Below are 54,398 nucleotides of genomic sequence, written 5' to 3' on the forward strand. Positions count from 1 at the left end.
CGTGGCCATTACGGTCAAGTTGATTGCGCCGATCGCGATGGAAGAGGGCCTGCGCTTCGCCATCCGTGAGGGTGGCCGCACCGTCGGCGCCGGCGTCGTCGCTAAAGTGATCGAGTAAAAGAGGAATGCGAGCCGGGCGCGACGGTCGCGCCCGGTCAGTCTGCCGTTCTTTGTTAAAACCCGGCGAACCCTCCATTCACCATGGGTCGCCTCGCTCTTTAGAGGAAAATCATGCAGAACCAAAAAATTCGCATTCGCCTGAAAGCGTTCGACTATCGCCTTATCGACCAATCCGCGGCGGAAATCGTCGATACCGCAAAGCGGACTGGCGCCATTGTGCGTGGTCCCGTGCCGCTGCCGACTCGCATTCAGCGTTTCGACATTCTGCGTTCTCCGCACGTCAACAAAACGTCCCGCGACCAGCTGGAAATTCGTACTCACCAGCGTCTGATGGACATCGTTGACCCGACCGACAAGACGGTCGACGCGTTGATGAAACTCGATTTGCCTGCCGGCGTTGATGTCGAAATCAAGCTGCAATAAACGAAATCGTGCGGCTTGTCAAATGCTGAGAATGCTTTTATAATACTCAGCTTTTCGTGTGTATCAAAGAGTTGGGGCGCGTCTGCGGCCCGATCTTTTGTCATTTAGCCCCGGCCAATCGCAGTCGGGAATGGAGAAAATCATGAGCCTTGGACTTGTCGGTCGCAAGGTTGGTATGACCCGTATTTTTACGGATGACGGCGATTCGATTCCCGTCACCGTTTTGGACGTGTCGGACAACCGCGTAACGCAAATCAAGACAAACGAAACGGATGGCTACAGCGCCGTCCAGGTGGCTTTCGGCAAGCGCCGTGCTTCGCGCGTTGCCAAGTCGATCGCCGGGCATCTGGCGAAAGCCGGTGTCGAAGCCGGCGAGATCCTCAAGGAATTTCGCCTCGATGCCGCCAAGGCCGCTGAGCTGCAGCCGGGCTCGATCGTCGGCGTCGAGTTGTTCGAAGTCGGGCAAAAAGTAGACGTGCAGGGCGTGACGATCGGTAAGGGGTATGCCGGTACCATCAAGCGCTACAACTTTGCTTCGGGGCGCGCCAGTCACGGTAACTCCCGTTCGCACAACGTGCCGGGTTCCATTGGTATGGCGCAGGATCCGGGCCGTGTTTTTCCCGGCAAGCGTATGACCGGCCATCTCGGTGACGTGACCCGCACCGCGCAAAATCTCGAAATCGCACGCATCGATGCCGATCGCAAGCTGTTGCTCGTCAAGGGTGCCGTTCCCGGCGCCAAGGATGGCAAGGTGTTTGTGACCCCGGCAGTGAAGGCGCGCGCCAAGACTGAGAAGGGAGCATAACGATGGAACTGAAGCTCCTCAATGAGCAGGGCAAAGAAGGCGCGGGTTTTGCTGCGTCGGACGTCGTTTTCGGGCGTGACTACAATGAAGCGCTGATCCATCAGGTCGTTATCGCCTATCAGGCCAACGCCCGCAGCGGAAACCGCGCCCAGAAGGATCGCGAACAAGTCAAGCACACAACCCATAAGCCGTGGCGTCAAAAAGGAACGGGCCGTGCCCGTGCCGGTATGACTTCCAGCCCGCTGTGGCGCGGGGGTGGTCGAATTTTCCCAAATTCGCCCGAAGAGAATTTCAGCCACAAGGTCAACAAGAAGATGTATCGCGCAGGCGTCTGCTCGATTCTGTCGCAGTTGGCGCGCGAAGGCCGTCTGAGTGTCGTGGACGACCTCAAGATCGAGGCGCCGAAAACTAAGTTGCTGGCGCAGAAATTCAAGACCATGGGGTTGGATTCGGTGTTGTTGATCACCGATAGCGTCGATGAGAATTTGTATCTCGCCTCGCGCAATCTCCCCAACGTCGCGGTTCTGGAACCGCGTCATGCCGATCCACTATCTCTGATTCACTACAAGAAAGTGTTGGTGACCAAGGGTGCGATCGCCAAAATCGAGGAGATGCTGTCATGACCGACGTTCGCAAAAACGATCATCGTTTGATGCAGGTCCTGCTCGCGCCGGTAATCTCCGAAAAGGCGACCCTGGTGGCGGACAAGAACGAGCAAGTGGTTTTTCAGGTTGCGCGCGACGCCAACAAACAGGAAGTCAAGGCTGCAGTTGAGTTGCTGTTCAAGGTTGAAGTCGAATCCGTGCAGATTCTGAACCGCAAGGGCAAACAGAAGCGCTTTGGCCGTTTCATGGGGCGTCGCGACAATGCAAAGAAAGCATATGTCAGCCTGAAGCCGGGGCAGGAAATCAATTTTGAAGCGGAGGCCAAGTAATATGGCACTCGTCAAAACCAAACCCACCTCACCGGGCCGTCGTGCGCTGGTCAAGGTGGTCAATAAAGATCTCCACAAGGGTAAGCCCTTTGCGGGTTTGCTCGACAAAAAGAGCAAAACTGCTGGCCGCAATAACAATGGTCACATCACCACGCGCCATATGGGCGGCGGTCATAAGCAGCATTATCGCGTGATCGATTTCCGTCGCAACAAGGACGGAGTGCCGGCAAAGGTGGAGCGCGTCGAATACGATCCCAATCGTAGCGCCAATATTGCTCTGCTTTGCTATGCCGACGGCGAACGTCGCTACATCATTGCGCCACGTGGATTGGCTGTCGGCCAGCAACTGATGAGCGGCTCGCAGGCGCCCATTAAAGCGGGCAATACGCTGCCGATCCGGAATATTCCGGTGGGTACCACGATCCACTGCATCGAGATGCTGCCTGGCAAGGGCGCGCAAATTGCGCGCGCTGCAGGTGTTTCCGCGATGCTTCTGGCGCGTGAGGGAACCTACGCTCAAGTTCGGCTTCGTTCTGGCGAAATTCGCCGTGTTCATATTGAGTGCCGTGCCACCATCGGTGAAGTGGGCAACGAGGAACACAGTCTGCGTCAGATCGGCAAGGCGGGCGCCAATCGTTGGCGCGGCATCCGCCCGACAGTCCGTGGTGTTGCCATGAACCCGATCGATCACCCGCACGGTGGTGGTGAGGGTCGCACGGCGGCGGGTCGCCATCCAGTGAGCCCGTGGGGTACGCAGACCAAGGGTTATCGTACTCGCAGCAACAAGCGCACCACGACGATGATCGTGCAGCGCCGTAACAAGCGTTAAGGGGTAAGCTATGGCACGTTCAATTAAGAAGGGCCCGTTCTGCGACGCGCATTTGCTGAAAAAAGTCGAAGCGGCGCAAGCGACGCGCGACAAGAAGCCGATCAAGACGTGGTCGCGTCGTTCCACCGTTCTGCCTGAATTCATCGGGCATACCATTGCCGTTCACAACGGCCGCCAGCACGTTCCGGTTTACATCTCGGAAAATATGGTTGGTCACAAGCTGGGTGAGTTTGCGCTCACCCGTACCTTCAAAGGCCATGCGGCCGATAAGAAGGCGAAGAAATAAGGGGCGATCATGGAAGTGAAAGCAATACATCGTGGCGCTCGTATTTCGGCGCAAAAGACGCGTCTGGTTGCAGATCAGATCCGTGGTCTGCCCCTGGAGCGCGCGTTGAATATCCTGTCGTTTTCGCCGAAGAAGGCTGCAGGCATTGTTAAGAAGGTGGTTGAGTCGGCCATCGCGAATGCCGAGCATAACGAAGGTGCCGACATTGACGAGTTGCGCGTCAAGGGCATTCACGTCGACAAAGCGACTTCACTCAAGCGATTCACTGCGCGCGCCAAAGGCCGCGGAAATCGCATCGAGAAACAAACCTGTCACATTACTGTGACGCTGGGCAATTAAGGGGTCACGATGGGACAGAAAATTCATCCGACTGGCTTCCGTCTGGCAGTCAGCCGTAATTGGGCCTCTCGGTGGTACGCGAACAATACGCAATTCGCGAAAATGCTGAAAGAGGATATTGGCGTTCGCGAGTTTCTGAAGAAGAAGCTGAAAAACGCGTCTGTCGGGAGAGTGCTCATCGAGCGCCCTGCCCGTAACGCGCGTATCACGATTTTCAGTTCGCGTCCTGGCGTGGTCATCGGCAAGAAGGGCGAGGATATCGAAATCCTCAAAACCGAATTGCAGAAGCGCATGGGCGTGCCGGTGCACGTCAACATCGAGGAAATTCGTAAGCCCGAAATCGATGCCCAGTTGATCGCGGATTCGATCGCGCAGCGGCTGGAGCGACGCATCATGTTCCGCCGTGCGATGAAGCGAGCCATGCAAAACGCTATGCGGCTTGGGGCGCAAGGCATCAAGATCATGAGTTCCGGTCGTTTGAACGGCATTGAAATCGCGCGAACCGAATGGTATCGCGAGGGGCGAGTACCGCTCCACACGTTGCGGGCTGACATCGATTACGCGACATCGGAGGCGCAAACCACCTACGGCGCTATCGGGATCAAGGTTTGGGTTTACAAGGGCGATACTCTCGGCCGCAATGATGCGCCGGTGGTGGAAGAACCCGCGGAAGACAAACGCCCTCGTCGTAATGCGCGTCCTGGGGATCGTCGAGGCCGTGGTGCCCCTGATGATCGTGCGGGCGTCAAGCGCGTACGCAAGGCAGGCGGCAAGCCGGCCGACAGCGACGCCAAGGCTGGAGAATAAAGATGCTGCAACCGAAACGCAGAAAATATCGTAAAGAACAGAAAGGCCGTAACACTGGTGTGGCCACGCGTGGCAATGCCGTGTCGTTTGGTGAATATGGCTTGAAGGCGGTAGGGCGCGGGCGATTGACTGCGCGCCAAATCGAGTCTGCTCGTCGTGCCATGACTCGTCACATCAAGCGCGGTGGTCGTATCTGGATCAGGATTTTCCCGGACAAGCCGATTTCCCAAAAACCCGCCGAAGTTCGTATGGGTAACGGTAAGGGCAATCCGGAATACTATGTGGCTGAAATTCAGCCGGGTAAAATGCTGTACGAAATGGATGGTGTCAATGAAGAGTTGGCGCGCGAGGCTTTTCGCCTTGCGGCAGCTAAACTGCCTATCGCCACCGTTTTCGTCGCTCGCCAGATCGGCGCCTGAGTGAGGGATTTGAAATGAAAGCATCCGAACTACGTGATAAGGATTCCGCAGCTCTGAACAAGGAGCTGTCGGATCTGCTGAAAGCGCAATTCGGTCTGCGCATGCAACTGGCCACGCAACAGTTGAGCAACACCAGCCAATTGCAAAATGTGCGTCGGGATATCGCGCGTGTGCGTACCGTGTTGAATGAGAAGGCGAGCCAAAAATGAACGATACCGCAAAGACCGCGCTGAAGCGCACCTTGGTTGGCAAGGTGGTGAGCAGCAAAATGGACAAGACGGTGACCGTGTTGGTGGAGCGCCAGGTGAAGCATCCCTTGTACGGGAAGTACGTCGTGCGCTCGAAGAAGTATCACGCCCACGACGAGACAAATCAGTACAAGGAAGGCGACACGGTGGAAATCGAGGAAACTCGCCCTATTTCCAGGACGAAAGCGTGGACTGTTTCGCGCCTGCTTGAAAGTGCCCGTATCATTTAATGCGCCCTTTTAACGCTTGCAAGTCCGCGATCTTCGATGTATAATCACGGACTTTCCACTTTCTGAGTAAATTCTCTTTTGCTCATTCTGTGGGGGTTGCTTGGTTTTTCGGCCCGGCAGCCCAGTGAAAGTGGTTCCTCTTGATCGATTCAACCCAAGCGACGCTGAGTAAGCGTTGACGGGGCCAAGACTGACCGGTGCGATGCACTGGATTAAGTTGGGAAGATAACACCATGATTCAGACTGAAACCCGGCTCGATGTAGCCGACAATACCGGTGCTCGTGAAGTGATGTGTATCAAGGTATTGGGCGGCTCGAAGCGTCGCTACGCTGGTATTGGCGATGTCATTAAGGTCACCGTCAAGGATGCGGCCCCGCGTGGTCGCGTCAAAAAGGGCGAAATTTATAACGCGGTCGTTGTGCGCACCGCGAAAGGCGTTCGTCGCCAGGACGGCTCGCTCGTCAAATTCGATGGCAACGCCGCCGTTTTGTTGAACAACAAGCTTGAGCCGATTGGCACTCGCATCTTCGGGCCGGTGACGCGTGAGTTGCGTACCGAGCGCTTTATGAAGATCGTGTCGTTGGCGCCTGAGGTTCTGTAAGGGGTCGCCATGAATAAGATTCGTAAAGGTGACGTGGTCATCGTTTTGACCGGCAAAGACAAGAGCAAGCGCGGCACCGTTCTGAGTGTTGACGGCGACCGCCTGGTCGTTGAAGGCATCAATCTGGTCAAAAAGCACGTCAAACCGAACCCGATGAAGGGTACAACGGGTGGCGTTGTGGACAAGGCGATGCCGCTCCATATTTCGAATGTTGCGTTGGTGGATGCTAACGGCAAGCCTTCGCGCGTTGGGATCAAGGTCGAGGGTGGCGAGAAGGTGCGCTTCCTCAAGACGACCGGCGCGGTCGTCGGTGCCTAGGCGCAAGGAGTATAACGAATGACTCGTTTGCAAGAGATCTACAAAGACAAGATCGTCGCTGAACTGGTGAAGCAGTTTGGCTACAAGTCGATCATGGAAGTGCCGCGCATCACCAAGATCACCCTCAACATGGGCTTGGGCGAGGCGGTCGCCGACAAGAAGGTCATCGAGAACGCCACCGGTGACCTGACCAAAATCGCTGGTCAGAAACCAGTTGTGACGAAGGCTCGCAAGGCAATTGCAGGGTTCAAGATTCGTCAGGGCTATCCGATCGGCTGCATGGTGACTTTGCGCGGTCAGCGCATGTATGAGTTCCTGGATCGTTTCATCACGGTCTCGCTGCCGCGGGTGCGAGATTTCCGGGGTATCTCGGGTCGTGCGTTTGACGGTCGCGGCAACTACAACATCGGGGTAAAAGAACAGATTATTTTCCCCGAGATCGAGTACGACAAAATTGATGCTCTGCGTGGTCTGAATATCAGCATTACCACGACAGCAAAAACCGACGAAGAGGCCAAGGCGCTTCTGTCGGCATTTAAATTTCCGTTCAGAAACTGAGGTTATCGTGGCTAAACTGGCACTGATCGAACGCGAGAAGAAGCGCGCCCGTTTGGCGCAGAAATATTCTGCCAAGCGCGCCGCCCTCAAGGCAATCATCGAAGATACCAGCAAGTCGGAAGAAGAGCGTTACGCAGCGCGTCTGGAAATCCAGCAGTTGCCGCGCAACGCCAATCCTACTCGGCAACGCAATCGTTGCGATTTGACTGGCCGTCCGCGCGGAACTTTCCGTAAGTTCGGTCTGGCGCGTAACAAGATCCGTGAAATTGCCTTCAGAGGCGAAATTCCGGGTGTCACCAAAGCAAGCTGGTAATAGGAGAAGCAATATGAGTATGAGTGATCCTATCGCCGACATGCTGACCCGCATTCGCAATGCCCAAGCGGTTGAAAAAGTGTCGGTGGCTATGCCTTCCTCGAAATTGAAGGTGTCGATCGCAAAGGTGTTGAAGGACGAAGGCTATATCGACGACTACGCGGTCAAGGAAGACGGCGCGAAATTGGAGCTTAACATTTCGCTCAAGTATTACGCCGGCCGTCCCGTTATCGAACGTCTGGAAAGAGTTTCCCGGCCCGGGTTGCGCGTATATAAGAATCGCAATGACATTCCCCAGGTCATGAATGGACTGGGTGTTGCAATTGTGTCGACCCCGAAAGGTGTGATGACCGATCGCAAAGCGCGCGCCACTGGCGTGGGCGGCGAAGTCATCTGCTACGTCGCGTAATTGCCCGTTAGGAGAGTGAAGCATGTCTCGTGTAGGTAAAAGTCCTATCGTTCTCCCAAAGGGCGCGGAAGTCACCCTCGGAGAGGGCGAGTTGACGGTCAAGGGCCCGTTGGGCACGTTGGTCCAGGCCATTCACGGCTTGGTCCGCGTCAAGAACGAAAACGGTTCGCTGATGTTCGAGCCCGCAGACGATGGTCGCGAAGCCAACGCCCTTTCTGGGACCATGCGTGCGCTGGTCGCCAATATGGTGAAGGGCGTGACGCAAGGTTTCGAGAAGAAGCTTAACCTGGTTGGCGTGGGTTATCGCGCTCAGGCTCAGGGCAATGCGCTGAAATTGCAACTGGGGTTTTCTCACGACGTGATCCATGCGATGCCCGAAGGCATCAAGGCTGAGACACCGTCACAAACCGAGATCATCATCAAAGGCGTTGATAAGCAGCGCGTTGGTCAGGTTGCTGCGGAAGTGCGCGGCTACCGGCCTCCCGAACCCTATAAGGGCAAGGGTGTGCGCTACGCCGATGAGGTGGTGATCCTCAAGGAAACCAAGAAGAAGTGAAGGGTGCAACCATGGACAAGAAACAAGCTCGTTCGCGCCGTGCTCGCCAGACTCGTATCAAGTTGGCAGAGCTCAAGGTGCATCGTCTCTCAGTGCATCGCACCAACCTGCACATTTACGCACAGGTGTTTTCGCCTTGCGGCACGAAAGTGCTGGCGAGCGCCTCGACTGTCGAGTTGGATGTACGCAAAGAGCTGGCAGGGAAAGAGGGCAAGGGTGGCAACGTCGCCGCAGCCGAACTGATCGGACGCCGTATCGCCGAAAAGGCGAAGGCCGCTGGCGTGGAAAGCGTTGCTTTCGATCGCGCCGGTTTTCGCTATCACGGCCGTGTGAAGGCGCTTGCTGATGCCGCGCGCGATGCCGGCCTCAAGTTTTAAGTAAGGATTCGTCATGGCAAAGATGCAAGCGAAAGTTCAGGCTGACGAACGTGATGACGGCCTTCGCGAGAAAATGATCTCGGTCAATCGCGTGACCAAGGTGGTGAAAGGTGGCCGGATTCTCGGGTTCGCCGCGCTGACCGTGGTTGGCGATGGCGACGGACGTATCGGCATGGGCAAGGGTAAGGCGAAGGAAGTCCCCGTTGCCGTGCAAAAAGCGATGGAACAGGCTCGCCGTAACATGTTCAAAGTGCCCCTGAAGAACGGTACTCTGCAGCATGAAATCAGCGGTCGTCACGGTGCGTCGAAGGTATTGTTGGCACCGGCCAAGGATGGTACCGGCGTCATCGCCGGTGGTCCGATGCGGGCTGTTTTCGACGTCATGGGCGTGACGAACGTGGTGGCCAAGAGCTTCGGCTCGACCAACCCCTACAACTTGGTTCGAGCGACGCTTGATGGTTTGAGCAAGCAGTCAACGCCATCTGACATTGCCGCCAAGCGCGGTAAGTCGGTTGAAGAGATTTTGGGCTAAACCGGGTGGGCACCATGTCGCAAAATACCATCAAAGTACAATTGATCCGGAGCCTTATCGGTACTCGCGAGTCGCATCGCGCTACGGTTCGTGGCCTGGGTCTGCGCCGCCTCAATTCAGTCAGTGAGTTGCAAGATACACCTGCTGTGCGAGGCATGATCAACAAGGTGTCGTACCTGGTGAAGGTCGTTGGCTGACTCACGAGGGAGCGAGGGTAATATGGAATTGAATTCGTTGAAGCCTGCTGCAGGTGCCAAACACGCGAAACGGCGAGTTGGCCGTGGCATTGGGTCTGGTCTGGGCAAAACCGCAGGCCGTGGGCACAAAGGCCAGAAATCGCGCGCAGGCGGCTTCCATAAGGTTGGATTCGAGGGGGGGCAAATGCCTCTGCAACGGCGTTTGCCCAAGCGCGGGTTCACGTCGTTGACGCGCGCGTTTGTCGGTGAGGTGCGCCTTTCCGACATCGAGAAGTTGCCGGTCGACGAGATCGATTTGTTGGTCCTCAAGCAGGCGGGAGTTGTCGGCGAGCTCTGTCAAAGCGCGAAGGTGGTTGCCTCTGGCGAATTGACGCGCAAAATCTCGCTCAAGGGTTTGGGGGCGACGAAAGGTGCGCGAGCAGCGATTGAAGCGGCTGGCGGATCGATTGCGGCTTAACTGTATAGGTTTATACGGAGCCATCCTTGGCCAAGACTTCTAACCAAGCGAAAGGTAGCACTCAAGGTCCGAAATATACCGATTTGCGTCGGCGGCTGGTTTTCCTGCTGCTGGCGCTGACGGTCTATCGTATTGGGGCGCACATTCCTGTGCCCGGTATCGACCCGGACCAACTGGCGCAGCTTTTTCAGCGGCAGCAGGGCGGCATCCTGGGCATGTTCAACATGTTCTCGGGCGGGGCCTTGTCCCGTTTCACGATTTTCGCGTTGGGGATCATGCCGTATATTTCGGCGTCGATCATCATGCAGTTGTTGGCGATGGTGTCTCCGCAGCTAGAAGCGCTGCGTAAGGAAGGACAGGCAGGGCAGCGCAAGATCACGCAGTACACCCGTTACTTCACGGTAGGCCTCGCCCTGTTCCAGGCGCTTGCGATAGCCGTCACGCTCGAGAGCCAGCCCGGGTTGGTAGTGGATCCCGGCTTGATGTTCCGGCTGACGACGGTCATTACCCTGGTTACCGGGACGATGTTTCTGATGTGGTTGGGTGAACAGATTACCGAGCGTGGCTTGGGCAACGGCATATCGTTGATTATTTTCGCCGGTATCGCCGCAGGACTACCGAATGCCATTGGCGGTTTGTTCGAGCTGGTTCGTACCGGCTCCATCGGCATCTTTTCGGCCATCGTCATCTGCGTGCTTGTGGTTGCCGTAACGTACTTCGTTGTATTTGTCGAAAGAGGCCAGCGCAAAATTCTGGTCAACTATGCCAAGCGGCAAGTCGGAAACAAGTTGTACGGCGGTCAGGCATCGCATTTGCCGCTTAAGTTGAACATGGCTGGGGTGATTCCGCCCATCTTCGCGTCGTCGATCATCTTGTTCCCGGCGACGATTGCCAACTGGTTTAGCGCAAGCGGTAGCATGCGTTGGTTGAAAGATGTCGCCAGCAAATTGTCGCCCGGGCAGCCGATTTACGTGATGCTCTATGCCTTGGCCATTGTGTTTTTCTGCTTTTTCTACACTGCGCTGGTCTTTAACAGCAAGGAAACGGCAGATAACCTGAAGAAGAGCGGCGCATTTGTTCCCGGCATACGTCCCGGCGATCAAACGGCAAGATACATCGATAAGATTTTGACCCGTCTTACGCTCGCTGGTGCTTTATACGTTGTCCTGGTTTGTTTGCTGCCCGAATTTCTCGTGCTGCGCTGGAACGTGCCGTTTTATTTTGGTGGTACTTCGTTGTTGATTATCGTTGTCGTGACAATGGATTTCATGGCACAAGTGCAGTCTTACGTGATGTCGCAACAATATGAATCTCTGCTCCGGAAGGCGAACTTCAAGGGCGGTGGCAATATGACGCTCCGGTAAGCATAAGCATGGCGAAAGACGACGTAATACAGATGCAGGGCGAGGTTGTGGAGAACCTGCCCAACGCCACGTTCCGGGTCAAACTGGAAAATGGCCACGTGGTACTCGGGCATATTTCCGGCAAGATGCGCATGCACTACATTCGCATTTTACCGGGTGATAAAGTCACGGTGGAATTGACGCCCTACGATCTTTCGCGGGCGCGGATCGTGTTTAGGGCGCGGTGATTAAAAGAGGGAATTGTCATGAAAGTGTTGGCATCAGTTAAGCGCATTTGCCGCAACTGCAAAATCGTCAAGCGCAATGGTGTGGTGCGAGTGATCTGCAGCTCGGACCCGCGCCATAAACAGCGTCAGGGTTGACCGCATTTAACGCTATATAGTTGGGGAATTACGAATGGCTCGTATCGCAGGGGTGAACATCCCAAACCACCAGCATACCGAAATCGGTCTGACCGCTATTTACGGTGTTGGTCGTACGCGTGCTCGTCAGATTTGTGACGCAGCAGGCGTGGCGTATTCAAAGAAGGTCAAAGACCTGGATGACGCTGATCTCGAGAAGCTGCGTGAGCAAGTGGGGCTGCTCACCGTGGAAGGTGATCTTCGTCGTGAGGTAACGATGAGCATCAAGCGCCTGATGGATCTGGGGTGCTACCGAGGTGTGCGTCATCGCAAGGGCTTACCCGTCCGCGGACAGCGTACGCGCACCAATGCGCGCACGCGGAAGGGTCCGCGTAAGGCCGGCGTTTCGTTGAAGAAGTAACGTTGAAGAGACACAGGAACAGGAATGGCTAAAGCACCTAACAATGCTGCATCGCAGCGCGTGCGCAAGAAAGTCAAAAAGAACGTGGCTGAGGGCGTGGTCCACGTGCACGCGTCGTTTAATAACACGATCATTACCATTACTGACCGTCAAGGTAATGCATTGGCATGGGCGACGTCTGGTGGCCAAGGCTTTAAAGGATCGCGGAAGTCCACCCCGTTTGCAGCACAGGTTGCCGCTGAATCAGCTGGCCGGGTGGCGCTCGAGTATGGCGTCAAGAACCTCGAAGTGCGTATCAAGGGCCCGGGCCCGGGACGCGAGTCCGCTGTGCGCGCGCTGAATGCCCTCGGCATCAAGATCACGGCGATCTCGGATGTGACCCCGGTCCCGCACAATGGCTGCCGTCCGCCTAAGCGCCGCCGGATCTGAGTTCTGCTAGAATACTTGGCTGCGTTTAATTTTTATCGTTTTCACCCATAAGCCCACCGTCTGACGCCTTGGCGAGCAGACTAGCGCAGCGGATTTCTCCGCTGCGTGAGTTTTTTTAAGGAACTACCGTGGCACGTTACACAGGCCCCAAGGCCAAACTCTCGCGTCGCGAGGGAACCGACCTCTTTTTGAAGAGCGCCCGTCGCTCGCTGTCCGACAAATGCAAGCTCGACAGCAAACCCGGCCAACACGGCCGTACGTCTGGCGCCCGTACGTCGGATTACGGGAACCAGTTGCGCGAAAAGCAGAAGGTCAAGCGCATTTACGGTGTGTTGGAGCGCCAGTTCCGCCGTTATTTTGCGGCTGCTGAACGCCGCCGCGGAAACACTGGTGAGAATTTGCTGCAATTGCTGGAGTCGCGTCTCGACACCGTTGTATATCGGATGGGGTTTGGTTCCACCCGTGCCGAGGCACGCCAATTGGTTGGACACAAAGCCATTACCATCAACGGTGAGGTCGCCAACATTCCGTCGATGCAGGTCAAGGCTGGTGATGTTGTGGCGGTGCGTGAGAAAGCGCGCAAGCAAACGCGTATTCAGGAAGCTCTGTCGCTTGCCGAGCAGATCGGGTTTCCGATTTGGGTGGCGGTAGACGCGAAGAAGATGGAAGGTACCTTTAAGCAATTGCCGGAACGCAGCGATATCGCAGGCGATATCAATGAAAGCCTGATTGTCGAGTTGTACTCGCGTTAATCGAGCACAGGCGCGCCGGTTTGGCGTGCCTGGCGCTTCGTGCAGGTTGTCAGCCGTCAGCCTTATCGGTGTAACGAGCCGAGGGTATTGAAAAGGAAACCTATGCAAACCAGTTTGTTGAAACCCAAGATCATTGCGGTTGAGCCGATCGGTGAACATCACGCCAAAGTCGTGATGGAGCCCTTCGAACGCGGTTACGGCCACACCTTGGGGAACGCGTTGCGCCGCGTGCTTTTGTCTTCGATGGTCGGTTATGCGCCTACCGAGGTCACGATTGCCGGTGTGGTGCACGAATATTCCACTATCGACGGCGTGCAAGAGGACGTAGTCAATTTCCTGTTGAACCTGAAGGGTGCGGTATTCAAGCTGCACAATCGCGACGAAGTGACCGTCGCATTGCGCAAGGAAGGTGAAGGCGTAGTGCGCGCCGGCGATATCGAAGTGCCCCATGATGTCGAGATCATCAACCCTGATCATGTGATCGCTCACCTGGCAAAGGGTGGCAAGCTCGACGTTCAGATCAAGGTGGAACGCGGTCGTGGCTATGTGCCGGGGAATGTGCGCCGCTACGGTGACGACAGTGCCAAGATCATCGGGCGTATCGTGCTGGACGCTTCGTTCTCACCCGTGCAGCGTGTTAGCTACGCAGTCGAAAGCGCGCGCGTCGAACAGCGCACCGACCTGGACAAGTTGGTCATGAATATTGAAACCAACGGCGTTGTTTCGCCGGAGGAAGCGATTCGCCAATCTGCCCGGATCCTGGTCGATCAGTTGTCGGTATTCGCTGCACTGGAAGGTACCGAGGCCGCCAGCGAAGCGCCGTCGCGTGCGCCGCAAATCGATCCGATTCTGTTGCGTCCGGTCGATGCTCTCGAGTTGACCGTCCGCTCGGCCAATTGCCTGAAGGCGGAAAACATTTACTACATTGGCGATCTGATCCAACGCACCGAGAACGAGTTGCTTAAAACGCCGAATCTCGGTCGGAAGTCGCTCAATGAAATCAAGGAAGTGCTCGCCTCGCGTGGCCTGACCTTGGGGATGAAGCTTGAAAATTGGCCGCCTGCAGGATTGGAAAAATAGTCCTGCCGGCATCTGGCCGGGATATAGCGATATACCCGGCCAATTGATTGAAGCACTTGTACTACCGGCCCGCGCACGACACGATTTGCTGTCGAAGCGATAGAAGAGCTGGCGAAAAACTGCTGTTATACAAAGGAATCGAAAAATGCGTCACCGTCATGGTTTGCGTAAGCTCAACCGTACCAGCAGCCACCGTCTGGCAATGCTGCGTAACATGTCTAATTCTTTGATCGCCCATGAAGCGATCAAGACGACCCTGCCGAAAGCCAAAGAACTGCGCAAAGTCGTCGAGCCGCTGATCACGCTCGGCAAGAAGCCGTCGCTGGCCAATCGCCGGCTGGCGTTCAACCGTTTGCGTGACCGCGATTCGGTTGCGAAGCTGTTCGATGAACTGGGCCCGCGTTATGCGAATCGTCCAGGCGGCTACCTGCGCATCCTGAAGTTCGGGTTCCGTGTCGGCGACAATGCACCGATGGCATTGGTCGAACTGGTTGATCGCCCGGAAGTTCAGGAAGAAGCTGCCGCCGAAGAATAAGCGGACGACTCCGAGCAGTTGCAACAAGGTCATCAAAGAGCCAGGCGAAAGCCTGGCTTTTTGCATTGAATGTCGCAAAAATCATCGACGCCCACCGTCGCGTCTCGGGCTGGTATAAAGTGAACATTCGACCGGTGCAAAGGGTCAATTGCAAACGATGGACAAGTTACTGATGGTCATGACCACCTTTCCCGACGTGGCGACGGCGCAAGCCGCCGCCGAAGGCATCATTGCGCAGCGCCTGGGCGCATGCGTCAAGCAGCTCGCGCCGTGCACGTCCACCTATCGCTGGCAGAGCAGCATCGAGTCCGAGCAGGAGGTCCCTTTGCTCATCGCCACCTGCGCACTCCGCTATCCAGCGCTCGAACAATATATCCAGACCCGGCATCCGTATCAGGTGCCTGAAATAGTGGCCTGGCCCCTTGAGCAGGCTTTGCCCGCCTACGCTGACTGGGTCGCACAGGAAACCGGAGAGACTCCCAATGTTTAGGCCGGTACGGATGCTGCCGGGCATCGCGGTGATCCTCGTCATACTGGGATGGGTGACGACGTTATCGCTTTTTTTCTCTGTTTCAGCACGTGCGGACACGGATTTTCTCCCGCCGGACGCTGCCTTTCATGCTCAACTGAGCGAAGCGGGCCCCGGCGCATTGCAGATACAGTTCACCGTTGCCCCGGGGTACTACCTCTATCGTGAGCGCTTTGCCTTTGCCACGACCACGCCAGGCGTCGTACTGGGTGCTCCAGAATATCCCAAGGGCGAGCTCAAGTACGATCCAACCTTTCAGAAAGAGCTCGAGGTCTATCATCGCTCAATGGCCGTACGCATACCCATCGAGCATGCCGCAGGACCGTTCGACCTTCAGGTCACGATGCAGGGTTGCGCCGACAAGGGGTTGTGCTACCCGCCAATGCACAAGACCTTCCATTTTGCCGGCGCGGCGCTGCAGGCCCTCGGCGCCGGCGACGCGGCTGGCGTGACAGTGGCCTCGCCGTCCCCCCCGATCGCCGGCTCCGGGTGGGCGCAGGTGCTGGCCGGCCGCGACGACTTTGGTCAAATCGAGCGATGGCTGTCCGGTGGCAGCCTATGGCTTACCTTGGCGATCTTCCTGGGCCTCGGTTTGCTGCTGACGTTTACGCCGTGTGTATTGCCCATGGTGCCGATCCTGTCGTCAATCGTTGTGGGTCAGGGGGCTCGGCGAGGAAGAGCCTTGGGCTTGTCGACCGCCTATGTTCTGGGCATGGCGTCGGTCAACACGGCAATTGGCGTGGCAGCCGGGCTGCTGGGACAAGGCCTGACCGCGGTGCTGCAAAACCCCTGGGTGCTGAGCGCGTTCGCGCTGTTGATCGCCGTGCTTGCGGGATCGATGTTTGGTTTTTATGAGCTTCAGTTGCCTGCGGCTCTGCGTAGTCGCATCGACGACATCTCGCGACGTCAGCGTGGCGGGCAGTGGGGGGGCGCTCTTATCATGGGGGTGCTGTCGGCGCTGATCGTGAGTCCGTGCGTGACCGCGCCTCTGGCGGCCGTGCTGGCATTCATTGCGAAGACGGGAGATGCGATTTTCGGCGGCGCGGCGCTGTTCGCCATGTCACTCGGCATGGGCATCCCGCTGCTGCTCGTCGGCCTTGGGGCGGGCGCCGTCCTCCCATCCAGCGGACCCTGGATGGAGAGCGTCAAACGTTTTTTTGGCGTTGTGCTGCTTGGGGTGGCGCTCTGGATTCTGCGCACTGTGCTGCCAACATGGTTGTCCATGCTGGCGTGGGCCGCATTGCTGCTGGTCAGCGCTTCCTATTTGCGCGTGTTCGATCCCTTGCCGGACGGTGCATCCGGCTGGCATCGCTTATGGAAAGGTTTTGGCGTTGGCCTTGCGGTGACGGCCGTGATATTGCTGATTGGCCTCGCTCGCGGTGCGCGTGACCCGCTGCAGCCGCTGGCGCCGGTCGCTGCCGTCGGGCTTGCCGGGGTTGCGAGCGAAAATCCGACCAGTTCCTTGCACTTTGAGCGCGTCAAAACAGTCGCCGATCTGCAGCATGCGGTCGCTTCGGCAAAGCGGCCGGTCATGTTGGATTTCTACGCCAATTGGTGTGTAAGCTGCAAAGAAATGGAGAAATTCACTTTCAGCGACCCCCGCATCCAACATCGCCTTAATCACGTTTTGCTGCTCCAGGCGGACGTTACCGCCAACGATCCAGCCGATCAGGCGTTGCTCAAGCAGTTCGGATTGTTTGGGCCGCCGGGCATTCTTTTCTTCGATGCGAGTGGACATCAAATCGCCGGTGCTCGAGTCATCGGTTACCAGGATTCAGCCAGATTTCTGCGCAGTCTCGATCAGGCATTCGGCCCGGGCAGCACAGCCTCGTCAAACCACACATAATTCGATGTGGCGTTCGATGCCCATGCGCGATCGCGGGCGCGTCATGCGATTCTCGGCCGATGGCCGAGCGAGGCTTCGGCTGGCGTGCAACGCCCGTTAGGCGCCCTGTGCCTTAAGCAGGTGTGCTGCGTCGAGGGCGAAATAGGTCAGAATCCCGTCGGCGCCCGCTCGCTTGAACGCAAGCAATGACTCCATCATGACTTTGTCATGATCCAGCCAGCCGTTCTGCGCCGCAGCCTTGAGCATTGCATACTCGCCGCTGACCTGATAGGCATAGGTTGGATAGCGGAACTCGTCCTTGACGCGGCGCACAATATCCAGATAAGGCATGCCTGGCTTCACCATCACCATATCCGCGCCTTCCTCGATGTCGAGCGCGACCTCTCGCAAAGCCTCATCGCTGTTAGCCGGATCCATCTGGTAGGTCATTTTGTTGCCTTTGCCCAGATTGGCCGCCGATCCAACGGCATCGCGAAACGGGCCGTAGAACGCCGACGCATATTTGGCGGCATAAGCCATGATGCGGGTGTGGATGTGGCCATTGTCTTCCAGCGCGACTCGAACGGCACCGATGCGGCCATCCATCATATCGGACGGCGCGACGATATCGACGCCCGCTTCGGCCTGCATCAGGGCTTGCGCCACCAGGATTTCCTTGGTTTCCTCGTTCAACACGTACCCAGCTTCATCGAGGACGCCATCCTGGCCGTGAGTGGTGTACGGGTCGAGTGCGACATCGGTGAGCACGCCCAATTCGGGGAAGTGCTGCTTCAGTGCCCGGACCGCGCGCGGAACCAGGCCATCGGGGTCTGCAGCAATACGGCCGTCCGGCGTTTTGAGAGCCGCCTCGATATTGGGGAACAGCGCCAATACCGGCACACCCAGCGTCACGCAGCGCTCCGCGGTGATCAGTAATTGATCGATCGAGAGTCGTTCCACACCGGGCATCGATCCGACCTGCTCGCGGCGGTGCTGGCCCTCCACAATAAAGACCGGATAGATCAGGTCATCCGTCGACAGGCGGCTCTCGCGCATCAACCGGCGGGAAAAATCGTCGCGGCGCATGCGACGAGGACGCAAAAGCGGATAGGAACTCATTCAGACACGCCTATGGAAAGCATGAAAAAAGGTCTCGGATTATGAGAATCCGCGACTGCAAAGATCCGACGTTCCAAGAAACTTTCGGATGCATGGTATATCATATCAAGCGGATGCTGCACGTGTGCTGCGTCCCCCGCTTCTCCTCCCTGAGCGGGTGCCTGTCGTGACTACGATAAGGCTTGTTTAATGCCGCCGTGGTAAGACACGGCGGTTTTTTTATGTGGGCAGACGCCGTGATTCGCGTCACACTATTGAGCATCGTTCGGCGCGCCCTCGGTGCTGGCGTCGACCGCACCCGCGGCCGCCCCCGACGCCACCGGCGGGTCGACTGACTGATCGCGCGAGGGAATATCGAGCCAATGCTCGAGCATTCGTTGGGCTTCCGCGATGCCGGTTCGTTTGAGCGACGAAAAGAGTTGCACCGTGAATTGGGGCGGCGCATCAGGATGATCGTCGGGCAAGCCGTCCGAGCGGCCGTACTGGCCAAACGTCTCGCGGGCCTTGCGCAAAACCAGCGCACCTTCCTGTCGCGTCAACTTGTCCGCCTTGGTCAAAATCGCGTGAATTGGCCGCCCCGTCGGCAGGAACCATTCGATCAACTGCTCATCGAGCTCGGTAAAAGGGCGGCGCGCGTCCATCACCAGCACGAGGCCGCGCAGTTGCGGCCGCTGGCGCAGGTAATCTCCGAGCAGTGCCTGCCAGTGAGCCTTGGCCGCACCAGGCACTTGCGCGTAGCCGTAGCCGGGCAGATCGACCAAATAGCCGAAGATGTGCTCCGCTTTGGCGATCTCGAAGTAATTGATGTGTTGCGTGCGCCCCGGCGTCTTGCTTGAGAACGCCAGACGCTTCTGGTTGCACAAAGTATTGAGTGCGCTCGACTTGCCGGCGTTGGAGCGCCCGGCGAAGGCCACCTCGGGTACCGAGGTCGGCGGTAGATCGCGCAAATGATTGACGGTCGTAAAAAAACGCGCCTGATGCAATAGGGACATGATTGGGGCGAGAGAGAGAACAGCCGCCCTGGGAGAACGCGGTCTGTGGCGTAGAATGCCGTTAAAATCGGCCAATAAGTTATTGTACAATATGAAAGTTAACCTTAGCCTACCCAGACGACCGGCGGGACAGGGTATGGCGAGTGCTGCGGGGCGCGGAGACATGTTCCCGGGCGGTAATTTTCCAACGACCGATTCCTCGACAAAACAAAACAAGGTGTGCGAATGAACCGAGTGTGGAAGTTTCTGGCGATAGCACCGTTGGCACTGACACTGGCCGCCTTGGCCGGTAGCGCGTGGGGCGCAGACGCTCAGCCGCCAGCCAAACCCGATCTCAACCGAGGGCAGGCAATTGCCACTCAAGTTTGCGCGGCCTGCCACGGGGCTGACGGCAATAGCGCCGTGGGAACCTATCCCAAACTCGCAGGACAGCACGCGGCGTACCTCTACAAACAGCTCAAGGAATTCAAATCCCACGCTCGCAATAACGCGATCATGATGGGAATGGCCTCCGCGCTGTCCGACCAGGACATGCAAAATGTCGCCGCTTACTTCGCCTCGCAAAAGGAAAAGCCGGGGTTTGCGACGGACAAGAGCACCGTGCCGCTGGGCCAGAAGATTTTCCGTGGCGGCATTGCGGAGAAAGGGGTTCCCGCTTGCGCGGCCTGTCACGGACCCACGGGAGCCGGCATTCCGACCCAGTATCCTCGCTTGGGCGGCCAATGGGCCGAATACACGCAAACGCAGTTGGTGGCCTTTCGCGAAGGTACTCGCATGAACAGCGTGCCGATGCACGATATAGCCTCGCGTTTGACGACCAAGGAAATCCAGGCTGTAGCCGACTACATAGCTGGACTCCGATAATAAAAATAGTTGTGGGCCGGTCCGCCGGCCGCACTACAATTGTCTGAGCTAGGGTGGCGTGCGCGGCCAGCGCCGCCGCCTTTTTCGTTTGTGGAATCCGCATGAGCCTGAGTACCGCCGGTATCGAAGTCAAATCCTCCCATCGCGTAGTGCGCGATGGCGTCGAACTGGTCAGTTCGATGCGGTTTGCCATCAGCCTGCTCTCGATCCTGGCTGTGGCCAGCATAATCGGCACCGTGCTCAAACAGAGCGATCCGTATCCCAATTACGTCAATCAGTTCGGCCCGTTCTGGGCGGCCATTTTCCGCACGCTCGACTTCTACACGGTCTACAGCGCCTGGTGGTTCCTGCTGATCCTGGCCTTTCTGTTGATTTCGACCACGCTGTGTCTGGTGCGCAACACGCCGAAAATGCTCAGCGACATCCGAAGCTGGAAAGACCAGGTGCGCGAAGGCAGTCTCAGAGCGTTCGGCAACAAGGGCGAATTCGGCAGCACACTGCCACGCCACGAGGCAGTGGCGCGGCTCACCGAATTGGTGGGCCGTTCCCGCTATCGTTGGGTTGCCCGCGACAAAGAGGGCGCCACGCTGATTGCCGCCAAAGCGGGCGCCATCAACAAGATCGGTTACATCTTCGCGCATAGCGCCATTGTGATTATTTGCCTCGGGGGGCTGCTCGACAGCAACCTGCTGATTCGCGCGCAAATGTGGGCGCAAGGCAAATCGCTGCTCCAGGGTAACGCTGTCATCTCGCAGATCTCGGCCCAGCATCGCCTGGGCGCCGGTAACCCGGCATTCCGTGGTTATGCGTTTGTGCCGGAGGGCAGCGATACTTCGACTGCGATCCTGAATTTCCAGAATGGCTCCCTGGTCCAGGACTTGCCCTTCACGATTCATCTCAAGAAGTTCCACGTCGCTTATTACTCGACGGGCATGCCCAAGCTGTTCGCCAGCGATATCGTGGTCATCGATCCGAAAACGGGTAAGCGCATCGACGCGACGGTCGAAGTGAATCATCCGTTCAGCTACAAAGGGGTCGAGATCTATCAATCCAGCTTCCAGGATGGCGGCAGCAAGCTCCAACTGACCGGATACCCGATGGCTGGCCAGAGCGCGACGCCGTTTTCGCTGGCCGGCGAGGTGGGTGGCCAGGCGTCGTTGTCGCCCGCCGAAGCCGCCAAGACGGCCGGCGATGATGTGGAATTTACCGATTTTCGTGCCATCAACGTCGAAGACATGAGCGATGCCGGCGGCCAGCAGGACACGCGCGGTGTCGCGCGCAGCAATCTGCGCCGGGATCTCGAGCGGCAGTTGGGTGCGGGCGTCAAATTGGGTCTCAATAAAGACCTTCGCAATGTCGGCCCATCGGTCCAATACAAGATTCGTGATCGGGACGGACAGGCACGCGAATACAACAACTACATGCTGCCGGTGGCGCTCGAAGGTGGTGAGCGCGTGTTTCTCTCCGGCATGCGCGATACGCCGGACGGGCCGTTCCGGTACTTGCGCATTCCTGCCGACGACGACGGTACCGTCAAGCAATGGATGCTCCTGCGCGCCGCGCTGGCCGACCCGGCGGCGCGCGCAGCTGCCGCACGCCAATTCGCCGCAAGCGCGTTGCAGCAAAACGACTCGCCACAGTTGCAAGACCAGCTCGAACTCAGCGCCAAGCGTGCACTGGATCTGTTCGCCGGGGCAGAACCGGCCGGCAACGGCAAACCGCCGATCGGCGGTTTTCAGGCCATCGCCGATTTCGTGAGTGCCTCGGTGCCGGCCGATCAGCAGAAAAAGGCGGCCAATCTGCTGCTGCGCATGCTCGACGGCGCCATCTGGCAACTTTGGCAAGTGGCGCGCCAGCAGACTGGCCAGCCGCCCGCGACCGCCACGCCGGACCATGCACGTTTCATCCGCACGGCAATCAACGCGCTGTCCGATAACTTCTACTATGGCGCGCCCGTCTACTTGCAGCTCGACTCGTTCCAGCAGGTTCAGGCCAGCGTCTTCCAACTGACGCGCTCGCCGGGCAAGACGGTCGTATTTACCGGTAGCTTGCTGCTGGTTCTTGGGATTTTCTCGATGTTCTACATCAGGGAACGCCGCTTATGGATCTGGGTCAAGGATATGCCGGATGGCGGTAGTAATATTCTTTTTGCGGCCTCGACCACCCGCAAGACGCTGGATTTCGAAAAAGAATTTGCCCAGTTGCGAGACAGGATTCACAAAATAGTCTCGCCCCCCCCGAGGTGACAAACATGGAACTGATACACGTCTACCCTGATGGCCCATGGCTCAAGCGCCGCTCATGGGTGGATTGGATGTTCGCCGTGGCTTTGGCCGCCGGAGCCGGTTTTGCTCTCGACCGTTACGGTGCGTACATGGGCGGCTACGAAAAAGGCATTCTGATCGCTGCGGTGCCGGTCTTTGCGGGTCTTGGATGGCACTGGCGGGCGGTACGAGCCCTGATGCTGGGCATTGCCGTGCTGGCGCTCACCGCCATCAATCTGTATCACGGGCAATTGGCCCGAGCCGAGGAAGTATTTTTGCTGAAATACTTCCTCTCCAGCCAGTCGGCGATTCTCTGGATGAGCGTGCTGTTCCTGCTGTCCACGCTGTTTTACTGGGGGGGCTTGCTGGCCCGTTCGCCGTTTGGCGCCAGCGTCGGCTCGAAGCTGTGCTGGTCCGCCGTGCTGCTCGGCTTTACAGGCATGATGGTACGGTGGTACGAGTCCTATTTGCTGGGCACCGACGTCGGCCACATCCCGATTTCCAATCTCTATGAAGTGTTCGTGCTGTTTTGCATGATCACTGCCCTGTTCTATCTTTATTACGAGCAGCGCTATGCCACGCGAGCCCTGGGGGCCTTCGTACTGCTGGTGATCAGTGCCGCAGTGGGTTTCCTGTTGTGGTACAGCATCGCGCGCGACGCCTACGCGATATTGCCGCTCGTACCGGCGTTGCAGAGCTGGTGGATGAAAATTCACGTGCCGGCCAACTTCATCGGCTATGGCACCTTCTCGCTGGCGGCGATGGTGGGGAGCGCCTATTTGCTCGTCGATCGCGAGGAAAGGCAGATCAAACTTGCCGGCGGCAAAGCCGGGAGCGGGTTCTTCGGCTCGCGCCTGCCGTCGCTGGAGTTGCTCGACGACGTGATGTACAAGTCGATCGCGGTCGGCTTTGCCTTTTTTACCATTGCGACCATCCTTGGATCGCTGTGGGCGGCGCAAGCCTGGGGCGGATACTGGAGTTGGGATCCAAAGGAGACCTGGGCGCTGATCGTCTGGCTCAATTACGCTGCGTGGCTGCACATGCGCCTGATGAAAGGCTTGCGCGGCGCCGTGGCGGCCTGGTGGGCCCTGATCGGGCTGGTTATCACGACGTTCGCCTTCCTCGGCGTCAATATGTTCCTGTCGGGGCTTCACAGCTACGGCCACCTATAAGCTCCGCAGCGCTCCGGGGCAAAAGCCGCTCGCCACCTGGCAGCGGCTTTTTTGTTATCTTATGAGCGAGATATTGCAAGGAGCGACGGATGCGGATCGACTGTCGCACAAACGGAGATATTCGCCATGAAACCCGACGCATCGACGAGAGCCGCCTTGTATGGCAACGATATTCCAGCGAGCGAGATTACGCCGCGCGAGGTCTTCGAGGCTCGCCGGAATTTCCTGCGATTATCGATGCTGAGCGCGACCGGTGCCGCCCTGGCAGCCGGGCACGCACGACTTGCCGGCGCATCGACCAATGGCGCCGGCGGGCCGTCGTTGCATGCGGCGCCCAACCGCGCCTACGTCGTGCCCGACAAGCTGACGCCACTCAAGGATGTCACTGGCTACAATAACTTTTATGAGTTCGGCACGAGCAAGAGCGATCCGGCCGAGTACGCGGGATCGCTGAAAACCCGGCCGTGGCAGATCATCGTCGACGGAGAGATCAAGCGTCCCAAGACATTTGACATCGACACCCTGATGAAACTGATGCCGCTCGAAGAGCGGGTGTATCGGCACCGTTGCGTCGAGGCCTGGTCGATGGTGATCCCCTGGATCGGCTACTCGCTGGCCGGTTTGATCAGGCAGGTCGAGCCGACCGGAAACGCCAAATTCGTGCAGTTCACGACCTTGGCCGATCCCAAAGAGATGCGCGGATTGTCCTACCCTGTGTTGGCTTGGCCGTACGTCGAGGGCTTGCGCATGGACGAGGCCATGCATCCGCTCACATTGCTGACTTTCGGCTTGTACGGCGAGGTGCTGCCCAATCAGAACGGTGCGCCGGTGCGCGTCGTGGTGCCATGGAAATATGGCTTCAAGAGTGCCAAGTCGTTGGTCAAGATCAGCTTTGTCGAAAAAATGCCGCTGACGAGCTGGAACCGCGCGGCGCCTGACGAATACGGGTTCTACGCCAACGTCAACCCGCACGTCGACCACCCCCGCTGGAGCCAGGCCACCGAGCGACGGATCGGCGATGGTTTCTTTGCGCCCAAGCGCAAGACGCTCATGTTCAACGGGTACGAACAAGTCGCATCGTTGTACGCGGGTATGGACTTGCGCACCTATTTTTAGGTGGGGAATGATGCCAACAGTCTGCGTGCGGCGCCGTAACTCCGTGGCGCGTCCTGCCGGCACGGGGCGTTTGCGCGGTAGCGCAGCTGCGCTACCGCGCTACCTCAAATGGCTCAAAGCGCTGGTCTTTTTGACGGCGCTCATACCGCTGGGACGCCTGGCCGTGCTGGGCATGCTCGACCGGCTCAGCGCCAATCCGATCGAGTTCATCACGCGCTCCACAGGATTATGGACGCTGGTATTCCTCTGCATCACTTTGGCGGTAACGCCCGTGCGGCGTCTGAGTGGCTGGAGCGATGTGGCCAGAATGCGGCGCATGCTGGGCCTATTCGCTTTCTTTTACGGCACGCTGCACTTTCTCACCTACGTGTGGTTCGATCAGTGGTTCGACGTGGGGGCAATGGTGCATGACATCATCAGGCGACCCTTCATTACGGTTGGCTTTGCTGCCTTCGTTTTGATGATCCCGCTCGCGGCGACCTCCCCCCTTGCGATGATGCGGCGGTTGGGGCGGCGCTGGCAAACGCTGCATCGGATGATCTATCCGATCGCCGTGCTGGCGGTGCTGCACTTCTGGTGGATGCGGGCTGGCAAACACAATTTCGAGGCGCCGGCAATTTACGGCGGCATCATTGTCATGTTGCTCAGCCTGCGTTTGTGGTGGCGTCTGATGCGTGCCCGGCAAGCCGTCAACCGGCGAGAAGATGGTTTCTGACGGTTTGGCGGCGGCGAGTCAAGCGTCCTTGGGCAGCACGCTCTCGCCAGCAAACAGCGATTCGATCGTTTCGCGAGCCCGCACCAGATACGCATTGGCGCCGTCCACCATCACTTCGGCCGCGCGCGGGCGGGTATTGTAGTTCGAGCTCATTGCGAAGCCATAAGCGCCCGCCGAGCGGATCGCGAGCAGATCACCCTGGGCTACGCGCAGAACACGGTCGCGCCCAAGCCAATCGCCGCTTTCACACACCGGACCGACGATGTCGCAGTTGAGCGCCGGCGCGCTGCTGTCCTGCTTGACCGGCACGATATCGTGGTAAGCCTCATACATGGCCGGCCGCGCCAAGTCATTCATCGCCGCGTCCACGATGGCAAAGTTCTTCGCTTCGCCCGGCTTGACGTATTCGACCCGCGTTACAAGCACGCCGGCATTACCGACCAGCGAGCGACCCGGTTCGAACAGGACCGTGCGGTGCGCGTGACCGCGCTTCGCCACATGGTCGAGCAGCGCAGTCGCAAAGGTGCCGATCGCGGGCGGCGCCTCGTCCGCATAGCGGATTCCCAAGCCGCCACCGACGTCGAGGTGGTGGATGGAAATACCTTCGCGCTCGAGCTGCTCGACCAGTTCCAGCACCTTGTCCAGTGCGTCCAGATAGGGAGCGATCTCGGTAATCTGCGAGCCGATATGGCAGTCGATGCCGACGACCTCCAGATGCGGCAAGGCCGCGGCGTCGCGATAGGTGCTCAGCGCCTCATCGAACGCCACACCGAATTTGTTGCTGCGCAGCCCCGTTGAAATATACGGGTGGGTCTTGGCATCCACGTCAGGGTTCACGCGAATCGACACGCGCGCCCGTTGGCCGACTTGCCCGGCTACCTCGTTGAGCCGAATGAGCTCGGGCCGCGACTCGACATTGAAGCACATCACGTCCTGGGCCAGCGCAAAGCGCATTTCGTCCTCGCTCTTGCCCACGCCCGAGAAAACCACGCGGCGCGGGTCGCCGCCCGCAGCGATGACGCGTTGCAGCTCGCCGGCCGAGACGATGTCGAAACCGGCTCCAAGCTTGGCGAACACGTTGAGCACCGCAAGATTTGAATTGGCCTTGGCGGCATAATGCACGGCAGCATTGCGGCCGACGCAGGCGCGCGCATAGGCCTCGAACGCTGCTTGCAGGGCGGCGCGGGAATAGACATAAAGCGGTGTGCCGAAACGCTCGGCCAGCTCCGACAGCGAAACGTCCTCCGCGAAAAGCGTTTGGTCGCGGTAAGCGAAAAAGGAAGCGGTCATGATGTTTTACTTGGATTGCGCCGAACTCGCCGGCACGGGTGGAATCATCGATGGCGGCGCGCTGGCCGGCGGCATCGTGTCGGGCTGGATTGGGGTGGCTGGCGGCACGGGTACCGGCGGCACGCTGGGCAAGTAAAGCGGCCCCGTTTGGCCGCAACCGGCAAGGCCGCCAACGAGGACGATCGGCGCTACAATCGCGCAGATTCGGGTAAGCGCTGTCATGGTGTGGAACCGCGCCAGGCGGTATCAATGAGGGATGTCGATGTCAACCTTGGAGTTTAGCATGACGGAAAGTGAATTCCTGGCCGTGGCCGAACGCGTGCTGGACCAGCTCGAAGCGGCTGCGGAGCGGTCCGACGCCGATATCGAATGCGAACGCAGCGGCAATGTGCTTGCGCTCGAATTCGAGGATCGCAGCAAAATCATTGTGAATCTGCAAACACCGATGCAGGAGATCTGGGTCGCTGCGCGCTCCGGCGGGTACCACTTCAGGCTCGTTGGCCAGGCGTGGCGTGACACCCGCGACGACACCGAGCTGTTTGCCGCGCTATCGCGTTATGCGACGCAACAGGCTGGCGAGGCCGTGAGCTTTTCTCCGTCGGCGTGAATCGGCATGGCGCCATGCTGCGCGCTCTGGCGCGCAAACGCCCCGACTCACGGATTTTTGAATAGGTCGATGATGCGCTGGCGCTCCTGTGTTTCCGATGGCGCCGTGGCTGGCTCGTCGCGGCCATCCCCGTTATTCATTCCTACCGCGGTAACGGTTTTTCCCGGTGGATATTCATCCAGGTAGTAATCGCCGTTGGCCATGATGACGTCAGCCGGCATGGGCTGTGTCTGCTCCGGTATGCCCCGCAAGGCCTTCGCCATATAATCGACCCAGATCGGTAACGCCAACCCGCCACCCGTTTCACGGTCGCCGAGATTGCGCGGCTGATCAAAGCCGATCCACGCAATACCGACCAGATGCGCCTGATAGCCGGCAAACCATGCGTCGTGCGAGTCGTTCGTGGTGCCGGTCTTCCCGGCCAGGTCGTCGCGCTTGAGGACATTGGTCTTTGCCGCGGTGCCGCGCGTCGCTACGTCATGCAGCATGCTGTTCATGATGAAAGCGTTGCCGGCCGAGATCACGCGATGTGACTGTTCGCCAGCCTGCACCGGCTGTTCCGCCATCAGCAGGTGCCCACGCGAATCGGTGATGCGGGCCACGATAAATGGATTGATTCGAAAACCGCCATTCGCGAATACCGCGTAAGCCGTGGCCATTTGCAGTGGCGTGACGGCACCCGCGCCCAGTGCCATGGGGAGATAGGCAGGGTGTTTGTCGGCGTCGAAGCCGAAGCGCGTGATGAACTGTTGCGCATAGGTCGGCGTAATGCTCTGCAAAATCCGGATCGATACCAGATTGCGCGATTTCATGAGCGCGGTTCGCATCGTCATCGGACCATGGAAACCTCCGCCATAATTCCTGGGCTCCCATGGCTGGCCGCCCGTTTGTGCCGCGCTGAAATAAAGCGGCGCATCATTGATGATGGTGGTCGGCGCAAAGCCTTTTTCCAGCGCTGCCGAATAGATGAAGGGCTTGAAGCTGGAGCCGGGCTGTCGCCAGGCTTGCGTGACGTGGTTGAATTTATTGCGATTGAAATCGAAACCGCCGACCAGCGAGCGGATGGCGCCGTTGCGCGGATCAAGCGAGACAAATGCGGCCTCGATTTCGGGCATTTGCGTGATCCGCCAATCTTGCCTGGCGTCTTGCATCACACGAATCACCGAGCCCGGGCGAATGCGTTGCTTGGGCTGCGCGCTCGGACTCAGACCCGGCGCGGCAAAGCGCAGGCCGGCTCCGGTGATCGTGATGTCGTCGCCGCTGAGCAATGCGGCCGTCACTTTTTGCGGTGTGGCGGACAGAACCACGGCAGCGATGAGCCTACCACTGTCAGGGTGCTCCGCCAGCGTATCGTCGATCAATTGCTGCCGTGCGTCGGCGTCGCCCGGCAGATCGATATTCGCCTCCGGCCCACGATACCCATGGCGGCGCTCGTAATCCATTACCCCCGCGCGCACCGCGTTGTAAGCCGCTTCTTGATCGGCCGAGGTAATCGTCGTGTAGACGTTGAAACCGCGTGTATAAATCTCGTCTTTATACTGCGCATACAACAACCGGCGTACCATCTCGGCGACATACCCGGCGTGCACGCTGAACTCGTTGCCAATGCCGCGCACCTTGATCGGCTCGGCGATCGCGTCGTCATACTGCGCCTGCGTAATGTAGTGCAGGTTGAGCATGCGCTTGAGGATGTATTCCTGGCGTATCTTGGCGCGCTTGAAATTGACGATCGGATTGTACGCCGAGGGCGCTTTGGGCAGGCCCGCGAGCATTGCGGCTTCGGCAAGCGTGATGTCCTTGAGATCCTTGCCAAAATACACACGAGCCGCGCTCGCGAAGCCGTAGGCGCGCTCGCCAAGATAAATCTGATTCATGTACAACTCGAGAATCTGATCCTTGGTCAAGCGAGATTCGATTTTGTAGGCGAGCAGCGCCTCGTAAATTTTTCGCGTGTAGGTTTTTTGACTCGATAGGAAAAAATTCCGCGCCACCTGCATCGTGATCGTGCTTGCGCCCTGGGAGGAGCCGCCTCTGATCAGATTGGCGACGCCGGCGCGCAAAATCCCAATGTAATCGACACCTCCATGCTGGTAAAAGCGATCGTCCTCGATCGCCAGCACGGCTTGCTTCATCACGGCAGGAATGTCTTGCAGATGGACCAGATTGCGGCGCTCCTCGCCGAACTCGCCGATCAACACATCGTCGGCGGTGTAGATGCGCAGCGGGATCTTGGGACGGTAGTCGACGACGCTGTCGAGCGACGGCAGATGCGGCGTCATGACTACCAGCGCATAGGCCGCCAGCAGCGCCCCGACCAGCGCCAGGGCGACGATCAGACCGCCAAACCAGAGCGCGATGGAAACCGGCAGCGAGCGTGTTTTGCGGGAGAGGCGATTGGCGTGTCGCTTGCCTGGAGGGGTGTGGTTGACCATATGAAAAGCGAACTAAGCAGTGCTGAGATTATAGCCCCCATCATCTGCGCTCTTGTCCGATGGGCGGGGGTTTCAGAGTGGGACTATTCTCCTGCATATGTCATTTGCTTAGGATTCACCGAATCATCGACAAGCTTTTCGATGGCGACTCACGCTGCCCGGAGTTAACTGCCTTGTCATTCGCTTCGCTTTTCATTCCCGCGATTCACCGCTCGGCGCAGCCTCGCGAGCTGCTCGGGATCGACATCGGCGACGTCATGGTGCGACTGGTGGCGCTTGCGCGCAATGGTGGCGAATTCTCGTTGCAGCACATCGGTGAGATCACATTACCCGCGGGCGCGATGGCAGGCGGGCGGGCCGTTCAATTCGATGCGGTCGTCGCGGCATTGCAGCAATGGGCGGGGCCGCGGACGTGGCCGCCCGTGGTGTTGGCAATGCCGGAACATCAATTGGTGCGGCAGCGGATGTCGTCGATCTGGCACCTGGCCGAGCCCGCGATCGAGGCCAGCGCGGCCCGTCTGCTCGGCGGCGACGCGATGTCCGTGCGGTATGACGTGGTGAGCTCCAGTGTACGCCCGCATGGCAAGCGTGATCGGCGGCTGCTGATCGCCGCGCTCGACGATTGTGTCGATGAACGTGCGGCCGTCGCGGAGGCTGCATGCCTGAAACCGCACGCGATCGACGCCGAGCGTCTGGCGGTTCAGCGTGCCTTCGGCCATGCGCAGTCCGCCACAGGCGAGCCTGCCGGCACCTCTGGCGGCCTGTTGGTCGTGGATGGCAGCGGCGCCTATCTCTCGGTGTTTAGCGGACCGCAGTTGGTTGCGGAGCGGATTTTGCCGTATGAAGACGTCGTTGCGAATTCCGTTGATGGCGACGACACGACACGTTGGCTTGCGGCAGGCGAGAGTGTGACTCAGGTCTTGACACGGTTGCCGGCGACCGTCAGCACGCTTTGGCTGGCTGGCGAAGGCTCGGGGCAAGTCGGCCTGGATCAGGCGATTGAGCAAGTCACACGGTTGCCAACCAAGAGCTTCGATCCATTTGCGATGTTGCCGCGGGCGGGAGGCGTCGCCTTGCCCCCGGTGACGCAACGCTCCGCTTACGCCGTGGCCTGCGGCTTGGCGATGCACGACATTGTTTCATGACGTCGGCCAATCTGCTGCCGTCGCGGGCGCAACGACGATCGATGCGCCGCACCCGCCTGAAGCGTGTCTTGCTGATTTCCGCAGTGAGCGGTCTGGCCATCTCGGCGGTCGCCTGGGCAGCGCTCGAGCGGCGCATTGTTCGGCAGGATCTGCGTAACGATTTCGTCAGAGAAGCCTTGGCCGAGCTGCAACCGCCATTGCGGGAGCGTCTTCGAATGGAGAAAGCCATCGAGCAATATGAACAGCGGGTAAACCGGTTACAGCGCTTGACTGCGCTGCGGCCGCCTTGGGGGAGCATCTTTGCCGATTTGGCGAAATCCACGCCGCCGACCATGCATCTTCAGACAATACGCTATCAAGCCGGGCAACTGAGCTTGTCCGGACGCGCCGACACGCAGGCCGCAATTTTGCAATACCAGCGACGACTTGGCGACCTGCTCTGGGGAGCCGATACGTCGCTCGTCGAAACCAAGGCCGTGGTCGATGCGACTGGCGCGTCCGGCTTCGCATTTGAAATTCATATTCTCATGAGGCCGCCCGCCCCAGATCGGACGGGTGCCGAAACGAGCCTCGCGTTGTCTCGCGATGTCTTGCCGCCGAGCGGCAACAGTACGAATCGATTGCCTTGGTCATGAGAGTACAGTTTTTGCTTGCCGCGCGCCGCATGCGGTCTATGACGAACCTTGCGCGCACCGCACCAAGCGACTGGCCGGCGTTCGCGCAGTACGGGCTTGGACTTGTCGTTTGCTTCATGACAGGTATGCTGGCGTGGTCGGTGGTAGCGGAGTCGCGGCGCAAGTCGCTCACCGCGTACGAACAGCAGGAGATGGCGCTCAAAGCGACATATCGCCAACAGGCCATGCAGGTGGCGGGGCTGGGATCATGGCGTGACCAGCATGCTGCGATGACCGCCAGGGCGAGCGCATTGCGCGATCGCTTGCCTGGCGACGCCGACAGTGAGCGATTACTCGAGACGCTGCATCGACTCGGTCAGGCGCACCGAGTGCAGCTTGAGTCGATTCGACCGGGCAAGCCTGAAACGAAAAATCACCTGATCGTTGTGCCGTTCGAGATTCACGCCGCCGGCCGATATCATGGCATCGCGGGTTTTCTCTCCGAGCTGGCTGGCTTGCCGCGCGTTGTCGCTTTCAGCGCATTGCATATCTCCGCGTTGCCCCAGCATGAGGCCGTCAATCATCTGCCGCCCGAGCTTCGCCTTACTCTCACGGCGCACGCCTATGGGGATCCCTCATCGTTGCCGACCGCGGTTGCCGAGGTGCCGAGATGATTCCGCAATACTGGGCAAGGGATCGATTGTCACGATTTGTCGCGTTGCTTGGCGTCGCGTTGTGCGGGTGTCGCGCTGAACCCTTGGCTGGCTTGCGGGAGTGGCACGCAGATGCCATTCAGGCGGCAGCGCAAAGTCCGCAACCCGCGCTGCCGGCGCTGGCTGAATTGCCGGCGACTGCGGCGCGGATGCAGCTCGCCGGTGAGCTACCGGATCCATTTTTCGTAGGGCGGGGAACGCCGCCTCGGGCCGCGCCGGCACCGGGCGCTCGCCGGACGGCGCCGCCGCGTGGGGCGTTGACCGCGACGTCGCCCGATGAAATCCAGTTGATCGGGACGCTGCGCCGAGGTGCTCGCAGTGTCGCTCTGCTGCTCGTGGGCAACGTCGTGCATCATGTGGCACCAGGACATTCGGTGGGTGGTGATCAGTGGCTCGTCTCGGCGATCCATGACGATGTTGTCGAATTGCGGCAAGTCGCCGGGGAGCAGGAGAGCCGACCGCTCGCGACATACCGCCTGACCATGGTCGACGGCGTACCATGATCACAACAGCGCCGACCGGAAAGCGCCGGAGGGCGATTGGCCGGTGGCTTTGCATCGCGCTGGCCTGGCCTGCCATGGCCTTCGCCGGCACGGAGACGCAAGCCCGCGATCAAGCACCGCCTGCGCTGAACGACGGGCGCCTGACGCTGAATTTACGCGGTGCGCCAGTCGCGGCCGTATTGCGCGCGTATGCCGATCTGGTTGGCGCCAATGTAGCGATCGGCGAGGGCGTGAATGGACGTGTGACGCTGCGCGCCAGGCAGATGTCCGCCGATCAGGTGCTGGATTTCATGTTGGATACCCAGCACCTGGCGATGCGGACCTTTGGCAACGTGATGTGGATCGTTCCTCGCGACGAATTGGCTGCGCGCGACAAGCAAAAGGTCGAGGCGGCCCTGCAGGCTGGTGATCTAGTGCCGCTTGCCAGCCAAGGCTTTCAACTGAATTATCAAAAAGCGGCGGAGTTGCGCAAAATCCTTGTCGGGGAGGCAGGACACCGAATGCTGTCTAAGCGCGGCACGGTCGCTGCCGACACGCGCACCAACCAATTGTTCGTTACCGACGTGCCCGCCAAGCTGACGGAAGTTGCTGATCTGATCGAGCGGGTCGACGTGCCCGTACGGCAAGTGCTGATCGAGGCGCGCATCGTCGAAGCCGACGACCGGTTCAGCCGCAACCTGGGCGTCAAATTGGGATTTGCCCGCGCATCTGTGCCCGGAGAGACGCCGCCGGCAGGCAATAGTGCCTTCAAGGCTGGCCCCGATGGCCCTGTCCCCAACCATCATTTTCTTGATCTGCCCGCTACGGGCATCAACGGCTTTGTCGCGCCGTCGTTGGCGATCACCTTATTCGGGCGTGCCGCGCATCGTTTGCTTCAGCTCGAACTGTCGGCGCTGGAGGCCGACGGAGACGGCAAAATCATTTCCAGTCCACGCGTCGTTACCGCAGACAAAGTGCAAGCCGTGATAGAGCAGGGTACCGAACTGCCATATCAGGTTTCGGCTGGCAACGGGATTACCACGATTCAATTCCGTCAGGCCAAACTTCGCCTCGAAGTGACACCGCAGATTACTCCCGAGGGACAGGTCGTGATGAACGTCGACGTCAACAAGGATAGCGTGGGCCAGCAAACGGCGAACGGTTACGCCATTGACACCAAGCACGTGCGCACGCAAGTTCTGGTCGAAAACGGGGGAACTGTTGCCATTGGCGGCATTTATCAGGAGGAAGAGCGGAAAACGATCACGCAGGTCCCTGTGCTGGGTAATTTACCGGTGCTCGGGGCGCTGTTTCGAAATCAGGCCGACGTTCGCAATCGGCGCGAATTGCTGGTGTTCATCACACCGAGCATCGTGGAGCAGGCGCCCGCCTCCGGAGCGCGGGATGCGGGATCGCCTGGGGGCTCACAGGGTGTACAGAACCCGGTATGATGCCGGAAATGGAATCTTTGTCGCACGAATCGATGCAAGGGAATGTTTTTTTCGTCGGGCTCATGGGCGCTGGCAAAACCACTGTCGGCCGATGGGTGGCGCGGCGTCTTGGCCGCCCCTTTTTCGATTCCGATCACGAAATCGAAGCGAAAACGGGCGTGCGCATCCCGGTCATCTTCGAACACGAGGGGGAAGCGGGGTTTCGCGTGCGCGAAGCCCAGGTAATCGATGAGTTGACCCAGTACAACGGCATTGTGCTGGCCACCGGCGGGGGGGCCGTGCTCAACCCGGAAAACCGCCTGCACCTGAAGAATCGTGGCATCGTAGTGTATCTGCGCGCCAATCCGCATGACCTTTGGCTGCGAACCCGTCGCGACAGGAATCGCCCGCTGCTTCAGACCAGTGACCCGCGAGCCAGACTCGAGCAACTCTATGCCGAGCGCGATCCGCTCTACCGCGAGTGCGCTCATTTTGTCATCGAGACGGGCCGCCCGAGCATTAACGCATTGGTTCACATGGTATTGATGCAGCTCGAAATGGCCGGCATTCACGCCTCGCCGGCAGTCGATTCTCCAAGCGCTTCGGAAGATCACGCCGAGAATCAGCCGAAGGCCGGCGAATAGGCGTGGGCAAACGCGGCATAATAGCGCTCATGACGACGCTAAAACTTGACCTTGGGCAGCGCAGTTACCCCATCCATATCGGCACCGGCCTGCTCGATCAGCCGGAGTTGTTTGCTCCCCATGTGGCTGGCCGCCAAGCGGTTATCGTAACCAACACCACCGTCGAGCCGCTCTACGCGGCTCGTCTGGTTCGCACGCTCGAAGCACTCGGCAAGCAGGTGCGCACCGTCGTACTGCCTGACGGCGAGGCTTACAAGAACTGGCAGACCCTGAATCAGATATTCGACGGCATGCTGGCGTCTCAGGCGGATCGCAAGACCACGCTGGTCGCGCTGGGAGGGGGCGTAGTCGGTGACATGACGGGTTTTGCCGCCGCCTGCTATATGCGCGGCGTGCCATTCGTCCAGGTGCCGACGACACTGCTGGCCCAGGTCGATTCATCGGTGGGCGGCAAGACGGGCATCAACCATCCGCTGGGCAAGAATATGATCGGCGCGTTCTGGCAGCCCAACGCGGTGATTGCCGATGTGAGCACGCTGGCGAGCCTGCCGCCGCGCGAGTTGGCCGCGGGCATGGCCGAAGTGGTCAAGCATGGCGCAATTGCCGACGCGGAGTTTTTTGCCTGGATCGAGGCGCATATCGATGCGCTCAACGGCGGCGATGTCGACGCGCTTGTTCATGCTGTGCGCCGTTCGTGCGAAATCAAGGCGGGCGTCGTTGCGCGCGACGAGCGCGAGGGTGGTTTGCGCGCCATTTTGAATTTCGGCCACACTTTTGGTCATGCCATCGAGGCCGGGTTGGGTTATGGCGCCTGGCTGCACGGCGAGGCGGTTGGATGCGGCATGGTGATGGCGGCCGATCTGTCCTCCCGCATAGGATTGACGCCAGCCGACTTGACCGAGCGGATGGCAGCACTGGTGGAGGCCGCCCACTTGCCCATCAAGGGGCCCGCGCTCGGCGAAGACCGTTACATCGAACTGATGCATGTCGACAAAAAAGCGGAGGGTGGCGAAATCCGCTTCGTGCTGCTTAACCGCTTGGGCGATGCCGTCGTCACTGTCGTGCCCGATGAGGCTTTGCGTGCGACATTGCGTTCCAGTGTCTAAACAGCTGGACTCGCCGGAGTTGGCGCATGAATGACATTGAGATCATGCTGGCCCCCTATGCTGCCAGATCCGGGACATCGCGGGGCCGTTCGCATCCTGAGCCGGCCCCGGCAACACGCAGTGAATTTCAGCGCGACCGCGACCGTATTATTCACTCCACTGCCTTTCGGCGCCTCGAATACAAGACCCAGGTTTTTGTCAATCATGAAGGCGATCTGTTCCGCACACGCCTGACGCACAGCCTTGAAGTCGCCCAGATTGCCCGTTCGATTGCCCGCAACCTGCGCGCTAACGAAGATCTGACCGAGGCCATTGCGCTGGCTCACGATCTCGGCCACACGCCGTTCGGTCATGCCGGGCAGGACGCGCTGAATGCCTGCATGCGCGAGAACGGCGGATTCGAGCACAACCTGCAAAGCCTGACCGTTGTCGATGAATTGGAGGAGTGTTATGGCGCCTTCAATGGGCTGAACCTGACTTTCGAGACTCGCGAGGGCATTCTCAAACACTGTTCCCGGGCCAATGCCGTGACGCTTGGTGCGCTCGGCGAGCGTTTCCTGACTGGCCGGCAGCCCGGTATCGAAGCCCAGATTGCGAATCTGGCCGATGAGATTGCCTACAACAATCACGATATCGATGATGGCTTGCGTTCGGGGCTGATAAGTCTGGAACAGCTCGATGAAGTGTCGCTATGGCGAAGATTTTGCGAGCAGGCCCGCGCAGCGTATCCGGATCTTTCCGGCCGTCGGTTGGTGCACGAAACGACGCGGCGCATTATCAACGCGCTGATTGTCGATTTGATCGCGGCGACCGAAGCGTGCATCCGGCAAGCGGCCCCGGCCACGCCGGACGACGTCAGAGGCGCGCCCGCGCTGGTCACCTTCGGTGCGGCGATGCGCGAAGAGGCGGGGCAACTCAAGCGGTTTCTGTTCGACAACCTGTACCGGCACTACGTCGTGATGCGCATGAGCCGCAAGGCGCAGCGAATCGTCACGGAACTGTTCGATGCGTTTATGGACGATCCGCGCCTGCTGCCGCCGCAATATCGCACGCAGGATTTGACGCAACAGCCGCGGTGGATTGCTCATTATGTGGCAGGCATGACTGACCGCTACGCAATCCGCGAATATCGGCGGCTGTTTTCCGTTGACCCGGTCTAGCACACGATCAGGTCCTCGGGCGGTGAAATCTCACGCCGACTCGAGATCAACCGATCGCTAGGAGCGACCGGCGACAAAGCCGAGCAACAGCGCGAAGCCGGCCACCAGACCGATCGTTTGCCATGGCCGGTCGTGCACATAGGTATCGGCCTCATGCCAGGCGAAATCGGCTTTGCGGCGTAAACGGGTGCGCGCGTCGCCAAAATCCTCGCGTGCCGAAGCGAGCTTGCCGCGCAGCGCCTCGCGTAACTGGTCGATGTCAGCATCCTTGCCGTGCTGCAGGGCAAACTCCAGGTCGTCGAGCAGGTCGCGCACGCGATCCGCGACGTCGTCGCCGGCCCTGCGCGTGGCTCGCGCTAATTTGCGCCCGACGTATCGGGCGTCATCCATGCCCTCTTCAAGCGCGTGATTGGCTTTGGCAGAAATATTCATGGCAAGCTCCCTCTCAGATTGAGAATAATCCCCGACGATTTAAGCCAGTACCTTTTGTATTCGTCAGATTATGTGGGAGCGAACGCTGAGCGTATACCCGATGAGCAATATTTGCTGATCCAGATCATGCAAAACGCCGCCTCTCGGCGGCGTTTTTTTCTTGCTTGGGGCGAGTTGCCGGGTCAGAAACGATAGCCGATCGACAGGAAGGTTACGAACGGATCGAGCTTGAGTTTCGTGGTGCTTACCACGGGGCCGGCCGGTGTACTGGTGGTAAGCGTTGCCTTGGTGCTGAACGGCAGGTACGAAATCGAAAAACCTGCTGACCAGTGCTTGTCGAAATTGTAGGTCAGGCCGGCATTGAAGACCGGCGACCACGAGCTCGAGAGCTTTGCGCTCGTCGGCAAGGCGGTGGTCGTGCCCTGGCTGATCAATCCGCTGACTTGTTGCTGGAAGGCAGGATTCAGGTGAATATCCGAATACCAGATGTAACTTACCCCGAGGCCGAGGTAGGGGCGCAGCTTCGAGTGCGCATTGCCAAAGTAATACTTGAGTAAGAGCGCCGGGCTCCACTGCCGAGCGTCGCCAAGCGGGTTGATGGCGGGCGACGCCAGGATGCCTTGACCGCTCAGATGAAATTTCGGCGGAATCCCCATGACGGCCTCAGCCGCGATATTGTCCGTGAAGAAATGAGTGACCGTAAGCCCGAACGTATCGGCGTCATCAACGCTCGCGCCCGTGTTGGGAATCTGCGTACCATTGACGCTGAGCGGCTGGCTTGAATCCTGGGGTGCAATGTGAAACCAACCGGTGTTGACGACGGTGTCTCCAGCAGATTGTGCATAAGCGCCGGCAGTGGCAAACAGGGCAACGACCGCAAGGCAAAGATGCTTTAACTTCATGGGATGCGCTCCTCCTAAAAATCTTTATTGTCGAAATATACGATGACCAAGAGTCTTGGCAATTATGCCGATCAGTTGGACTTATGAATAGCGTGAGGCTGGAGGACGTGCTCTAACGTTGTTAATGAGCCAAAATCAATGAATTCGGCTTCCGAATTGGCGATTTCGGTACGATGCCCCGGCGCAATAATCGTCGATTGCGCCGGGGCATCGGGTAAGCACCGCCTAGAAGCGGTAACCGAGCGACAGGTAAGTGACGATCGGGTTGATTTTGATGTTGGCGTCGCTGGTTGACAGCACGGTGCCATCGGCAGCTTTGATTTTTATGGTTGCCGTTGTTTTGAGCGGCACATAGGAAACCGACGCGCTACCGAACCAGTGCTTATTGAAAGCGTATGATAATCCGGCATTGAAGACGGGTTCCCACGATGGCGACGAAGACGCTTCAACGGATGTCGGGCCGGTGCGGCCGGAGAGGGTCGTCAGCACACTGCCGAAGTTTTGATTCAGCTCATTCTCAAAATGTGGATTGAGCTGAATATTGGTAAAAAACGTGTAGCTGACGCCGACGCCGAGAAACGGTCGCAAACGGGATTGTGCCTCACCGAAATAATATTGCAGCACCAGTGCCGGGCTCCATTGCCTGACGCTACCCACGATCGGGTTGTTGTTGGGAGCGCCGATGTCGATACTCGACAGCGCGCCCGCGATGCCCGGGGGCGCGATCACGCCATGACCGGTCAATTGGAACGTGGGCGGAATGCCCGTGACCATTTGCGCGGCGATGTTATCCGTGAAAAAGTGCGTGAATACGAGAGCGGCCGTATCGCCGTTGCTCACGGACGCCCCGGTGCCAGGCGAGGTAAAGCTGGCGGGAACGACCAAAGGCGTGAGGAATTGTTGATTGACATTGGTCGTCATGGGGGAGCTGGAGTCCTGCGGGGCGATGTGCAGCCAGCCGAAATTCACCATGTTGTCGCCCGCCTGCTGAGCGTGTGCTGTGCCGATCGAGATGGCGAATGCCGTCATCACGGACATCAAGATCCGTATTTTCATTTGTCGTCCTCCCAGACATGTCATTTGATTTTTGGGCATTATGCACACGGATTTTATTCTTGGAAAAGCAGGAAAGTAGAGGATTTACACGAATTCATAAAAACAGAGAATGTTTTTATAAATCAATGGTTTATGGCGCATTTTTTTGTTTATAAAATCATAAAATTTAAGCTTCAATGACATAAAATCGCTCGAAAATCGAGGGATCTGTTTTTGTGGCGTGAAACGACTATGGCGCGACTTCCACGACTATTCATTGCAGGGCAGGCGCAGCACATTATTTTGCGGGGCAATAACAGGCAGCCTGTTTTTGTCGACGACGAAGATCGTCTGGCTTTTCTCGGTTGGCTCAAAGAGGCGGCCAGAGCGCATGATCTTGCTATCCACGCCTATTGCCTCATGCCGAACCATATGCACCTGCTGGCAACGCCCGGCGATGAGCGCAGCCTGCCCATGACCCTGCAGGCCGTTGGCCGTCATTACGTACTCCATTTCAATCGGCGGCATCTGCGTACGGGGTCATTGTGGGAGGGACGTTACCGTGCGACCGTGATCGAGGCCGAGCGCTATCTGCTGGTCTGCAGCCGCTACATTGAACTGAACCCGGTTCGCGCCGGCTTGTGTGACACGCCGGAATCCTATCGCTGGTCAAGTTATGCGCATCACGTTGGACTGAGCGTCGATAGCTTGATTACCGATCACCCGCTCTACTGGGCGCTCGGCAATACGCCTTTCGAACGCCAGCGCGTCTATCGCGAGTCATTTGCGCAACCATTGCCGGAAGGCGATCTGCGAGCCATTCGCGAAGCCACTCAAAAGGGTTGGCTGCTGGGTGACGATATTTACCGGCAACGCATGGCGATGCTGGCCAACCGCCGCATCGCGCCACTCTCGCGAGGGCGTCCGCGGCGCGGCAAACCGGCCAATCCTGTCGATCCGAACAGCTGAGCGCTGGCGTCGCGCCCCGGTCGGTGTGCTGAGCTTTGGCAACGATATCGGGGGGGCCGCTGCCGCATCGGAAACCGCTTTGCTCGCCGCGCCAGCGTGCGCGATCGCTTTCAACCTTGGGGGTGTGTATGACTTGCTGGTTAATCGGCCAATTTTAATATGACCCTAATTAACTTCGGTTTCGGTTGGGCGCTGGCAATTAATTGAACCCGACCCTAATTTAAAATTTTGTATTTGCTTGATCGATCGCGTATATTCCAGTTTCAGCACGTTTGTGCAGTGCGCAAGTTCATGCCCTGACGCCTGTGCCGGCCACGCCCGGTCGCATGACCCCACTTAATTCGGTGGCTCGTTCGAGTCGCCTCGATAAAACAGACGGTGTATCACGTGGAAAAGAAACAGAAATCGATCGCGGCGGCCCGAGCAGAGCAGCTGGCGCAAGAATTCGTGGCTCCAGCCCCGCAGGGCCTGTACGACCCAAAGAACGAACATGACGCCTGCGGGGTCGGGTTCGTGGCGCACATCAAAGGCCATAAGAGTCACGATATCGTGGCGCAAGGTCTCAAGATCTTGCTGAATCTCGATCATCGCGGTGCCGTTGGCGCCGACCCGCTGATGGGTGATGGCGCGGGTATTCTGCTTCAGATTCCCGACCAGTTCTATCGCGAGGAAATGGCGCAGCAGGGCGTCGCGTTGCCACCGGCCGGTGAGTATGGCGTTGGTATGATTTTCCTGCCCAAGGAGCATGCCTCACGACTGGCATGCGAGCAGGAGCTCGAGCGCACGGTCAAGGCCGAAGGCCAGATCGTGCTGGGCTGGCGCGACGTGCCGGTCGACCACGACATGCCGATGTCGCCCGCGGTCAAGGCCACCGAGCCGGTTATCCGCCAGGTGTTCATCGGTCGCGGCCGCGACATCATGGTGACCGACGCGCTCGAGCGCAAGCTCTACGTGATTCGCAAAACTGCCAGCCATCGCATCCAGAAACTCAATCTCAAGCACGGCAAGGAATACTTCGTACCGTCGATGTCGGCGCGCACCGTTGTCTACAAGGGGTTGCTGCTGTGCGATCAGGTGGGCCGCTATTATCGCGACCTGGCCGATCCGCGTACGGTCTCGGCGCTGGCGCTGGTTCATCAGCGGTTCTCGACCAATACATTCCCGGCCTGGGAGCTGGCGCACCCGTATCGGATGGTTGCGCATAACGGTGAGATCAACACCGTCAAGGGCAACGTGAATTGGCTCAATGCCCGGACCGGCGCCATTTCGAGCGCGGTGCTCGGCGATGACCTGCAAAAGCTCTGGCCGCTGATTTACCCGGGGCAATCCGACACAGCGTCGTTCGACAATTGCCTCGAATTGTTGACGATGGCAGGGTACCCGCTGGTGCATGCTGTCATGATGATGATCCCCGAGGCATGGGAACAGCACACGCTGATGAACGACAACCGGCGCGCGTTCTATGAATATCACGCGGCGATGATGGAGCCCTGGGATGGCCCGGCGGCGATCGCGTTTACCGACGGCCGTCAGATCGGCGCCACTCTGGACCGCAACGGCTTGCGCCCCGCGCGTTATTGCATCACCGACGACGATATTGTCATCATGGCCTCCGAGGCCGGCGTCCTGCCGATCCCGGAATCGAAGATTGTCAAGAAATGGCGGCTGCAGCCGGGCAAAATGTTCCTGATCGACATGGAACAGGGCCGTATCATCGACGACCGCGAACTCAAGGACAATCTGGCCAACGCCAAGCCGTACAAGAGCTGGATTGAGGCGGTGCGCGTCAAGCTCGATGAAATCACCTCGCAAGTCGAGGACGTGGCCGCCGAGCACGACGCCACCACGCCGCTGCTCGACCTGCAGCAGGCGTTCGGTTACACCCAGGAGGACATCAAGTTCCTGCTCGCGCCGATGGCTACCAACGGCGAAGAGGCGGTCGGCTCGATGGGCAACGATAGCCCGCTGGCCGTGATGAGCAACAAGAACAAGACGCTCTACCACTACTTCAAGCAGTTGTTCGCGCAGGTCACCAATCCACCGATCGATTCGATCCGCGAAAACATGGTGATGTCGCTCGTTTCGTTCATCGGGCCCAAGCCGAACCTGCTCGATACCAACAACATCAACCCGCCGATGCGCCTGGAAGTGCCGCAGCCGGTGCTCGATTTCAAGGACATCGCGAAGATTCGCCACGTCGACAAGTACACCGGCGGCAAGTTCCGCTCGTACGAATTGAACATCTGCTATCCCGTCGCATGGGGCAAGGAAGGCATCGAAGCCCGCCTGGCATCGCTGTGCGCAGAGACGGTCGACGCTGTCAAATCCGGCTACAACATCCTGATCGTGTCCGATCGCCGCACCGATCGGGACAATGTCGCGATTCCGGCGCTGTTGGCCACCTCGGCCATTCACCAGCACCTGGTCTCGCATGGCTTGCGTACCAGCACCGGCTTGGTGGTGGAAACCGGCTCGGCACGTGAAGTGCACCACTTTGCCCTGCTCGCCGGGTATGGCGCCGAAGCCGTGCATCCGTATCTGGCGATGGAATCCATCTACGAGATGGCCAAGGGCCTGCCTGGCGAATTGTCCCCGGAAAAGGCCGTGAAAAACTACGTCAAGGCAGTGGGCAAGGGGCTGCAAAAGGTGATGTCCAAGATGGGCATCTCGACCTATATGTCGTACACCGGCGCGCAGATTTTCGAGGCTATCGGCCTGTCGCAGACGCTGGTCGAAAAATATTTCCGCGGCACGGCGTCGAACGTCGGCGGTATTGGCATCTTCGAATTGGCCGAAGAGGCGATCCGTCTGCACAAAGACGCTTTCGGCGACGATCCGGTGCTCACCAACATGCTCGACGCGGGTGGCGAGTACGCCTACCGCATCCGCGGCGAAGAGCATATGTGGACCCCTGATGCAATCGCCAAGCTGCAGCACTCGACGCGCGCCAACTCCTATCAGTCGTACAAGGAATACGCCAATCTGATCAACGATCAGAGCAAGCGTCATATGACCTTGCGCGGCTTGTTCGAATTCCGTGTCGATCCCAGCAAGGCGATTCCACTCGACGAGGTGGAGCCCGCCAAGGAAATCGTCAAGCGTTTTGCCACCGGCGCCATGTCGCTGGGCTCGATCTCGACCGAAGCGCACACCACGTTGGCCATTGCGATGAACCGCATCGGCGGCAAGTCGAATACCGGCGAGGGCGGCGAGGATGAGCGCCGCTACCGCAACGAGCTGCGGGGCATTCCGATCAAGCAGGGGGAGACCCTGGCGGGCATCGTTGGCCAGGATGTCATCGCGCGCGATATCGTGCTGCAAGAGGGTGACTCACTGCGCTCTAAGATCAAGCAGGTGGCGTCGGGTCGCTTCGGCGTGAGCGCTGAGTATCTGGTGTCGGCCGATCAGATCCAGATCAAGATGGCGCAAGGCGCCAAACCCGGCGAGGGCGGCCAGTTGCCCGGCCATAAGGTCTCCGATTACATCGGTAAGCTGCGTTACTCGGTGCCTGGCGTCGGTTTGATCTCGCCGCCGCCGCACCACGACATCTACTCGATCGAAGACCTGGCGCAGTTGATCCACGATCTGAAGAACGTCAACAGCAACGCGTCGATCTCGGTCAAGCTGGTTTCCGAAGTCGGCGTGGGTACGGTGGCCGCGGGCGTGGCCAAGGCCAAGGCCGATCACGTCGTGATCGCCGGGCATGACGGCGGCACGGGCGCTTCGCCGCTGTCGTCGATCAAGCATGCTGGCTCCCCATGGGAACTGGGCCTGGCCGAAACCCAGCAAACGCTGGTGCTCAATCGCCTGCGCGGGCGCATCCGCGTGCAGGCCGATGGCCAGATGAAGACGGGGCGTGACGTCGTGATCGGTGCGCTGCTCGGCGCCGACGAGTTCGGTTTTGCGACAGCGCCGCTGGTCGTGCAGGGCTGCATCATGATGCGCAAGTGCCATCTGAACACGTGCCCGGTCGGCGTCGCGACGCAGGACCCGGTGCTGCGCCGCAAATTCGAAGGCAAGCCCGAGCACGTGGTCAATTACTTCTTTTTCGTGGCCGAGGAAGTGCGCGAAATCATGGCGCAGCTCGGTCTGCGCACGTTCGATGAGCTGATCGGCCGTGCCGATCTGCTCGACACGAAGAAGGGGATCGAGCACTGGAAGGCCAAGGGTCTTGATTTCTCGCGCATTTTCCATTTGCCGCAGGTCGAGGCGTCGGTGCCTCGCCTGCACGTCGACAAGCAGGATCATGGTCTGGCCAACGCGCTCGATTATGCGCTGATCGAAAAGGCCATGCCGGCGCTGGAAAAAGGCGAGCATGTCTCGTTTATCCAGCCGGTGCGCAACGTCAACCGCACCGTGGGCGCCATGCTCTCGGGCGAGGTCGCGCGCCGCTATGGTCACGACGGTTTGCCGGAAGACACCATCCATATTCAGCTCAAGGGAACGGCAGGTCAGAGCTTCGGCGCGTTCCTCGCGCACGGCATTACACTCGACCTGGTGGGCGATGGTAACGACTACGTCGGCAAAGGCTTGTCGGGCGGGCGCATCATTGTGCGACCGACCAACGATTTCCGTGGCGCGGCCGAGCAAAACATCATCGTCGGCAATACCGTGCTGTATGGTGCGCTGGAGGGAGACGCCTACTTCCGCGGCGTGGCGGGTGAACGATTCTGCGTGCGTAATTCGGGCGCGGTCGCAGTGGTCGAAGGTACCGGCGACCATGGTTGCGAGTACATGACCGGCGGCACGGTGGTGGTGCTTGGCGAGACCGGCCGCAACTTCGCAGCCGGCATGTCGGGGGGCATCGCTTACGTGTACGACCCGGACGGCACGTTCCAGGCCAAGTGCAACACCGCGATGGTGGCGCTCGAACCGGTGCTGCCGCAAGGCGAGCAGGAACGCACCGTCGACGCGGGGCTATGGCATCGTGGCCAGACTGACGAAGCGCAGTTGCGTCAACTGATCGAGCAGCACTTCCAGTTCACCGGCTCGATGCTGGCCAAGGCGCTGCTGGCCGACTGGGATGGTGCACGCCGCAAATTCGTCAAGGTGTTCCCGACCGAATACAAGCGGGCGCTGGGCGAAATGGCGGCCAAGGCCGCCCAAGCGCCGGCTGCCAAACAAGCCATGGCCGCTTGAGCCGGTTGCCAGCGATGCGGGACTGCGGTGCTGCACACCGCACCCGCATCGCGTGCCGGATCCGCGTCTTATATTTCACGAATCAACCGTACTGAGAAGCACATGGGCAAGGTCACAGGTTTTCTCGAATTCGAGCGTCAGCACGAGTCATACGAAGCGCCGCTCGCACGCGTCAAACACTATAAGGAATTCGTCCTCGCGCTGACCGACGAGCAGGCGAAAATCCAGGGCGCGCGCTGCATGGACTGCGGCATTCCGTTTTGCAACAACGGGTGCCCGGTCAACAATATCATCCCCGACTTCAATGACCTGGTGTTCCGGCAGGACTGGAAGACGGCCATCACGGTTTTGCATTCCACCAATAATTTCCCGGAGTTCACGGGGCGAATCTGTCCCGCACCATGCGAAGCGGCGTGCACGCTCAACATCAACGACGACCCGGTCGGCATCAAGTCAATCGAACATGCGATCATCGACAAAGCCTGGGGTGAAGGTTGGGTCGAACCGCAGGTGGCCACGCACAAGACCGGCAAAACCGTGGCAATCGTCGGTTCCGGGCCGGCAGGGCTGGCGGCTGCGCAACAACTGGCACGCGCCGGCCATGACGTGACGGTGTTCGAGAAGAACGACCGCATTGGCGGCCTGCTGCGCTACGGGATTCCCGATTTCAAGCTGGAGAAATGGCTGATCGATCGCCGCATGCGCCAGATGGAAGCCGAAGGCGTGACTTTCCGTACCGGTGTCTACATCGGTACGGAGGCTCCCGAGGCGCACATCAACAATTTCTCGAAGGAAATGCTTTCGCCGGAGCAACTGCAGGCGCAATTCGACGCAGTGGTTATCGCCGGCGGCGCCGAGCAGCCGCGCGACCTGCCGGTGCCGGGCCGAGAGTTGGCGGGCATTCACTTCGCCATGGAATTCCTGCCGCAACAAAACAAGGTCAACGCCGGCGACAAGCTTGCCGAGCAGATCAAGGCCACCGGCAAGCATGTGATCGTGATTGGTGGCGGCGATACCGGCTCGGATTGCGTCGGCACGTCGAACCGGCACGGCGCGGCCAGCGTCACGCAATTCGAATTGCTGCCGCAGCCGCCGGAGCAGGAAAACAAGGCGCTGGTCTGGCCCTACTGGCCGATCAAGCTGCGCACGTCGTCGAGCCACGAGGAAGGCTGCGAGCGCGATTGGGCGGTCGCCACGAAGCGGTTTGAAGGCAAGCACGGCAAGGTTGAGAAACTGATCGCGGTGCGCGTCGAATGGAAGGACGGCAAGATGCAGGAGGTCGCCGGGTCGGAGTTCGAATTGAAGGCCGATCTGGTGCTGCTGGCGATGGGCTTTGTCTCGCCGTTGCAAACGCTGCTGGAGGCGTTCGGTGTGAGCAAGGATGGGCGCGGCAATGTGCGCGCCGCCACCGAAGGCGAGAGCGCCTATGTAACCGACGTGCCCAAGGTGTTTGCCGCGGGCGACGTACGCCGTGGCCAATCGCTGGTGGTCTGGGCGATCCGGGAGGGGCGTCAATGCGCGCATGCGGTCGATCAGTTCCTGATGGGGCATTCGGTCTTGCCGCGCTGAGCCTCGCTTGCGCCGCTGACGCAAAAGCCACTCCGTCGGGGTGGCTTTTTTTCAAGGGGATCGCCCGGTTGGCGCGGCGCTATGCCGCAATGGTGCCGGAGGCGGTTTCGTCGCGAACTTCGGGCGGCGCGATTTTCAGCGTGTGCTGGTGATAGGCGGCCAGGCTGTCGCGATGGGCGACGCTGATGATTGCTGTGTGCGGCAGCCGCTCGAGCAGCGTGTCGTACAAGTGCCGCTCGGTGGCGACGTCCAGCGCACTGCTGGCCTCATCAAGAAAGAGGTAGTCGGGGCGCTGCAACAGCGCGCGTGCCATCGCCAGCCGCTGCTGCTCGCCGGGGGACAAGCGGTTTTCCCAGTGTCCCGATTCGTCCAGCCGGTCGGCAAGCCCGTCGAGTTGACACGCGACGAGCACGTCGCGGCAAGTCTCATCCGAAAAGTCCGATGCCTCCGACGGGTAGCATAACGCCGCCTTGAGCGTGCCGATCGGCAAATAGCTTTGCTGAGGCAGGAACATCATCCGCTCGCGCGCCGGCGTTTGGATCCGGCCCTGGCCGAATGGCCAAAGCCCAGCCAAAGCCCGCATCAGTGTGCTTTTACCGCTGCCCGACGGCCCGGAAATCAACCAGCGGGCGCCGGCGGGGATATGGACGGCGCCGATCTGCGTGAGCGGCGCGCCGTTGGGCAGATTCAACTGCAGATCATGCGTGGCGAGATCATGACCGGTCTCGACCTGAATGCCGTCGACAGGATCGGGCAAATGCATGATGCGATGAAATTCTCGAAGCCGGTTGACCGTGGCCTTCCAGTCGGCCAGTGTCGAGTAACTGTTGATGAACCATGACATGGCGCCGCTGACCTGGCCGAATGCATCGGCCATGCGAAACAGGAGCCCGAGCGATAGCGCGCCGGCAAAGTAACGGGGCGAAGCTGCCAGCAGGGGAAAGATGCTCGAGACCTGGCCGTAGATCGAGTTGGCGAACATCAGCCGCTTCGTGTAGCGCATGATCAGCCACCAGTTGTCGCGAATATGGCTGAAGGCCGTGCGAAAGCGCTGCGTCTCGGCTGCCGCGCCGCGATAGAAGGCGACCTGTTCGGCGTTTTCCCGCAGGCGAACCAGCAGGAAACGGAAATCCGCCTCGACTTGTTGCTGGCGGTAACTGATCGACGTCAGGGGTCGGCCGACTTTATGGATCATGATTGACCCGAGCAGCGCATACAGCGCGGCCGCCCACACCATGTAACCGGGAATGCTCACGTGCATGGTGCCGAGCGCAAACGATAGCGCGCCCGACAGGGTCCATAGGATGACGACGAACGAAATCAGCGTGACGACGTTCGACAGCAGATCGAGCGACAATGCGAGCGTGCTGGTCGCCAGCGAGCGCAGGTCTTCCGAGATGCGTTGATCGGGGTTGTCGACCAAATGGTCGCGCTCGATGCGATAGAAGGCGCGATCTCCCAGCCACTGGTCGAGGTAGCGATCGGTAATCCATTGGCGCCAGCGAAATTCCAGCATCTGCTGGTAGTAGATGCGAAACGTCGCCAGGAAAATGAAGCTGAAGGCAAGAATGGTGAATTCGATCAGCGACGATTTGAAAACAGCCCAGTCGCGGTGCTCCAGCGCGTTGTAGAAGTTGGTGTTCCAGGCATTCAGTCGCACATTGATGTAGACGATGCCGAGATTCATGGCGATCACCAGCACCAGCAGGCCGCGTGCCAGCCATCGCTCTTCGGAGAACCAGTAGGGGCGGATCAAGCGCCAGGGGCTGATGGATTTCATGATGTATCTGCGTTGGTCGGGGAGGGCAGCGCCTCGTCGATCGGCGATCGTTTGACCGAGCGTGGCGAGTTACGTTGCATGGTCATTGCAATCGCAAATGACGAAAACGGGACCTATCGTAACCCAAGTACTCTTGCGCGGCGGCAAGTCTTTGTGTTGTAATGCTTTCGGGCGAAACAGGGGTGCTTCGCGGCATGACCGCGAGGCTGAGAGAAACCCTTTGCACCCGACCCGGATAATACCGGCGTGGGAAGTTTCCGACTCCTCCAGTCATTTGGCGGGTATGGTGGCAAGCACCTGTTTCGTCCTTGATGCAGCAGCCAGGCAAAAAGGATTCCATGAACCCGCAAAACCAATATCTCGATTTCGTTGGCGCCGCGCCACGTTCCGGCGTTGTCCTGCTGCGCCTTCGCGCTGATGCCGGAGCGCCGCGATCATGAGTGCCTTTTCGACACGCCCCGACATTGCCGTGCTGGGCGGCGGCCTGGCCGGCCGTCTATGCGCCTGGCGTTTGGCGCGCCAGGGGTACGAAGTTGCGTTATACGAGCGGGGCGGACCGGATGGGACGCAAGCCGCCGCCTGGGTGGCCGCCGCGATGCTCGCGCCACTGGGCGAGGCAGCGGTCGCCGAGCCTCTGATCGTCGAAATGGGGGCCGCAGGCCTGATTTGCTGGCCCGAATTACTCGCCGCGCTGCCGCGCCCCGTTTTTTTTCAGCGCAATGGCACGCTCGTCGTCTGGCATACGCCGGATCGCGCCGAAGCGATCATGTTTGAGCGGCGCCTGCGCGCCAACGCACCGCCAGCCTTGCTCGACGGCGGTGTGCAGCCACTGAACCAGGCAACGCTCGGCGACGTCGAGCCCGCCCTGGCGCAACGCTTTGCCGAAGGTTTGCTGCTGCCCAATGAGGGGCAGCTCGACAATCGCCAGTTGCTGGCGGCGCTCGGCGAGGGCCTGTTGGCCGAGGGCGTACGCCTGCATTGGCATCAAGCGATCGACGATGCCGCGCCGCCCGAGGCTGGACTGATACTCGACTGTCGCGGTCTCGGCGCGCGTGCTGCCTGGCGTGGCCTGCGCGGCGTGCGCGGCGAAGTCGTGCGCCTGCACGCGCCCGGCATCGGCCTGCGCCGGCCGGTGCGCCTGTTGCATCCGCGCTATCCGATCTATATTGCCCCCAAGCAGGACGACGTTTACGTGATTGGCGCGACCGAGCTGGAATCCGACGATATGTCGCCGGTCAGCGTGCGCTCCGCGCTCGAGTTGCTGTCGGCGGCCTTCTCGCTGCATCCTGCCTTTGGCGAGGGACGCATTCTCGAACTTAATTCCCAGTGCCGCCCGACCTTGGCGGATCATCTGCCGAGCGTGTGCTGGAACGGCGCGCGCACCGTTCGCGTCAACGGCCTGTACCGGCACGGCTACCTGTTGGCGCCGGCCGTAACCGACGAAGCCTGCGCGCTGGCCGAAGCCGTTCTGGCGCAACGTGCCGCGCCGGTTGCCCGGGAACATTTCAAACACTGGTGCGAGCAACGCGCCTGGCCGGCATTGTTCCATCTGGAGGAGCACTGAATGACGATGGAAATCACTATCAACCAGCAAGCGCTGGAACTCGCGGAAGACGCCTCGTTGAGTGATGCGCTGGCCGCGTTTGGTGCGCTGCCGCCGTTCGCGGCGGCGGTCAATGGCGACTTCGTTCCGAAGGCCCAATACGGTGCGCGGCAACTGCGCGCGGGCGACCGCGTCGACGTCGTGCAACCGGTGGCAGGAGGCTGAGATGAGTCAGAAACTGGACTTGTTCGCGCTCTACGACGAGCCCTTGACGAGCCGGCTGTTGCTCGGCACGGCCCGCTATCCTTCCCTGCAGATTCTTGAGCAGGCAATTGCCGAGGCGCGACCCGGCATGGTGACGGTGGCGCTGCGGCGCCAGGTGTCGGGCCAAAGCGGGCAGGGCGCCGGCGGTCATTTCTGGGATGCGCTGCGCCGCCTCGAAGTGCCGGTGCTGCCGAATACGGCAGGTTGTCACTCGGTCCCCGAGGTGATCAACACCGCGATGATGGCGCGTGAAGTGTTCGAGACCGACTGGATCAAGCTCGAGTTGATCGGCGACGACTACACCCTGCAGCCCGATCCATTTGGTCTGGTCGAGGCGGCTGACAAGCTGATCAAGGCTGGCTTCAAGGTGCTGCCGTATTGCACTGAAGATTTGGTGCTGTGCCGGCGCCTGCTCGACGTGGGCTGCCGCGCGCTGATGCCGTGGGGCGCGCCGATCGGCACTGGCAAGGGGGTCATGAATCCCTATGGGTTGCGCGTGTTGCGTGACAGGCTGCCGGATGTGCCGTTGCTGGTCGACGCCGGCCTCGGCCTGCCTTCGCACGCTTGCCAGGTCATGGAGTGGGGTTTCGATGGCGTGCTGCTCAATACCGCAGTGGCCCAGGCGACCCATCCGGTGGCCATGGCGAGCGCCTTTGCCGGAGCCGTGGCGGCCGGCCGGGGCGCATTCCTGGCCGGGCCGATGCCGGAGCGCGCGAGCGCGCACGCCAGCACACCGGTGGTCGGCGTGCCGTTCTGGCATCAGGTGGAGGACCAGCGATGAGCGCGGCGATGCGAGCGGTATTTGTCTCGGCCGATGCACCCGAGCGCCAGCGCCGGGCCGAACGGATCAGCCAGGCGCTGGCGCCGTGGCAGGCGCGCAGCGAGACGGCGTGGCGCGTGCATCTGCAAGTGCCGCCCACTGTGGGGCCGGGCGACATGCTATGCCTGCGGGCCACGCCCGCCGAGGCCGACGTAGCGCGCTGGCTCGCCGCTGGCGCTGTCGTGCTGGCAAGCACGCGTGCTCCCGACGGCAAGGTGTGCGACACCTTGCACGCGACCGAACGCGCATATCGCCTGGCAGGCACGCACGACGACGACTTCGAGCCGGCTTTGGCCGCGTTCCTGGATGCAGGCTTTGCTCCGCACGACGCACTCTGTCTGGCGCGCGCCTGGCGCAGCGACCGCAGTCACGCCGAGGCCGGAGCGGATGCGTTCGGCGCGTGGCCGGTGCGGCTGGCCTGCTTTCCTCGCGTACTCGATTTGCAGCCGCCGCCGGGTGCCTTCGCGCCGGCGCCGCGCGCGCTGGGCCTATACCCGGTCGTGCCCGACGCCGACTGGATCGAACGACTCGCTGCCTTGGGCGTGACGACTTTGCAACTGCGCGCCAAAAAGGGCGAGCCCGCTTATCTGAATGCGCAGATCCAGCGTGCGGTGGCGGCCGGCCGAGCGCACGGCACCCGCCTCTTCATCAACGATCACTGGCGGCTTGCCTTGGCCGCCGGCGCCTACGGCGTGCATTTGGGGCAAGAAGACTTCCAGCGGCTCGGTGCCGCCGAGCTGGCCGAATTGCAACGCTCCGGCGTGCGACTGGGGATCAGCACCCACGGTTACTACGAGATGCTCGTCGCCTGGCATTTCTCGCCGAGCTACATTGCCATGGGGGCGGTTTTTCCCACCACCACCAAGGTAATGCCGACGGCGCCGCAAGGCCTGGACAAACTGGCGCGCTATGCCAGGTTGATGGCGCCGCACGTTCCTTTGGTCGCGATTGGCGGCGTCAACGAGGAAAATCTCGATCAGGTTCTGGCCACCGGCGTGGGCAGTGCCGCGGTGGTGCGCGCGGTTACCGAAGCCGGTGATCTGGCCGCCGCAGTGGCCACGCTGAAATCGCATTTCCGCGATCAGACTTGAGCGCAGCGCCAGCCGAATCGCCGGCCCTGGCGATTCGGCTGGCGGCCATGCCGAAAAATGCCCCCTTCTGCGCGCGTGATCGCCTTGGTCTGACGCGGGTTTTGGCGCGCGCGCCCTCTGCCGGCAACCGGGCCTCGACACGGCCGTCGACCTACGCCAACTGCGTGCATCACATTTACCCCCTATAATCCGCACATTGCACCGCAAAAAAACTAATTGACGTGTCGATCGTGTCTACAGAAACCCTGCTTGAACTGAACGACGTCAGCTTCGGCTACGCGGAGCGCCTGGTACTGTCAGGCCTGAACATGCGCTTTGGGCGCGGCAAGGTGGTGGCTGTCATGGGCGGCTCGGGCTGCGGCAAAACGACTGTGTTGCGCCTGATTGGCGGGTTGGTGCGTGCTCGTCAGGGCACGATCGCTTACGGCGGTCGCGATATCGGTCAGCTGGACACCGCGGGCCTCTATCAGTTGCGCCGCAAGATGGGCATGCTGTTTCAGTTCGGCGCGCTATTCACCGACATGAGCGTATTCGACAATGTCGCGTTCCCGCTGCGAGAGCACACCAGTCTGCCCGACGAGGTGATTCGCGATCTGGTGCTGATGAAGCTCAATGCCGTCGGCCTGCGTGGCGCGCGCGATCTCAAGCCCGCCGAAATTTCGGGCGGGATGGCGCGGCGCGTGGCGTTGGCCCGCGCGGTGGCGCTCGATCCGGAACTCATCATGTACGACGAACCATTTGCCGGACTCGATCCCATTTCGATGGGCATCACGGCGAATCTGATCCGCAAGCTCAATGACGCGCTGGGAGCCACGTCTATCCTCGTCACGCATGACGTGCCGGAATCGTTTGCGATCGCCGATTATGTCTATTTCATCGCCAATGGTCGCATCTCGGCGGAGGGCACGCCCGCGCAACTGCGCGCGTCGAGCGATCCGATGGTGCGGCAGTTCATCGATGCCGAACCCGACGGTCCAGTGCCGTTTCACTATGCGGCCGCGCCGCTGGCCAACGACTTCGGCCTGGGAGGGCGCGCATGATTGCCGCGTTGGGTCGTATGGTCCGCACTCGGGTCGAACGCGTCGGCTATGCGACGCGGATGTTGTGGCATGTGCTGGGCGCCTCGGGCGCGATGTTGCGCCGGCCCCGACTTGTTACCGACCAGATCTTTTTCGTCGGAAACTATTCCTTCATCATCATTGCCGTGTCGGGCCTGTTCGTCGGGTTCGTGCTCGGACTGCAGGGCTATTACACGCTGAACAGATATGGTTCCGAGCAAGCGTTGGGTCTGCTGGTAGCCTTGTCGCTGGTGCGCGAACTCGGCCCGGTGGTCACGGCGCTGCTGTTTGCCGGACGGGCGGGCACTTCGCTGACCGCCGAGATTGGCCTGATGAAAGCCGGCGAGCAATTGACCGCGATGGAGATGATGGCGATCAACCCGCTGGCGCGAGTGGTCGCGCCGCGTTTCTGGGCCGGCGTGATCGCCATGCCCTTTCTGGCGGCGATCTTCAGCGCGATCGGCATCTTTGGCGGTTATCTGGTCGGCGTGCGGCTCATCGGCGTCGATTCGGGCGCTTTCTGGTCGCAGATGCAAAGCGGCGTCGATATCTGGAGTGATATCGCCAATGGCGTGATCAAAAGTGCGGTGTTTGGTGTGGCGGTGACGTTCATTGCGCTGTATCAGGGATATGAATCCCAACCGACGCCGGAGGGCGTGGCGCGTGCCACGACCCGCACGGTGGTATTCGCCTCGCTGGCCGTACTCGGTCTTGACTTCCTCTTGACCGCGTTGATGTTCAGCAATTAATCGATTGAATGACGATGAAAAAACATGCACTGGACTTTTGGGTCGGCTTGTTCGTGGTCGCGGGTTTCGCCGCGTTGCTGTTTCTTGCCCTCAAGGCAGGCAACATGAGTTCGTTCTCGTTCAATGCCACTTACCCGATCAAGATGC

64 protein-coding genes, 2 pseudogenes and 1 riboswitch (1 of these 67 running past the window's edge) are annotated in these 54,398 nt (G+C 59.8%); of the genes and pseudogenes, 57 read left to right on the forward strand and 9 right to left on the reverse strand.

Annotated elements, in window-relative coordinates; translation table 11 throughout:
- The 32 genes and pseudogenes from EPN80_RS13695 to dsbD form a co-directional block, all read left to right on the forward strand.
- A pseudogene (locus EPN80_RS13695) lies at positions 1-118 on the forward strand (elongation factor Tu); the annotation flags it as partial.
- 113 nt (positions 119-231) lie between these two features.
- Complete coding sequence (gene rpsJ / locus EPN80_RS13700; protein ID WP_006998489.1) at positions 232-543, forward strand: 30S ribosomal protein S10; 312 nt, start codon at positions 232-234, stop codon at positions 541-543.
- A gap of 142 nt (positions 544-685) precedes the next feature.
- Positions 686-1,348 (forward strand): 50S ribosomal protein L3, encoded by a 663-nt coding sequence (gene rplC / locus EPN80_RS13705; RefSeq protein ID WP_293028183.1) that lies wholly within the window; start codon positions 686-688, stop codon positions 1,346-1,348.
- Between the two features lie 2 nt (positions 1,349-1,350).
- The gene (rplD, locus tag EPN80_RS13710; RefSeq protein WP_293028186.1) at positions 1,351-1,971 is read left to right on the forward strand and encodes a 50S ribosomal protein L4; all 621 of its coding nucleotides are present in this window, start codon (positions 1,351-1,353) and stop codon (positions 1,969-1,971) included.
- Positions 1,968-2,282, forward strand: coding sequence for a 50S ribosomal protein L23 (rplW, locus tag EPN80_RS13715; protein ID WP_047215728.1), 315 nt, complete (start codon positions 1,968-1,970; stop codon positions 2,280-2,282). The genes rplD and rplW overlap by 4 nt, the downstream gene beginning before the upstream one ends.
- Before the next feature lies 1 nt (position 2,283).
- Positions 2,284-3,111 carry a 50S ribosomal protein L2 gene (rplB, locus tag EPN80_RS13720; protein ID WP_293028191.1) on the forward strand — a complete coding sequence of 276 codons (828 nt, stop codon included), beginning with the start codon at positions 2,284-2,286 and terminating at the stop codon, positions 3,109-3,111.
- 10 nt (positions 3,112-3,121) lie between these two features.
- Complete coding sequence (gene rpsS, locus EPN80_RS13725) at positions 3,122-3,397, forward strand: 30S ribosomal protein S19 (RefSeq protein ID WP_293028193.1); 276 nt, start codon at positions 3,122-3,124, stop codon at positions 3,395-3,397.
- A 9-nt stretch (positions 3,398-3,406) separates the two neighbouring features.
- Positions 3,407-3,736, forward strand: a complete 330-nt coding sequence (gene rplV, locus EPN80_RS13730; RefSeq protein ID WP_293028195.1) for a 50S ribosomal protein L22 — start codon at positions 3,407-3,409, stop codon at positions 3,734-3,736.
- 9 nt (positions 3,737-3,745) lie between these two features.
- A complete protein-coding gene (gene rpsC / locus EPN80_RS13735) occupies positions 3,746-4,543 on the forward strand; it encodes a 30S ribosomal protein S3 (protein WP_293028198.1) in 798 nt (265 codons plus the stop codon).
- A gap of 2 nt (positions 4,544-4,545) precedes the next feature.
- On the forward strand, positions 4,546-4,962 hold the full coding sequence (gene rplP / locus EPN80_RS13740) for a 50S ribosomal protein L16 (protein WP_047215733.1): 417 nt from the start codon (positions 4,546-4,548) through the stop codon (positions 4,960-4,962).
- A gap of 14 nt (positions 4,963-4,976) precedes the next feature.
- Positions 4,977-5,171 carry a 50S ribosomal protein L29 gene (gene rpmC, locus EPN80_RS13745; RefSeq protein ID WP_293028201.1) on the forward strand — a complete coding sequence of 65 codons (195 nt, stop codon included), beginning with the start codon at positions 4,977-4,979 and terminating at the stop codon, positions 5,169-5,171.
- A complete protein-coding gene (rpsQ, locus tag EPN80_RS13750; protein WP_293028204.1) occupies positions 5,168-5,440 on the forward strand; it encodes a 30S ribosomal protein S17 in 273 nt (90 codons plus the stop codon). Before rpmC ends, rpsQ begins: the two co-directional genes overlap by 4 nt.
- Before the next feature lie 233 nt (positions 5,441-5,673).
- Positions 5,674-6,042, forward strand: coding sequence for a 50S ribosomal protein L14 (rplN, locus tag EPN80_RS13755; RefSeq protein ID WP_047215736.1), 369 nt, complete (start codon positions 5,674-5,676; stop codon positions 6,040-6,042).
- 9 nt (positions 6,043-6,051) lie between these two features.
- On the forward strand, positions 6,052-6,360 hold the full coding sequence (gene rplX / locus EPN80_RS13760; RefSeq protein ID WP_293028207.1) for a 50S ribosomal protein L24: 309 nt from the start codon (positions 6,052-6,054) through the stop codon (positions 6,358-6,360).
- Positions 6,361-6,378: 18 nt separating this feature from the next.
- Positions 6,379-6,918 carry a 50S ribosomal protein L5 gene (gene rplE / locus EPN80_RS13765; RefSeq protein WP_293028210.1) on the forward strand — a complete coding sequence of 180 codons (540 nt, stop codon included), beginning with the start codon at positions 6,379-6,381 and terminating at the stop codon, positions 6,916-6,918.
- Between the two features lie 7 nt (positions 6,919-6,925).
- Positions 6,926-7,231: a 30S ribosomal protein S14 gene (gene rpsN / locus EPN80_RS13770; protein ID WP_047215739.1), complete on the forward strand. Its 306-nt coding sequence runs from the start codon at positions 6,926-6,928 to the stop codon at positions 7,229-7,231.
- Positions 7,232-7,244: 13 nt separating this feature from the next.
- Complete coding sequence (rpsH, locus tag EPN80_RS13775) at positions 7,245-7,640, forward strand: 30S ribosomal protein S8 (RefSeq protein ID WP_293028213.1); 396 nt, start codon at positions 7,245-7,247, stop codon at positions 7,638-7,640.
- A 22-nt stretch (positions 7,641-7,662) separates the two neighbouring features.
- Positions 7,663-8,196, forward strand: a complete 534-nt coding sequence (rplF, locus tag EPN80_RS13780) for a 50S ribosomal protein L6 (RefSeq protein WP_293028216.1) — start codon at positions 7,663-7,665, stop codon at positions 8,194-8,196.
- Positions 8,197-8,207: 11 nt separating this feature from the next.
- On the forward strand, positions 8,208-8,573 hold the full coding sequence (gene rplR / locus EPN80_RS13785; protein ID WP_293028219.1) for a 50S ribosomal protein L18: 366 nt from the start codon (positions 8,208-8,210) through the stop codon (positions 8,571-8,573).
- A gap of 13 nt (positions 8,574-8,586) precedes the next feature.
- Positions 8,587-9,105, forward strand: coding sequence for a 30S ribosomal protein S5 (rpsE, locus tag EPN80_RS13790; RefSeq protein ID WP_293028221.1), 519 nt, complete (start codon positions 8,587-8,589; stop codon positions 9,103-9,105).
- A gap of 14 nt (positions 9,106-9,119) precedes the next feature.
- The gene (gene rpmD, locus EPN80_RS13795) at positions 9,120-9,302 is read left to right on the forward strand and encodes a 50S ribosomal protein L30 (RefSeq protein WP_293028224.1); all 183 of its coding nucleotides are present in this window, start codon (positions 9,120-9,122) and stop codon (positions 9,300-9,302) included.
- Positions 9,303-9,324: 22 nt separating this feature from the next.
- Positions 9,325-9,759, forward strand: a complete 435-nt coding sequence (rplO, locus tag EPN80_RS13800) for a 50S ribosomal protein L15 (protein WP_293028226.1) — start codon at positions 9,325-9,327, stop codon at positions 9,757-9,759.
- A 26-nt stretch (positions 9,760-9,785) separates the two neighbouring features.
- A complete protein-coding gene (gene secY / locus EPN80_RS13805; RefSeq protein WP_293028228.1) occupies positions 9,786-11,123 on the forward strand; it encodes a preprotein translocase subunit SecY in 1,338 nt (445 codons plus the stop codon).
- Between the two features lie 8 nt (positions 11,124-11,131).
- Entirely contained in the window at positions 11,132-11,350 is a 219-nt protein-coding gene (gene infA, locus EPN80_RS13810; RefSeq protein WP_047215746.1) for a translation initiation factor IF-1, read from the forward strand.
- An 18-nt stretch (positions 11,351-11,368) separates the two neighbouring features.
- Positions 11,369-11,485: a 50S ribosomal protein L36 gene (gene rpmJ / locus EPN80_RS13815; protein WP_072628576.1), complete on the forward strand. Its 117-nt coding sequence runs from the start codon at positions 11,369-11,371 to the stop codon at positions 11,483-11,485.
- Positions 11,486-11,519: 34 nt separating this feature from the next.
- Complete coding sequence (gene rpsM, locus EPN80_RS13820; protein WP_293028233.1) at positions 11,520-11,885, forward strand: 30S ribosomal protein S13; 366 nt, start codon at positions 11,520-11,522, stop codon at positions 11,883-11,885.
- 24 nt (positions 11,886-11,909) lie between these two features.
- Entirely contained in the window at positions 11,910-12,314 is a 405-nt protein-coding gene (rpsK, locus tag EPN80_RS13825; RefSeq protein WP_047215748.1) for a 30S ribosomal protein S11, read from the forward strand.
- A gap of 128 nt (positions 12,315-12,442) precedes the next feature.
- Positions 12,443-13,066: a 30S ribosomal protein S4 gene (gene rpsD, locus EPN80_RS13830; RefSeq protein ID WP_293028236.1), complete on the forward strand. Its 624-nt coding sequence runs from the start codon at positions 12,443-12,445 to the stop codon at positions 13,064-13,066.
- A gap of 102 nt (positions 13,067-13,168) precedes the next feature.
- Entirely contained in the window at positions 13,169-14,146 is a 978-nt protein-coding gene (gene rpoA / locus EPN80_RS13835) for a DNA-directed RNA polymerase subunit alpha (RefSeq protein WP_293028536.1), read from the forward strand.
- 145 nt (positions 14,147-14,291) lie between these two features.
- Entirely contained in the window at positions 14,292-14,681 is a 390-nt protein-coding gene (rplQ, locus tag EPN80_RS13840; RefSeq protein ID WP_047215751.1) for a 50S ribosomal protein L17, read from the forward strand.
- 157 nt (positions 14,682-14,838) lie between these two features.
- Entirely contained in the window at positions 14,839-15,171 is a 333-nt protein-coding gene (gene cutA, locus EPN80_RS13845) for a divalent-cation tolerance protein CutA (protein WP_293028241.1), read from the forward strand.
- Complete coding sequence (gene dsbD / locus EPN80_RS13850) at positions 15,164-17,056, forward strand: protein-disulfide reductase DsbD (protein ID WP_293028243.1); 1,893 nt, start codon at positions 15,164-15,166, stop codon at positions 17,054-17,056. The genes cutA and dsbD overlap by 8 nt, the downstream gene beginning before the upstream one ends.
- Positions 17,057-17,152: 96 nt before the next feature.
- Here the strand turns inward: dsbD and hemB are convergent, their stop codons facing one another.
- Positions 17,153-18,154 carry a porphobilinogen synthase gene (gene hemB / locus EPN80_RS13855; protein WP_293028246.1) on the reverse strand — a complete coding sequence of 334 codons (1,002 nt, stop codon included), beginning with the start codon at positions 18,152-18,154 and terminating at the stop codon, positions 17,153-17,155.
- 251 nt (positions 18,155-18,405) lie between these two features.
- On the reverse strand, positions 18,406-19,146 hold the full coding sequence (gene yihA / locus EPN80_RS13860; RefSeq protein ID WP_293028249.1) for a ribosome biogenesis GTP-binding protein YihA/YsxC: 741 nt from the start codon (positions 19,144-19,146) through the stop codon (positions 18,406-18,408).
- A 225-nt stretch (positions 19,147-19,371) separates the two neighbouring features.
- On the opposite strand from yihA, the gene EPN80_RS13865 reads away from it, so the two are divergent.
- The 5 genes from EPN80_RS13865 to EPN80_RS13885 all read left to right on the forward strand — a co-directional run bounded on the left by EPN80_RS13865 (position 19,372) and on the right by EPN80_RS13885 (position 25,277).
- Complete coding sequence (locus EPN80_RS13865; protein ID WP_293028252.1) at positions 19,372-20,010, forward strand: c-type cytochrome; 639 nt, start codon at positions 19,372-19,374, stop codon at positions 20,008-20,010.
- A 101-nt stretch (positions 20,011-20,111) separates the two neighbouring features.
- The gene (locus tag EPN80_RS13870; RefSeq protein ID WP_293028255.1) at positions 20,112-22,256 is read left to right on the forward strand and encodes a cytochrome c biogenesis protein ResB; all 2,145 of its coding nucleotides are present in this window, start codon (positions 20,112-20,114) and stop codon (positions 22,254-22,256) included.
- 5 nt (positions 22,257-22,261) lie between these two features.
- Positions 22,262-23,446, forward strand: coding sequence for a c-type cytochrome biogenesis protein CcsB (gene ccsB / locus EPN80_RS13875; RefSeq protein ID WP_293028257.1), 1,185 nt, complete (start codon positions 22,262-22,264; stop codon positions 23,444-23,446).
- Between the two features lie 126 nt (positions 23,447-23,572).
- The gene (msrP, locus tag EPN80_RS13880; protein WP_293028260.1) at positions 23,573-24,562 is read left to right on the forward strand and encodes a protein-methionine-sulfoxide reductase catalytic subunit MsrP; all 990 of its coding nucleotides are present in this window, start codon (positions 23,573-23,575) and stop codon (positions 24,560-24,562) included.
- Between the two features lie 7 nt (positions 24,563-24,569).
- Positions 24,570-25,277, forward strand: a complete 708-nt coding sequence (locus EPN80_RS13885) for a protein-methionine-sulfoxide reductase heme-binding subunit MsrQ (RefSeq protein ID WP_293028262.1) — start codon at positions 24,570-24,572, stop codon at positions 25,275-25,277.
- Between the two features lie 18 nt (positions 25,278-25,295).
- Here the strand turns inward: EPN80_RS13885 and lysA are convergent, their stop codons facing one another.
- Entirely contained in the window at positions 25,296-26,567 is a 1,272-nt protein-coding gene (gene lysA, locus EPN80_RS13890) for a diaminopimelate decarboxylase (protein WP_293028264.1), read from the reverse strand.
- Between lysA and EPN80_RS13895 the strand changes: the two genes are divergently transcribed.
- A complete protein-coding gene (locus tag EPN80_RS13895; protein ID WP_293028266.1) occupies positions 26,566-26,703 on the forward strand; it encodes a hypothetical protein in 138 nt (45 codons plus the stop codon). The two genes, lysA and EPN80_RS13895, sit on opposite strands and share 2 nt — an antisense overlap.
- A gap of 14 nt (positions 26,704-26,717) precedes the next feature.
- On the opposite strand, the pseudogene EPN80_RS21125 reads toward EPN80_RS13895, so the two are convergent.
- Positions 26,718-26,789, reverse strand: a pseudogene (locus EPN80_RS21125) (hypothetical protein); the annotation flags it as partial.
- A gap of 61 nt (positions 26,790-26,850) precedes the next feature.
- On the opposite strand from EPN80_RS21125, the gene cyaY reads away from it, so the two are divergent.
- The gene (gene cyaY / locus EPN80_RS13900) at positions 26,851-27,174 is read left to right on the forward strand and encodes an iron donor protein CyaY (RefSeq protein WP_293028269.1); all 324 of its coding nucleotides are present in this window, start codon (positions 26,851-26,853) and stop codon (positions 27,172-27,174) included.
- 47 nt (positions 27,175-27,221) lie between these two features.
- Here the strand turns inward: cyaY and EPN80_RS13905 are convergent, their stop codons facing one another.
- Entirely contained in the window at positions 27,222-29,606 is a 2,385-nt protein-coding gene (locus tag EPN80_RS13905; RefSeq protein ID WP_293028272.1) for a penicillin-binding protein 1A, read from the reverse strand.
- 173 nt (positions 29,607-29,779) lie between these two features.
- Between EPN80_RS13905 and pilM the strand changes: the two genes are divergently transcribed.
- From pilM to EPN80_RS13945, 8 genes are all read left to right on the forward strand, one after another.
- Complete coding sequence (pilM, locus tag EPN80_RS13910; RefSeq protein WP_293028275.1) at positions 29,780-30,751, forward strand: pilus assembly protein PilM; 972 nt, start codon at positions 29,780-29,782, stop codon at positions 30,749-30,751.
- Positions 30,748-31,386, forward strand: coding sequence for a PilN domain-containing protein (locus EPN80_RS13915; RefSeq protein ID WP_293028278.1), 639 nt, complete (start codon positions 30,748-30,750; stop codon positions 31,384-31,386). The genes pilM and EPN80_RS13915 overlap by 4 nt, the downstream gene beginning before the upstream one ends.
- A 38-nt stretch (positions 31,387-31,424) precedes the next feature.
- Positions 31,425-32,039 (forward strand): type 4a pilus biogenesis protein PilO, encoded by a 615-nt coding sequence (gene pilO, locus EPN80_RS13920; RefSeq protein ID WP_293028280.1) that lies wholly within the window; start codon positions 31,425-31,427, stop codon positions 32,037-32,039.
- Complete coding sequence (locus EPN80_RS13925) at positions 32,036-32,581, forward strand: hypothetical protein (protein ID WP_293028283.1); 546 nt, start codon at positions 32,036-32,038, stop codon at positions 32,579-32,581. Before pilO ends, EPN80_RS13925 begins: the two co-directional genes overlap by 4 nt.
- Positions 32,582-32,655: 74 nt before the next feature.
- On the forward strand, positions 32,656-34,011 hold the full coding sequence (gene pilQ / locus EPN80_RS13930) for a type IV pilus secretin PilQ (protein ID WP_293028286.1): 1,356 nt from the start codon (positions 32,656-32,658) through the stop codon (positions 34,009-34,011).
- An 8-nt stretch (positions 34,012-34,019) separates the two neighbouring features.
- Positions 34,020-34,634 (forward strand): shikimate kinase, encoded by a 615-nt coding sequence (locus EPN80_RS13935; RefSeq protein ID WP_293028288.1) that lies wholly within the window; start codon positions 34,020-34,022, stop codon positions 34,632-34,634.
- A gap of 29 nt (positions 34,635-34,663) precedes the next feature.
- Positions 34,664-35,740: a 3-dehydroquinate synthase gene (gene aroB, locus EPN80_RS13940; protein WP_293028291.1), complete on the forward strand. Its 1,077-nt coding sequence runs from the start codon at positions 34,664-34,666 to the stop codon at positions 35,738-35,740.
- A 26-nt stretch (positions 35,741-35,766) separates the two neighbouring features.
- Positions 35,767-36,900: a deoxyguanosinetriphosphate triphosphohydrolase gene (locus EPN80_RS13945; protein ID WP_293028294.1), complete on the forward strand. Its 1,134-nt coding sequence runs from the start codon at positions 35,767-35,769 to the stop codon at positions 36,898-36,900.
- Positions 36,901-36,957: 57 nt separating this feature from the next.
- Here EPN80_RS13945 and EPN80_RS13950 read toward each other — a convergent pair whose 3' ends face one another.
- From EPN80_RS13950 to EPN80_RS13960, 3 genes are all read right to left on the reverse strand, one after another.
- Positions 36,958-37,332 (reverse strand): DUF883 domain-containing protein, encoded by a 375-nt coding sequence (locus tag EPN80_RS13950; protein WP_293028297.1) that lies wholly within the window; start codon positions 37,330-37,332, stop codon positions 36,958-36,960.
- Positions 37,333-37,514: 182 nt separating this feature from the next.
- Positions 37,515-38,234: an OmpW family outer membrane protein gene (locus EPN80_RS13955; RefSeq protein ID WP_293028300.1), complete on the reverse strand. Its 720-nt coding sequence runs from the start codon at positions 38,232-38,234 to the stop codon at positions 37,515-37,517.
- Positions 38,235-38,459: 225 nt separating this feature from the next.
- On the reverse strand, positions 38,460-39,290 hold the full coding sequence (locus tag EPN80_RS13960) for an OmpW family outer membrane protein (protein ID WP_293028539.1): 831 nt from the start codon (positions 39,288-39,290) through the stop codon (positions 38,460-38,462).
- A gap of 231 nt (positions 39,291-39,521) precedes the next feature.
- Between EPN80_RS13960 and EPN80_RS13965 the strand changes: the two genes are divergently transcribed.
- From EPN80_RS13965 to EPN80_RS13975, 3 genes are all read left to right on the forward strand, one after another.
- On the forward strand, positions 39,522-40,238 hold the full coding sequence (locus EPN80_RS13965; RefSeq protein ID WP_293028303.1) for a transposase: 717 nt from the start codon (positions 39,522-39,524) through the stop codon (positions 40,236-40,238).
- 432 nt (positions 40,239-40,670) lie between these two features.
- A complete protein-coding gene (locus EPN80_RS13970) occupies positions 40,671-45,377 on the forward strand; it encodes a glutamate synthase-related protein (RefSeq protein WP_293028542.1) in 4,707 nt (1,568 codons plus the stop codon).
- Positions 45,378-45,479: 102 nt separating this feature from the next.
- Complete coding sequence (locus EPN80_RS13975) at positions 45,480-46,946, forward strand: glutamate synthase subunit beta (RefSeq protein WP_293028306.1); 1,467 nt, start codon at positions 45,480-45,482, stop codon at positions 46,944-46,946.
- Positions 46,947-47,025: 79 nt separating this feature from the next.
- On the opposite strand, the gene EPN80_RS13980 is transcribed toward EPN80_RS13975, so the two are convergent.
- A complete protein-coding gene (locus tag EPN80_RS13980; protein WP_293028308.1) occupies positions 47,026-48,726 on the reverse strand; it encodes an ABC transporter ATP-binding protein/permease in 1,701 nt (566 codons plus the stop codon).
- A 168-nt stretch (positions 48,727-48,894) separates the two neighbouring features.
- Positions 48,895-48,996: riboswitch (TPP riboswitch) on the forward strand.
- Between the two features lie 166 nt (positions 48,997-49,162).
- On the opposite strand from EPN80_RS13980, the gene EPN80_RS13985 reads away from it, so the two are divergent.
- The 7 genes from EPN80_RS13985 to mlaD form a co-directional block, all read left to right on the forward strand.
- Entirely contained in the window at positions 49,163-50,290 is a 1,128-nt protein-coding gene (locus EPN80_RS13985; protein ID WP_293028311.1) for an FAD-dependent oxidoreductase, read from the forward strand.
- A 6-nt stretch (positions 50,291-50,296) separates the two neighbouring features.
- On the forward strand, positions 50,297-50,494 hold the full coding sequence (gene thiS / locus EPN80_RS13990) for a sulfur carrier protein ThiS (RefSeq protein WP_293028545.1): 198 nt from the start codon (positions 50,297-50,299) through the stop codon (positions 50,492-50,494).
- 1 nt (position 50,495) lies between these two features.
- Positions 50,496-51,314: a thiazole synthase gene (locus EPN80_RS13995; RefSeq protein WP_293028314.1), complete on the forward strand. Its 819-nt coding sequence runs from the start codon at positions 50,496-50,498 to the stop codon at positions 51,312-51,314.
- Positions 51,315-51,322: 8 nt separating this feature from the next.
- Positions 51,323-52,444: a thiamine phosphate synthase gene (locus EPN80_RS14000; RefSeq protein WP_293028317.1), complete on the forward strand. Its 1,122-nt coding sequence runs from the start codon at positions 51,323-51,325 to the stop codon at positions 52,442-52,444.
- A 227-nt stretch (positions 52,445-52,671) separates the two neighbouring features.
- Complete coding sequence (locus EPN80_RS14005; RefSeq protein WP_293028547.1) at positions 52,672-53,484, forward strand: ABC transporter ATP-binding protein; 813 nt, start codon at positions 52,672-52,674, stop codon at positions 53,482-53,484.
- On the forward strand, positions 53,481-54,251 hold the full coding sequence (gene mlaE, locus EPN80_RS14010; protein WP_293028320.1) for a lipid asymmetry maintenance ABC transporter permease subunit MlaE: 771 nt from the start codon (positions 53,481-53,483) through the stop codon (positions 54,249-54,251). Before EPN80_RS14005 ends, mlaE begins: the two co-directional genes overlap by 4 nt.
- Before the next feature lie 8 nt (positions 54,252-54,259).
- Positions 54,260-54,398 carry the start of an outer membrane lipid asymmetry maintenance protein MlaD gene (gene mlaD, locus EPN80_RS14015; protein WP_293028323.1) on the forward strand. 377 nt of this gene lie beyond the right edge of the window, so the window shows 139 of its 516 coding nt (coding positions 1-139); it begins with the start codon at positions 54,260-54,262; its stop codon lies beyond the right edge, outside the window.

The organism is Pandoraea sp., assembly GCF_004297875.1.
Taxonomy (GTDB): domain Bacteria; phylum Pseudomonadota; class Gammaproteobacteria; order Burkholderiales; family Burkholderiaceae; genus Pandoraea.

Excerpts from the sequence above, each read along its gene's own strand:
- dsbD (WP_293028243.1), top strand. The coding sequence starts at position 15,164 with ATGTTTAGGCCGGTACGGATGCTGCCGGGCATCGCGGTGATCCTCGTC.
- ccsB (WP_293028257.1), top strand. The coding sequence starts at position 22,262 with ATGGAACTGATACACGTCTACCCTGATGGCCCATGGCTCAAGCGCCGC.
- rplO (WP_293028226.1), top strand. The coding sequence starts at position 9,325 with ATGGAATTGAATTCGTTGAAGCCTGCTGCAGGTGCCAAACACGCGAAA.
- EPN80_RS13925 (WP_293028283.1), top strand. The coding sequence starts at position 32,036 with ATGATTCCGCAATACTGGGCAAGGGATCGATTGTCACGATTTGTCGCG.
- EPN80_RS13895 (WP_293028266.1), top strand. The coding sequence starts at position 26,566 with ATGATGTTTTACTTGGATTGCGCCGAACTCGCCGGCACGGGTGGAATC.
- pilQ (WP_293028286.1), top strand. The coding sequence starts at position 32,656 with ATGGCCTTCGCCGGCACGGAGACGCAAGCCCGCGATCAAGCACCGCCT.
- thiS (WP_293028545.1), top strand. The coding sequence starts at position 50,297 with ATGGAAATCACTATCAACCAGCAAGCGCTGGAACTCGCGGAAGACGCC.
- rpsM (WP_293028233.1), top strand. The coding sequence starts at position 11,520 with ATGGCTCGTATCGCAGGGGTGAACATCCCAAACCACCAGCATACCGAA.
- cyaY (WP_293028269.1), top strand. The coding sequence starts at position 26,851 with ATGACGGAAAGTGAATTCCTGGCCGTGGCCGAACGCGTGCTGGACCAG.
- rplN (WP_047215736.1), top strand. The coding sequence starts at position 5,674 with ATGATTCAGACTGAAACCCGGCTCGATGTAGCCGACAATACCGGTGCT.
- rplB (WP_293028191.1), top strand. The coding sequence starts at position 2,284 with ATGGCACTCGTCAAAACCAAACCCACCTCACCGGGCCGTCGTGCGCTG.
- EPN80_RS13915 (WP_293028278.1), top strand. The coding sequence starts at position 30,748 with ATGACGTCGGCCAATCTGCTGCCGTCGCGGGCGCAACGACGATCGATG.
- rpsE (WP_293028221.1), top strand. The coding sequence starts at position 8,587 with ATGGCAAAGATGCAAGCGAAAGTTCAGGCTGACGAACGTGATGACGGC.
- EPN80_RS13945 (WP_293028294.1), top strand. The coding sequence starts at position 35,767 with ATGAATGACATTGAGATCATGCTGGCCCCCTATGCTGCCAGATCCGGG.
- rpsQ (WP_293028204.1), top strand. The coding sequence starts at position 5,168 with ATGAACGATACCGCAAAGACCGCGCTGAAGCGCACCTTGGTTGGCAAG.
- rpoA (WP_293028536.1), top strand. The coding sequence starts at position 13,169 with ATGCAAACCAGTTTGTTGAAACCCAAGATCATTGCGGTTGAGCCGATC.
- rplW (WP_047215728.1), top strand. The coding sequence starts at position 1,968 with ATGACCGACGTTCGCAAAAACGATCATCGTTTGATGCAGGTCCTGCTC.
- rplR (WP_293028219.1), top strand. The coding sequence starts at position 8,208 with ATGGACAAGAAACAAGCTCGTTCGCGCCGTGCTCGCCAGACTCGTATC.
- rpsC (WP_293028198.1), top strand. The coding sequence starts at position 3,746 with ATGGGACAGAAAATTCATCCGACTGGCTTCCGTCTGGCAGTCAGCCGT.
- EPN80_RS13995 (WP_293028314.1), top strand. The coding sequence starts at position 50,496 with ATGAGTCAGAAACTGGACTTGTTCGCGCTCTACGACGAGCCCTTGACG.
- rplD (WP_293028186.1), top strand. The coding sequence starts at position 1,351 with ATGGAACTGAAGCTCCTCAATGAGCAGGGCAAAGAAGGCGCGGGTTTT.
- EPN80_RS13965 (WP_293028303.1), top strand. The coding sequence starts at position 39,522 with ATGGCGCGACTTCCACGACTATTCATTGCAGGGCAGGCGCAGCACATT.
- rplQ (WP_047215751.1), top strand. The coding sequence starts at position 14,292 with ATGCGTCACCGTCATGGTTTGCGTAAGCTCAACCGTACCAGCAGCCAC.
- rpmJ (WP_072628576.1), top strand. The coding sequence starts at position 11,369 with ATGAAAGTGTTGGCATCAGTTAAGCGCATTTGCCGCAACTGCAAAATC.
- rpsS (WP_293028193.1), top strand. The coding sequence starts at position 3,122 with ATGGCACGTTCAATTAAGAAGGGCCCGTTCTGCGACGCGCATTTGCTG.
- mlaE (WP_293028320.1), top strand. The coding sequence starts at position 53,481 with ATGATTGCCGCGTTGGGTCGTATGGTCCGCACTCGGGTCGAACGCGTC.
- EPN80_RS13870 (WP_293028255.1), top strand. The coding sequence starts at position 20,112 with ATGAGCCTGAGTACCGCCGGTATCGAAGTCAAATCCTCCCATCGCGTA.
- rpmC (WP_293028201.1), top strand. The coding sequence starts at position 4,977 with ATGAAAGCATCCGAACTACGTGATAAGGATTCCGCAGCTCTGAACAAG.
- rplV (WP_293028195.1), top strand. The coding sequence starts at position 3,407 with ATGGAAGTGAAAGCAATACATCGTGGCGCTCGTATTTCGGCGCAAAAG.
- EPN80_RS13905 (WP_293028272.1), bottom strand. The coding sequence starts at position 29,606 with ATGGTCAACCACACCCCTCCAGGCAAGCGACACGCCAATCGCCTCTCC.
- hemB (WP_293028246.1), bottom strand. The coding sequence starts at position 18,154 with ATGAGTTCCTATCCGCTTTTGCGTCCTCGTCGCATGCGCCGCGACGAT.
- rplC (WP_293028183.1), top strand. The coding sequence starts at position 686 with ATGAGCCTTGGACTTGTCGGTCGCAAGGTTGGTATGACCCGTATTTTT.
- EPN80_RS14000 (WP_293028317.1), top strand. The coding sequence starts at position 51,323 with ATGCGAGCGGTATTTGTCTCGGCCGATGCACCCGAGCGCCAGCGCCGG.
- cutA (WP_293028241.1), top strand. The coding sequence starts at position 14,839 with ATGGACAAGTTACTGATGGTCATGACCACCTTTCCCGACGTGGCGACG.
- EPN80_RS13885 (WP_293028262.1), top strand. The coding sequence starts at position 24,570 with ATGATGCCAACAGTCTGCGTGCGGCGCCGTAACTCCGTGGCGCGTCCT.
- rpsK (WP_047215748.1), top strand. The coding sequence starts at position 11,910 with ATGGCTAAAGCACCTAACAATGCTGCATCGCAGCGCGTGCGCAAGAAA.
- rplF (WP_293028216.1), top strand. The coding sequence starts at position 7,663 with ATGTCTCGTGTAGGTAAAAGTCCTATCGTTCTCCCAAAGGGCGCGGAA.
- rplE (WP_293028210.1), top strand. The coding sequence starts at position 6,379 with ATGACTCGTTTGCAAGAGATCTACAAAGACAAGATCGTCGCTGAACTG.
- rpsH (WP_293028213.1), top strand. The coding sequence starts at position 7,245 with ATGAGTATGAGTGATCCTATCGCCGACATGCTGACCCGCATTCGCAAT.
- pilO (WP_293028280.1), top strand. The coding sequence starts at position 31,425 with ATGACGAACCTTGCGCGCACCGCACCAAGCGACTGGCCGGCGTTCGCG.
- rplP (WP_047215733.1), top strand. The coding sequence starts at position 4,546 with ATGCTGCAACCGAAACGCAGAAAATATCGTAAAGAACAGAAAGGCCGT.
- EPN80_RS13950 (WP_293028297.1), bottom strand. The coding sequence starts at position 37,332 with ATGAATATTTCTGCCAAAGCCAATCACGCGCTTGAAGAGGGCATGGAT.
- infA (WP_047215746.1), top strand. The coding sequence starts at position 11,132 with ATGGCGAAAGACGACGTAATACAGATGCAGGGCGAGGTTGTGGAGAAC.
- EPN80_RS13985 (WP_293028311.1), top strand. The coding sequence starts at position 49,163 with ATGAGTGCCTTTTCGACACGCCCCGACATTGCCGTGCTGGGCGGCGGC.
- rpsJ (WP_006998489.1), top strand. The coding sequence starts at position 232 with ATGCAGAACCAAAAAATTCGCATTCGCCTGAAAGCGTTCGACTATCGC.
- EPN80_RS13955 (WP_293028300.1), bottom strand. The coding sequence starts at position 38,234 with ATGAAGTTAAAGCATCTTTGCCTTGCGGTCGTTGCCCTGTTTGCCACT.
- rplX (WP_293028207.1), top strand. The coding sequence starts at position 6,052 with ATGAATAAGATTCGTAAAGGTGACGTGGTCATCGTTTTGACCGGCAAA.
- aroB (WP_293028291.1), top strand. The coding sequence starts at position 34,664 with ATGACGACGCTAAAACTTGACCTTGGGCAGCGCAGTTACCCCATCCAT.
- EPN80_RS13960 (WP_293028539.1), bottom strand. The coding sequence starts at position 39,290 with ATGAAAATACGGATCTTGATGTCCGTGATGACGGCATTCGCCATCTCG.
- EPN80_RS13980 (WP_293028308.1), bottom strand. The coding sequence starts at position 48,726 with ATGAAATCCATCAGCCCCTGGCGCTTGATCCGCCCCTACTGGTTCTCC.
- EPN80_RS13865 (WP_293028252.1), top strand. The coding sequence starts at position 19,372 with ATGAACCGAGTGTGGAAGTTTCTGGCGATAGCACCGTTGGCACTGACA.
- msrP (WP_293028260.1), top strand. The coding sequence starts at position 23,573 with ATGAAACCCGACGCATCGACGAGAGCCGCCTTGTATGGCAACGATATT.
- EPN80_RS13935 (WP_293028288.1), top strand. The coding sequence starts at position 34,020 with ATGGAATCTTTGTCGCACGAATCGATGCAAGGGAATGTTTTTTTCGTC.
- EPN80_RS13975 (WP_293028306.1), top strand. The coding sequence starts at position 45,480 with ATGGGCAAGGTCACAGGTTTTCTCGAATTCGAGCGTCAGCACGAGTCA.
- rpmD (WP_293028224.1), top strand. The coding sequence starts at position 9,120 with ATGTCGCAAAATACCATCAAAGTACAATTGATCCGGAGCCTTATCGGT.
- yihA (WP_293028249.1), bottom strand. The coding sequence starts at position 19,146 with ATGTCCCTATTGCATCAGGCGCGTTTTTTTACGACCGTCAATCATTTG.
- lysA (WP_293028264.1), bottom strand. The coding sequence starts at position 26,567 with ATGACCGCTTCCTTTTTCGCTTACCGCGACCAAACGCTTTTCGCGGAG.